The 54,217-nt window shown below is 66.7% G+C and carries 60 protein-coding genes (1 of these 60 cut by a window edge); 30 read left to right on the plus strand and 30 right to left on the minus strand.

Annotation, left to right across the window (positions count from 1 at the left end):
* Positions 1-562: 562 nt before the first annotated feature.
* Positions 563-1,351 carry a transglutaminase family protein gene (locus VHO04_RS10340; RefSeq protein ID WP_329628257.1) on the minus strand — a complete coding sequence of 263 codons (789 nt, stop codon included), beginning with the start codon at positions 1,349-1,351 and terminating at the stop codon, positions 563-565.
* A gap of 59 nt (positions 1,352-1,410) precedes the next feature.
* Here VHO04_RS10340 and VHO04_RS10345 point away from each other — a divergent pair, with 59 nt between their 5' ends.
* Positions 1,411-2,649 (plus strand): MFS transporter, encoded by a 1,239-nt coding sequence (locus VHO04_RS10345; RefSeq protein ID WP_329628258.1) that lies wholly within the window; start codon positions 1,411-1,413, stop codon positions 2,647-2,649.
* On the opposite strand, the gene VHO04_RS10350 is transcribed toward VHO04_RS10345, so the two are convergent.
* Entirely contained in the window at positions 2,622-3,383 is a 762-nt protein-coding gene (locus tag VHO04_RS10350) for a competence/damage-inducible protein A (protein WP_329628259.1), read from the minus strand. The genes VHO04_RS10345 and VHO04_RS10350 overlap by 28 nt on opposite strands.
* 101 nt (positions 3,384-3,484) lie before the next feature.
* Between VHO04_RS10350 and VHO04_RS10355 the strand changes: the two genes are divergently transcribed.
* Both VHO04_RS10355 and VHO04_RS18855 read left to right on the plus strand, forming a co-directional pair.
* Entirely contained in the window at positions 3,485-4,120 is a 636-nt protein-coding gene (locus tag VHO04_RS10355; protein WP_329628260.1) for a glutathione S-transferase family protein, read from the plus strand.
* Between the two features lie 247 nt (positions 4,121-4,367).
* Complete coding sequence (locus VHO04_RS18855; protein ID WP_414713101.1) at positions 4,368-4,877, plus strand: DUF805 domain-containing protein; 510 nt, start codon at positions 4,368-4,370, stop codon at positions 4,875-4,877.
* A 368-nt stretch (positions 4,878-5,245) separates the two neighbouring features.
* Here the strand turns inward: VHO04_RS18855 and VHO04_RS10360 are convergent, their stop codons facing one another.
* Together VHO04_RS10360 and VHO04_RS10365 are read right to left on the minus strand one after the other, a co-directional pair.
* Positions 5,246-5,974, minus strand: a complete 729-nt coding sequence (locus VHO04_RS10360) for a Bax inhibitor-1/YccA family protein (RefSeq protein WP_329628261.1) — start codon at positions 5,972-5,974, stop codon at positions 5,246-5,248.
* 1 nt (position 5,975) lies between these two features.
* On the minus strand, positions 5,976-6,110 hold the full coding sequence (locus tag VHO04_RS10365; RefSeq protein ID WP_329628262.1) for a hypothetical protein: 135 nt from the start codon (positions 6,108-6,110) through the stop codon (positions 5,976-5,978).
* Between the two features lie 254 nt (positions 6,111-6,364).
* Here VHO04_RS10365 and thpR point away from each other — a divergent pair, with 254 nt between their 5' ends.
* Positions 6,365-6,976, plus strand: a complete 612-nt coding sequence (gene thpR / locus VHO04_RS10370; protein WP_329628263.1) for an RNA 2',3'-cyclic phosphodiesterase — start codon at positions 6,365-6,367, stop codon at positions 6,974-6,976.
* Here the strand turns inward: thpR and VHO04_RS10375 are convergent.
* Positions 6,889-7,371 (minus strand): low molecular weight protein-tyrosine-phosphatase, encoded by a 483-nt coding sequence (locus tag VHO04_RS10375; RefSeq protein ID WP_329628264.1) that lies wholly within the window; start codon positions 7,369-7,371, stop codon positions 6,889-6,891. The two genes, thpR and VHO04_RS10375, sit on opposite strands and share 88 nt — an antisense overlap.
* A gap of 104 nt (positions 7,372-7,475) precedes the next feature.
* Between VHO04_RS10375 and VHO04_RS10380 the strand changes: the two genes are divergently transcribed.
* Entirely contained in the window at positions 7,476-9,068 is a 1,593-nt protein-coding gene (locus tag VHO04_RS10380; RefSeq protein ID WP_329628265.1) for an MFS transporter, read from the plus strand.
* Positions 9,069-9,086: 18 nt separating this feature from the next.
* Here the strand turns inward: VHO04_RS10380 and VHO04_RS10385 are convergent, their stop codons facing one another.
* Together VHO04_RS10385 and VHO04_RS10390 are read right to left on the minus strand one after the other, a co-directional pair.
* Complete coding sequence (locus tag VHO04_RS10385) at positions 9,087-9,659, minus strand: superoxide dismutase family protein (protein ID WP_329628266.1); 573 nt, start codon at positions 9,657-9,659, stop codon at positions 9,087-9,089.
* A gap of 106 nt (positions 9,660-9,765) precedes the next feature.
* Positions 9,766-10,305, minus strand: coding sequence for a septal ring lytic transglycosylase RlpA family protein (locus VHO04_RS10390; protein WP_329628267.1), 540 nt, complete (start codon positions 10,303-10,305; stop codon positions 9,766-9,768).
* Between the two features lie 452 nt (positions 10,306-10,757).
* On the opposite strand from VHO04_RS10390, the gene VHO04_RS10395 reads away from it, so the two are divergent.
* Positions 10,758-11,306, plus strand: coding sequence for a hypothetical protein (locus VHO04_RS10395; RefSeq protein ID WP_329628268.1), 549 nt, complete (start codon positions 10,758-10,760; stop codon positions 11,304-11,306).
* Between the two features lie 155 nt (positions 11,307-11,461).
* Here VHO04_RS10395 and VHO04_RS10400 read toward each other — a convergent pair whose 3' ends face one another.
* From VHO04_RS10400 to VHO04_RS10415, 4 genes are all read right to left on the minus strand, one after another.
* Positions 11,462-11,887 carry an ExbD/TolR family protein gene (locus VHO04_RS10400; protein WP_257546501.1) on the minus strand — a complete coding sequence of 142 codons (426 nt, stop codon included), beginning with the start codon at positions 11,885-11,887 and terminating at the stop codon, positions 11,462-11,464.
* Between the two features lie 33 nt (positions 11,888-11,920).
* Positions 11,921-12,439 (minus strand): ExbD/TolR family protein, encoded by a 519-nt coding sequence (locus VHO04_RS10405; protein ID WP_257546503.1) that lies wholly within the window; start codon positions 12,437-12,439, stop codon positions 11,921-11,923.
* A 117-nt stretch (positions 12,440-12,556) separates the two neighbouring features.
* A complete protein-coding gene (locus VHO04_RS10410) occupies positions 12,557-13,372 on the minus strand; it encodes a MotA/TolQ/ExbB proton channel family protein (protein WP_414713102.1) in 816 nt (271 codons plus the stop codon).
* A gap of 75 nt (positions 13,373-13,447) precedes the next feature.
* Positions 13,448-14,017: an energy transducer TonB gene (locus tag VHO04_RS10415; RefSeq protein ID WP_329628269.1), complete on the minus strand. Its 570-nt coding sequence runs from the start codon at positions 14,015-14,017 to the stop codon at positions 13,448-13,450.
* A 428-nt stretch (positions 14,018-14,445) separates the two neighbouring features.
* Here VHO04_RS10415 and VHO04_RS10420 point away from each other — a divergent pair, with 428 nt between their 5' ends.
* Together VHO04_RS10420 and VHO04_RS10425 are read left to right on the plus strand one after the other, a co-directional pair.
* Positions 14,446-15,258 carry a hypothetical protein gene (locus VHO04_RS10420; protein ID WP_329628270.1) on the plus strand — a complete coding sequence of 271 codons (813 nt, stop codon included), beginning with the start codon at positions 14,446-14,448 and terminating at the stop codon, positions 15,256-15,258.
* 259 nt (positions 15,259-15,517) lie between these two features.
* Positions 15,518-16,837, plus strand: coding sequence for a homoserine dehydrogenase (locus tag VHO04_RS10425; protein ID WP_329628271.1), 1,320 nt, complete (start codon positions 15,518-15,520; stop codon positions 16,835-16,837).
* On the opposite strand, the gene VHO04_RS10430 is transcribed toward VHO04_RS10425, so the two are convergent.
* Positions 16,834-17,214 carry a hypothetical protein gene (locus VHO04_RS10430; RefSeq protein WP_329628272.1) on the minus strand — a complete coding sequence of 127 codons (381 nt, stop codon included), beginning with the start codon at positions 17,212-17,214 and terminating at the stop codon, positions 16,834-16,836. The genes VHO04_RS10425 and VHO04_RS10430 overlap by 4 nt on opposite strands.
* 129 nt (positions 17,215-17,343) lie before the next feature.
* Between VHO04_RS10430 and glpX the strand changes: the two genes are divergently transcribed.
* The 3 genes from glpX (at position 17,344) to arr (ending at position 19,925) form a co-directional block, all read left to right on the plus strand.
* Positions 17,344-18,318 (plus strand): class II fructose-bisphosphatase, encoded by a 975-nt coding sequence (gene glpX / locus VHO04_RS10435; protein WP_329628273.1) that lies wholly within the window; start codon positions 17,344-17,346, stop codon positions 18,316-18,318.
* Between the two features lie 59 nt (positions 18,319-18,377).
* A complete protein-coding gene (locus tag VHO04_RS10440) occupies positions 18,378-19,400 on the plus strand; it encodes a TIR domain-containing protein (RefSeq protein WP_329628274.1) in 1,023 nt (340 codons plus the stop codon).
* Positions 19,401-19,496: 96 nt separating this feature from the next.
* Positions 19,497-19,925 (plus strand): NAD(+)--rifampin ADP-ribosyltransferase, encoded by a 429-nt coding sequence (gene arr, locus VHO04_RS10445; RefSeq protein WP_414713103.1) that lies wholly within the window; start codon positions 19,497-19,499, stop codon positions 19,923-19,925.
* A gap of 88 nt (positions 19,926-20,013) precedes the next feature.
* Here the strand turns inward: arr and VHO04_RS10450 are convergent, their stop codons facing one another.
* Positions 20,014-20,541 carry a DUF4402 domain-containing protein gene (locus tag VHO04_RS10450; protein ID WP_329628276.1) on the minus strand — a complete coding sequence of 176 codons (528 nt, stop codon included), beginning with the start codon at positions 20,539-20,541 and terminating at the stop codon, positions 20,014-20,016.
* An 83-nt stretch (positions 20,542-20,624) separates the two neighbouring features.
* Here VHO04_RS10450 and VHO04_RS10455 point away from each other — a divergent pair, with 83 nt between their 5' ends.
* From VHO04_RS10455 to VHO04_RS10475, 5 genes are all read left to right on the plus strand, one after another.
* Positions 20,625-21,704: a type III polyketide synthase gene (locus VHO04_RS10455; RefSeq protein ID WP_329628277.1), complete on the plus strand. Its 1,080-nt coding sequence runs from the start codon at positions 20,625-20,627 to the stop codon at positions 21,702-21,704.
* Positions 21,701-22,444: a methyltransferase domain-containing protein gene (locus VHO04_RS10460; protein ID WP_329628278.1), complete on the plus strand. Its 744-nt coding sequence runs from the start codon at positions 21,701-21,703 to the stop codon at positions 22,442-22,444. Before VHO04_RS10455 ends, VHO04_RS10460 begins: the two co-directional genes overlap by 4 nt.
* Positions 22,441-23,532, plus strand: a complete 1,092-nt coding sequence (locus tag VHO04_RS10465; protein WP_329628279.1) for an NAD(P)/FAD-dependent oxidoreductase — start codon at positions 22,441-22,443, stop codon at positions 23,530-23,532. The genes VHO04_RS10460 and VHO04_RS10465 overlap by 4 nt, the downstream gene beginning before the upstream one ends.
* Before the next feature lie 302 nt (positions 23,533-23,834).
* The gene (msrB, locus tag VHO04_RS10470) at positions 23,835-24,242 is read left to right on the plus strand and encodes a peptide-methionine (R)-S-oxide reductase MsrB (RefSeq protein ID WP_329628280.1); all 408 of its coding nucleotides are present in this window, start codon (positions 23,835-23,837) and stop codon (positions 24,240-24,242) included.
* Positions 24,243-24,418: 176 nt separating this feature from the next.
* A complete protein-coding gene (locus tag VHO04_RS10475) occupies positions 24,419-26,518 on the plus strand; it encodes a PBP1A family penicillin-binding protein (RefSeq protein ID WP_329628327.1) in 2,100 nt (699 codons plus the stop codon).
* 200 nt (positions 26,519-26,718) lie between these two features.
* Here VHO04_RS10475 and VHO04_RS10480 read toward each other — a convergent pair whose 3' ends face one another.
* From VHO04_RS10480 to VHO04_RS10490, 3 genes are read right to left on the minus strand one after another with little or no spacing between them, the layout of a single operon-like run.
* Positions 26,719-27,447, minus strand: coding sequence for a M48 family metallopeptidase (locus tag VHO04_RS10480; protein WP_414713104.1), 729 nt, complete (start codon positions 27,445-27,447; stop codon positions 26,719-26,721).
* Entirely contained in the window at positions 27,428-27,868 is a 441-nt protein-coding gene (locus VHO04_RS10485; protein ID WP_329628281.1) for a YcgN family cysteine cluster protein, read from the minus strand. Before VHO04_RS10485 ends, VHO04_RS10480 begins: the two co-directional genes overlap by 20 nt.
* Positions 27,865-28,509 carry an SCO family protein gene (locus VHO04_RS10490; protein WP_329628282.1) on the minus strand — a complete coding sequence of 215 codons (645 nt, stop codon included), beginning with the start codon at positions 28,507-28,509 and terminating at the stop codon, positions 27,865-27,867. Before VHO04_RS10490 ends, VHO04_RS10485 begins: the two co-directional genes overlap by 4 nt.
* A 102-nt stretch (positions 28,510-28,611) precedes the next feature.
* Between VHO04_RS10490 and VHO04_RS10495 the strand changes: the two genes are divergently transcribed.
* The 5 genes from VHO04_RS10495 to VHO04_RS10515 all read left to right on the plus strand — a co-directional run bounded on the left by VHO04_RS10495 (position 28,612) and on the right by VHO04_RS10515 (position 32,701).
* A complete protein-coding gene (locus tag VHO04_RS10495) occupies positions 28,612-29,235 on the plus strand; it encodes an ankyrin repeat domain-containing protein (RefSeq protein ID WP_329628283.1) in 624 nt (207 codons plus the stop codon).
* A gap of 271 nt (positions 29,236-29,506) precedes the next feature.
* Positions 29,507-30,781: a 3,4-dihydroxy-2-butanone-4-phosphate synthase gene (gene ribB / locus VHO04_RS10500; protein WP_329628284.1), complete on the plus strand. Its 1,275-nt coding sequence runs from the start codon at positions 29,507-29,509 to the stop codon at positions 30,779-30,781.
* A gap of 7 nt (positions 30,782-30,788) precedes the next feature.
* Entirely contained in the window at positions 30,789-31,640 is an 852-nt protein-coding gene (locus VHO04_RS10505) for a DMT family transporter (protein ID WP_329628285.1), read from the plus strand.
* Positions 31,641-31,650: 10 nt separating this feature from the next.
* A complete protein-coding gene (gene ribH / locus VHO04_RS10510; protein ID WP_329628286.1) occupies positions 31,651-32,076 on the plus strand; it encodes a 6,7-dimethyl-8-ribityllumazine synthase in 426 nt (141 codons plus the stop codon).
* The gene (locus tag VHO04_RS10515; RefSeq protein ID WP_329628287.1) at positions 32,069-32,701 is read left to right on the plus strand and encodes a hypothetical protein; all 633 of its coding nucleotides are present in this window, start codon (positions 32,069-32,071) and stop codon (positions 32,699-32,701) included. Before ribH ends, VHO04_RS10515 begins: the two co-directional genes overlap by 8 nt.
* 69 nt (positions 32,702-32,770) lie before the next feature.
* On the opposite strand, the gene VHO04_RS10520 is transcribed toward VHO04_RS10515, so the two are convergent.
* Complete coding sequence (locus tag VHO04_RS10520; protein WP_329628288.1) at positions 32,771-33,856, minus strand: alkene reductase; 1,086 nt, start codon at positions 33,854-33,856, stop codon at positions 32,771-32,773.
* 113 nt (positions 33,857-33,969) lie between these two features.
* On the opposite strand from VHO04_RS10520, the gene VHO04_RS10525 reads away from it, so the two are divergent.
* Genes VHO04_RS10525 through VHO04_RS10550 form a run of 6 tightly spaced genes read left to right on the plus strand, consistent with a single transcriptional unit; the run spans position 33,970 to position 38,803 of the window.
* Positions 33,970-34,878, plus strand: coding sequence for a DMT family transporter (locus VHO04_RS10525; RefSeq protein WP_329628289.1), 909 nt, complete (start codon positions 33,970-33,972; stop codon positions 34,876-34,878).
* Positions 34,879-34,883: 5 nt separating this feature from the next.
* Complete coding sequence (locus VHO04_RS10530; protein ID WP_414713105.1) at positions 34,884-35,549, plus strand: COQ9 family protein; 666 nt, start codon at positions 34,884-34,886, stop codon at positions 35,547-35,549.
* A 57-nt stretch (positions 35,550-35,606) separates the two neighbouring features.
* On the plus strand, positions 35,607-35,855 hold the full coding sequence (locus VHO04_RS10535) for a FeoA family protein (protein WP_329628291.1): 249 nt from the start codon (positions 35,607-35,609) through the stop codon (positions 35,853-35,855).
* 10 nt (positions 35,856-35,865) lie between these two features.
* Positions 35,866-37,731 (plus strand): ferrous iron transporter B, encoded by a 1,866-nt coding sequence (gene feoB / locus VHO04_RS10540; RefSeq protein WP_329628292.1) that lies wholly within the window; start codon positions 35,866-35,868, stop codon positions 37,729-37,731.
* Positions 37,732-37,763: 32 nt separating this feature from the next.
* Positions 37,764-38,318 carry a single-stranded DNA-binding protein gene (gene ssb / locus VHO04_RS10545; RefSeq protein WP_329628293.1) on the plus strand — a complete coding sequence of 185 codons (555 nt, stop codon included), beginning with the start codon at positions 37,764-37,766 and terminating at the stop codon, positions 38,316-38,318.
* Between the two features lie 11 nt (positions 38,319-38,329).
* On the plus strand, positions 38,330-38,803 hold the full coding sequence (locus VHO04_RS10550) for an MmcB family DNA repair protein (protein WP_329628294.1): 474 nt from the start codon (positions 38,330-38,332) through the stop codon (positions 38,801-38,803).
* Between the two features lie 230 nt (positions 38,804-39,033).
* Here VHO04_RS10550 and VHO04_RS10555 read toward each other — a convergent pair whose 3' ends face one another.
* The 5 genes from VHO04_RS10555 to VHO04_RS10575 all read right to left on the minus strand — a co-directional run bounded on the left by VHO04_RS10555 (position 39,034) and on the right by VHO04_RS10575 (position 43,921).
* Positions 39,034-39,660 (minus strand): riboflavin synthase, encoded by a 627-nt coding sequence (locus VHO04_RS10555; RefSeq protein WP_329628295.1) that lies wholly within the window; start codon positions 39,658-39,660, stop codon positions 39,034-39,036.
* A 7-nt stretch (positions 39,661-39,667) separates the two neighbouring features.
* Positions 39,668-40,612, minus strand: coding sequence for a bifunctional diaminohydroxyphosphoribosylaminopyrimidine deaminase/5-amino-6-(5-phosphoribosylamino)uracil reductase RibD (gene ribD / locus VHO04_RS10560; RefSeq protein WP_329628329.1), 945 nt, complete (start codon positions 40,610-40,612; stop codon positions 39,668-39,670).
* Between the two features lie 32 nt (positions 40,613-40,644).
* A complete protein-coding gene (locus tag VHO04_RS10565) occupies positions 40,645-41,124 on the minus strand; it encodes a hypothetical protein (RefSeq protein ID WP_329628296.1) in 480 nt (159 codons plus the stop codon).
* 501 nt (positions 41,125-41,625) lie between these two features.
* On the minus strand, positions 41,626-42,075 hold the full coding sequence (locus VHO04_RS10570; protein ID WP_329628297.1) for a thioesterase family protein: 450 nt from the start codon (positions 42,073-42,075) through the stop codon (positions 41,626-41,628).
* Between the two features lie 7 nt (positions 42,076-42,082).
* Positions 42,083-43,921 carry an aminopeptidase P family protein gene (locus VHO04_RS10575; RefSeq protein WP_329628298.1) on the minus strand — a complete coding sequence of 613 codons (1,839 nt, stop codon included), beginning with the start codon at positions 43,919-43,921 and terminating at the stop codon, positions 42,083-42,085.
* Positions 43,922-44,091: 170 nt separating this feature from the next.
* On the opposite strand from VHO04_RS10575, the gene VHO04_RS10580 reads away from it, so the two are divergent.
* Positions 44,092-46,170, plus strand: a complete 2,079-nt coding sequence (locus VHO04_RS10580) for a S9 family peptidase (protein WP_414713106.1) — start codon at positions 44,092-44,094, stop codon at positions 46,168-46,170.
* A gap of 6 nt (positions 46,171-46,176) precedes the next feature.
* Here VHO04_RS10580 and VHO04_RS10585 read toward each other — a convergent pair whose 3' ends face one another.
* The 7 genes from VHO04_RS10585 to VHO04_RS10615 all read right to left on the minus strand — a co-directional run bounded on the left by VHO04_RS10585 (position 46,177) and on the right by VHO04_RS10615 (position 52,557).
* Positions 46,177-46,704 carry a GNAT family N-acetyltransferase gene (locus tag VHO04_RS10585; protein WP_329628299.1) on the minus strand — a complete coding sequence of 176 codons (528 nt, stop codon included), beginning with the start codon at positions 46,702-46,704 and terminating at the stop codon, positions 46,177-46,179.
* Positions 46,701-47,318 (minus strand): HAD family phosphatase, encoded by a 618-nt coding sequence (locus VHO04_RS10590; protein WP_329628300.1) that lies wholly within the window; start codon positions 47,316-47,318, stop codon positions 46,701-46,703. The genes VHO04_RS10585 and VHO04_RS10590 overlap by 4 nt, the downstream gene beginning before the upstream one ends.
* Positions 47,319-47,415: 97 nt before the next feature.
* Positions 47,416-47,541, minus strand: a complete 126-nt coding sequence (gene ykgO / locus VHO04_RS10595; RefSeq protein WP_003046794.1) for a type B 50S ribosomal protein L36 — start codon at positions 47,539-47,541, stop codon at positions 47,416-47,418.
* A gap of 265 nt (positions 47,542-47,806) precedes the next feature.
* A complete protein-coding gene (gene rpoN / locus VHO04_RS10600; RefSeq protein ID WP_329628301.1) occupies positions 47,807-49,267 on the minus strand; it encodes an RNA polymerase factor sigma-54 in 1,461 nt (486 codons plus the stop codon).
* Positions 49,268-49,281: 14 nt separating this feature from the next.
* Positions 49,282-50,091, minus strand: a complete 810-nt coding sequence (gene lptB / locus VHO04_RS10605; RefSeq protein ID WP_257545982.1) for an LPS export ABC transporter ATP-binding protein — start codon at positions 50,089-50,091, stop codon at positions 49,282-49,284.
* Positions 50,092-50,340: 249 nt separating this feature from the next.
* Positions 50,341-51,723: a phosphoglucomutase/phosphomannomutase PgmG gene (pgmG, locus tag VHO04_RS10610; protein WP_329628302.1), complete on the minus strand. Its 1,383-nt coding sequence runs from the start codon at positions 51,721-51,723 to the stop codon at positions 50,341-50,343.
* Between the two features lie 24 nt (positions 51,724-51,747).
* Positions 51,748-52,557, minus strand: coding sequence for a division plane positioning ATPase MipZ (locus VHO04_RS10615; RefSeq protein WP_329628303.1), 810 nt, complete (start codon positions 52,555-52,557; stop codon positions 51,748-51,750).
* A gap of 83 nt (positions 52,558-52,640) precedes the next feature.
* Between VHO04_RS10615 and panC the strand changes: the two genes are divergently transcribed.
* Together panC and VHO04_RS10625 are read left to right on the plus strand one after the other, a co-directional pair.
* Complete coding sequence (gene panC / locus VHO04_RS10620; RefSeq protein ID WP_329628304.1) at positions 52,641-53,480, plus strand: pantoate--beta-alanine ligase; 840 nt, start codon at positions 52,641-52,643, stop codon at positions 53,478-53,480.
* 149 nt (positions 53,481-53,629) lie between these two features.
* Entirely contained in the window at positions 53,630-53,944 is a 315-nt protein-coding gene (locus tag VHO04_RS10625) for a hypothetical protein (RefSeq protein WP_297660517.1), read from the plus strand.
* Positions 53,945-54,216: 272 nt separating this feature from the next.
* Here the strand turns inward: VHO04_RS10625 and VHO04_RS10630 are convergent, their stop codons facing one another.
* Position 54,217: a 1-nt sliver of a GNAT family N-acetyltransferase gene (locus tag VHO04_RS10630; protein ID WP_329628305.1), read on the minus strand. The gene runs 1,148 nt beyond the window's last position; just 1 of its 1,149 coding nucleotides falls inside the window; the start codon falls outside the window, past its right edge — the gene reads right to left on this strand; its stop codon straddles the right edge of the window (only 1 of its three bases is visible, at position 54,217).

Raw genomic sequence — 54,217 nt, forward strand, 5'->3', positions numbered from 1 at the left:
CACGGTTGAAGTGTGCAAACTCCACCATAACGATGAACCCGGTGGCCACCAGCGACGCCGCATTCCGGGGTGGGGCATGCCCCACCCCGGAATACACCATCGCCTACACCGGAAATTACACCACGAGCGCGGACGCTAACCTATGAACTCATGGGAGCCGGCGAAATCGAAACCGTAAAAGTCGGCAGATCGACCTTCATTCGTTACGCCAGTCTCAAGCGGCTCTTTGACCGGGAATAGGCTTCGCGGGCATGGTCATGTCGCGATCACAACGGTAAAAGCGGCCCATCGAATCGTCGCGTGAATCTCGCGCAAAAGTCGATTTGCAGCCTTCCCTCTACGGGAACCGAACCCTACCCACGGCGACTGGTGGGGGCCAGATTGGGGGCAGTGCGGCACGGCTGGTCGAAGAAATTACAATAAATCCAATGCCTAGCAATCGTCTTGGATTCCCTTCACCTGACTTTCGCAGCAATTTAGCAGCGCTAAATCGCGATCAGCGAAAGCTCGGCCGACCTTGCGCAGCGAGAATCGACGGCGTGGCTTTGCCGCGCCGGACCACCTAGGCCTTTTCCACCCGCACCACCTGCTCGACCACTTCGATCTCGCGATAGGCGGTGAGGAAGGCGATGTCGGCGGCGTCGCGGCCGACGCAGATGCGGGCGCACTCGGTCGGGCGCGACATGCCGGTCGCGTCGACCATGTGCCAGTCGCCGCCCAGATAAACTTCGGCGACCGCGTGGAAATCCATCGGCTGCACGCCGGGCGCATAGACGCTCGCCATGCGCGCCGGGATATGCGCCGAACGCGCGAGCGCGATCATCACATGCGCATAGTCGCGGCAGACGCCGCGCCGCTCGACGAAACTGTCGAGCGCGCCGGTCTCGGCATCGCTGGTTCCCGCCACGTAAGTGAAGCGGCTTTCGATCCAGTCGCGCATCGCGGCGATCTTCGCGCCAGCCGCGAGCTCGCCGAAGCGGCGCTCGACGAAGGCGTGAAATTTGTTCGACGGGCAATAGCGCGATTCGTTGAGATAGGGGACCGCCGCCGCGGGCAGGCGGTGGAGCGGAGCTTCGGACAGGGCGCACAAATCGACGGTAGGGCGTTCGATCGCCACGCTTGCGCGATAGACGGCCCGCAAGCTGCCCGAAGCGCGCAGCCAGATCGGCTCGCAGATGCCGTCGCCCCCCGGAACGCCTCCCGGAACCCGCGCCACGACCTCGGGCGCGCCAAGGTCGAGCGACGCGCTTTCGACATGCTGGCCGCCGCCGTTCGCCGCCTCGATCTGCAGCATCAGGTCGACCGGCTCGGAAAGGCGGTAATTTAGGGAGGCGGAGATTTCGAGTTTCATCTATCGGGCAACGCTCAGGGGAAGGATCGGTCGCGAATGACAGCCGGAGAAAAGCACAAATGACGTCGGCGCGCACCATCGTCTTCATCGTCGTCACCATCTTCATCGACGCGATCGGCTTCGGCATCATCATGCCGGTGCTGCCGCAGCTCGTGATGGAGGTCGGGCGAATCGACCTGCCCCACGCGATCGAGGTCGGCGCGTGGATCGGGCTGGTGATGGCGGTCGCGACCTTCCTCGCCTCGCCGCTGCTCGGCAACCTGTCCGACCGCTTCGGGCGGCGGCGGGTGCTGCTGCTCTCGCTCGGCGGGCTGGCGGCCGACTATACGCTGCTCACCGTCGTCGGTACCCTGCCCTGGCTATTCGTCGCGCGGGCGCTGTCGGGCATCTTCGGCGGCAGCTATGCGGCGGCGCAGGCGGCGATCGCCGACATTACCAGGCCCGAAGAACGCGCGCGCAACTTCGGCTTCGTCGGCGCGGCCTTCGGGGTCGGCTTCGTCGTCGGCCCGGCGATCGGCGGCTTCCTCGGCGAGCTCAGCCCGCGCGCACCGTTCGTCGCGGCGGCGATCCTCGCCGCGGCGAACATGCTGTACGGCCTGATCGTCTTTCCCGAGACGCTCGCGGCCGGGCGCCGCCGCGCCTTCGACTGGCGGCGCGCCAACCCGCTCGGTGCCTTCCGCACCTTGCGCGGCCTGCCCGGCATGGGCGGGGTCGCGGCGGTGCTGGTGCTGTGGCAGATCGCGAGCCTCGTCTATCCGATGACGTGGAGCTTCTATTGCATCGCGCAGCTCGGCTGGACGCCGGGGATGATCGGCGCCAGCCTGGCGGCGGTCGGGGTTGCGATCGCGCTGGGGCAGATGCTCGTCGTCGGGCCGATGGTCGCGCGCTTCGGCGAGCGCGACGCCGCGACCTTCGGCATCCTCGTCGCGGTGGCAGTCTATGTCGGCTATGCCTTCACGACCTCGACGATCGGCGCCTTCCTCCTGCTGATCCCCGTCGCGCTACAGGCACCGGTGCAGCCGTCGCTGATGGCGATGATGTCGCGCCGCGCGACCGCCGAGACGCAGGGCGAGGTGCAGGGGATTTCGGCGATGGCGATGGGGCTCGGCCAGCTTGCGGCGCCGATCCTGCTCACCGGGACGATGGCCTATTTCACCGCCGACAAGGCGCCGGTGCATTTCCCCGGCGCGGCCTTCATCGTCGCGGCGATCTTCGGCCTGCTCGCGATCGCCATGCTCCGCCGCCTGCCGCGCGCGATGCCGGCGAGCGATCAGATGCCGCCGTCGGTCACCGTATAGCCGATCGCCTCGAACCCGGTCGTCAGCATCGCGACGCAGGCCGCGACCGCGGCGCCGTCGGTCGAACGGATGACGAAATTCGCCCCGACCTTCCCATCGCGGAAGAAGGGATAGCTGCCGATCGCGACCCCCGGATGCTCCTTTTCGCCGAGGCGGAGCAGGTCGGCGATCTCGCTTTCGGGGGCCCAGGCGCCGATCGTATGCGCGATCAGCGGCGCCCCGCCCTCAAGCTCGCCGGTCAGCGCGTCGAGCATTCCCGCGGTGATGTGCGGCACGCCCGCCATCACGAAGAGATTGCCGATGCGGATGCCGGGCGCGCCCGACATGCGGTTCGGGATCAGGTCGGCGCCGTCGGGCACCCGCGCCATGCGCAGCCGCGCCTCGGTGAGCTCGCTGCCGCGCTTGCTGTAATAGGTTTCGAGGATCGCGCGCGCCTGTGGATGGATCACGACCCCGATGCCGAGCGCCTTGGCGACAGCATCGACGGTGATGTCGTCGTGGGTCGGGCCGATGCCGCCGGTGGTGAAGACATAGTCGTAACGCGCGCGGATCGCGTTCAGCGCGTCGACGATCTCCGCCTCGACATCGGGGACGATGCGCACTTCGCGCAGGCGAATGCCCTGCACGTCGAGCCAGGTCGCGATCTGCGACACATTCTTGTCCTGCGTGCGGCCCGAGAGGATCTCGTCGCCGATCACCAGCACGGCGGCGGTCCAGATGCGTTCGTCGCTCATCGCTTTGCCTTAGCCTGCTGCCGTGACAAAACAAGGGTGCTGGATGCGGGCAATTGTTCCTGTTATGTTCCAATCCGATTCGCAACCCGGGGAGAGCCGCGATGGCCGACGAGCTGATTTTCTACACCAACCCCATGTCGCGCGGACAGATCGTCCGCTGGATGCTCGAAGAGGTTGGCGCGCCCTATGAAACGCAGATTCTGGGCTATGGCACTTCGATGAAGGGCCCCGCCTATCTGGCGATCAACCCGATGGGCAAGGTTCCCGCGATCATCCATAACGGTCGGACCGTCACCGAATGCGCGGCGATCTGCGCTTATCTGGCCGACGCGTTTCCGGCGGCGGGGCTGGCGCCCGCACCGGCTGATCGCGCCGATTACTACCGCTGGCTGTTCTTTGCCGCGGGGCCGGTCGAGCAGGCGATCACCGCCAAGCAGTTCGGATTCGAGCCCGGCGCCGACCAGCAGCGGATGGCGGGCTTCGGTTCGCTCCCCACCGTGCTCGACGCGCTGGAAGGCGCGGTCGCGGGCAAGGCGTTCGTCGCGGGCGAGCGCTTCAGCGCCGCCGACGTCTATGTCGGCAGCCAGATCGACTGGGGGCTGCAATTCGGCACGATCCCGTCGCGCCCGGCGTTCGAGGCCTATGTCGCCCCCTTGCGCGAGCGCGCGGGCTACCAGCGCGCGAAGGCAATCGACAATGCGCTGATTGCGGAGATGCAGGCGGCGAATGGGGGGTAAGCGCCGCATAGGGGTGGTTTTGCGAGGGCGAAACGCATGGCGGCGTAACGGCCGTTTCCGCGTGACGGGAAACCCGACAAGCGAGGTTGTCAGGCAGTCTTGCAATCCGACAGTGTTTTTCGGGCACCCACACCGATGCCCGGCTGCATTCTATCGAGCCGTCAGAGCATGTCCGATAATCATGTGATTGTCGTCAGCGTGGAAGGGCAACTCATTTTATAGCTTTTATGTCTGCAAAGGCCGCCATATGTCCCGGAAGGGATTAGCCAGCTGGAGTGAAAAAGTGGGGGCGCTGAGATGGCCGATTAGGCGAATATCGCGAGGCAATTTCGTTTTTTGGCTATTGGGAATTAATGTGCTGCTCAGTGCAGTGGACTGGTGGGCATTTGGCCGATTGAACCTGACTTTAAATCTCGGTTTTAGGTTCGAGTCAGTTCAGCATTATGATGCTATTCCTGTCTGGCGGACGCTTCTCGAGATTATGCTAAACCTTTTACTAGCGGCGCTCGCCACTGCACGACTGCACGACGCTTCTTATTCGGCGCGATGGCTCATAGCCTTAGTGGGTCTAGCGATAGCCTCGGCATTCCCGTTTGCGAGCGCCTTGGCCGCTATCGCACTTCTCGGTTGGATTGCAATTTTCTTCCTTCCTCCATCAATTGGACCAAATCGCTATGGCCCTGATCCTAGAGGCTGGAGATCACGCGAACAGTTCGAACAGCAACAAAGAGACCTAGCAGAGCAAAGCAAGCGTTAAAGCTGCTGCACTGAGTTGTACAGGCGTTTCCCGTCAGGCTTCCTCGCGAGGAACTGGGAGCCCTCGCTTCGATCTTTCATTCAAAGACCGAAAAATTCGCGCAGAGGCGCAGAGATCGCAAAGAGGAAAGTGCTGCATCTCTGCGCCTCTGCGCCTCTGCGCGAATCTCATGATATGCAGGCGTTCGACCGATAGAAGATGGTCGGTATAGCATAGCTTCGTCATTCCCGCGAAAGCGGGAATGACAAAAGGGGCGGAATGGGCCCAAAACCACTATCCGGCGTCCGCACGCATTTCCGGCGAACGCCCAAAGAAAAAGCCCGGCGGATCGCTCCGCCGGGCTTTTGTTTTGCTTGTCGTCCGTCGGCTCAGTCGCGGCTGCCGAGCAGGTTGAGCAGGAAGGTGAACATGTTGACGAAGTCGAGGTAGAGCGTCAGCGCGCCCATCACCACCGACTTGCCGACGAAGTCGGTCCCGCGGACGTAGAAATACATGCTCTTGATCTTCTGCGTGTCATAGGCGGTGAGGCCTGCGAACAGCAGCACACCGATGATGCTGATCGCGAGGTTCAGCGCCGCCGACTGCACGAACATGTTGATGAGCAGCGCGACGAGGATGCCGACGACGCCCATGATCAGGAAGGTGCCGAAGCCCGACAGATCCTTCTTGGTCGTATAGCCATAGAGGCTGAGGCCAAGGAAGGCGGCCGCGGTCGCGAAGAAGGTCGTGGCGATCGAGGTCTGGGTAAAGGCCAGGAAGATCGTCGACATCGACAGGCCCATTACCGCGGCATAGGCCCAGAAGAGCATCTGCGCGGCGGTGGTCGACAGCTTGTTGATCCCGAAGCTCAGCACCATCACGAAGGCCAGCGGCGCCAGCATCACCACCCACATCAGCGGGCTGCCGACCAGCGACAGGGTGAAGCCCGAATTATAGGCCAGCATCGCGACGATGCCGGTCAGCAGCACGCCCGAGCCCATATAGTTGTAAACCGACAGCATGTACGACCGCAGGCCGGCGTCGACGGCCTGATCCATCGCGTTCGCGCTGCCAGGAAAGCCGGACGCCGCCATATTGGGGTCGTTCCAATTCGCCATTTCAAATCTCCATCACCGGCCAGACGATACCGGCCATAGCGGCAATATCGGTATAATCGCGCTGCGTTTCAAGCAAAACCGGGTTGGGCGGCGAAACGGAGCGCGAAAGAGCCAAGGCGTCGACAAAAAGAGCCATGTGCTCCCGCGAAGGCGGGAGCACATCTCCGGTCGGCGCTATCTGGAACCGACAGGAGATAGGTCAGTATCGGGTTGACCATGCCCCGCATGGTCAAGGATCGTCCGGGGGACGATCCGACCCGATGCTCCTTCGCGGGGACACGCAAATTTCTCATTCAATATTTGTCATCCTCCACGCCTCTGCGCGCATCCCGATCTCTCTGACCAGCCCCGCTGTTCCTCCCCGCCCGAAGCGCTTATGCTGCGCGCGCCATGTCCACTCACCGTCTGTTCGTCGCGCTGCGCCCGCCCCGCCCGATTCGCGCGCTGTTGATCGCCGCGATGCACGGCATTTCGGGGGCGCGCTGGCAGGACGACGAGCAGCTTCACCTGACGCTGCGCTTCATCGGCGAGGTCGACCGGCACCGGGCCGAGGACATCGCCGCGGCGCTCGGCGGCCTTCACGCGGCCGCGATGCCCGCGCGCATCGCCGGGGTCGGGCTGTTCGAGCGGCAGGGGCGGCCGCATATGGTCTGGGCCGGGGTCGAGCCGCCTGCACCGCTCGCGGCGCTGCACCGCAAGGTCGACCAGGCGCTCGCGCGCGTCGGGGTCGCGCCCGAGACACGCGCCTTCGTTCCGCATATCACGCTCGCGCGGTTGAACCGCGCATCGGGCCCGGTCGCCCCCTTCCTCGCGCAGAGCAGCGACCTCGCCAGCCCGCCGTTCCCGTTCGACCATGTCACCCTCTATGAAAGCGAGATGGGCCACGGTGGGTCGCGTTATCACCCGGTCGCGCGCTATCCGCTCGAGGCCGAGGCGACGAGCGCCGACGCGACCGCGCTGACATCGTCCCATGTCGCCGCGAAGCCGCCGTCGTCGCCATAATAGGGATCGGCGACGCTCTCGCCCGCGCGGCCGGGCACCAGGTCGAGCATCAGCGCCAGCGTCGCGGTCGCATCGGCGGGCCGAATCGCGCGCGCGTCGCGCAGATTGGCCGCGTCGGCGGCGAGGATCAGGTCGAAGCGGCGGAAATCGTCCGCCGAAAGCTGGCGCGCGCGCAGGTCCGAAATGTCGATCCCGCGCCGCCGTGCCTCGGCCTGTGCGCGGGCGTCGGGGGGATGGCCGACATGCCAGTCGCCGGTGCCCGCCGAATCGAGCGTCGCGGCGATCCCGGCGGCGGAAAAGGCCGCACGCGCCGCGCCCTCCGCCAGCGGCGAACGGCAGATGTTGCCGAGGCACAGGAAAAGGATAGCGGGGGGATTTCGTCGGTCGTCGTGCATGTCGCTCCTCGCGTGCAAAGGTGAACCGACTTTCAACTTGCGCCTCCGCCCGGCTCTGCTAGCCATGAGCCAAAGCGATAAGAGAAGAGGGAGCGACTTGCCAGATGGCCGATAGCAATAGCGCGAGCGACGACGCGATTACCCCGCCGACCAAGGCGTCGCCCTATGCCTGGTATGCGCTCGGCATCCTGTTCCTCGTCTATGTCCTCAATTTCATCGACCGGCAGATCATCACGATCCTCGCGCCCGACCTGAAGCGCGACCTCGGGCTCGACGATGCCGACATCGGCTTTCTCTACGGCACCGCCTTCGCGGTCTTCTATGCGCTGTTCGGCATTCCGCTCGGCCGGCTCGCTGACGCCTGGCACCGTGTTCGCCTGCTGACCGTCGGACTTGCGATCTGGTCGGCGATGACCGCGGTCTCGGGGCTCGCCGCGAACCGCTATCAGCTCGCGGCGGCGCGGATGGGGGTCGGCATCGGCGAAGCGACCGCCGGGCCTTCGGCCTATTCGCTGATCTCCGACCTGTTTCCCAAGAATATGCGCGGAACCGCGCTCGCCATCTATTCGGCCGGCCTCTATTTCGGCGGCGGCATCTCGCTGATGATCGGCGGCTTCATCGTCGAGGGCTGGAACGAGGCCTATCCGGGCGGCGGCCCCTTCGGCCTCGTCGGCTGGCAGGCGGCGTTCATGGCGGTCGGCATCCCCGGCCTGCTGCTCGCGGCGTGGGTCGCGACCTTGCGCGAGCCGGTGCGCGGCCTTGTCGACGGCATTCCGACGCAGGCGTCGCCGACACCGTTCAAAGGCTTTTTCGAGGAATTATTCGCGATCATCCCGCCCTTCACGCTGATCTCGGCGGCGCTGCGCGGCTCGCGGGCCTTTTTGATCAACGCCGGCGCGATTGCGATTTTGGGGCTCGTCGCGGCGGCGATGATTTCGCTCACCGGCGCGACGCTGCAATGGATATGCGTCGCCTTCGGCTATTATGCCGTTTTTTCCTGGGCGAGTTCGCTGAAGAGCCGCGACCGCCCGACCTTCGGGCTGATCTGGGAATCGAAGGCGTTTCTCGCAACGATCCTCGGCTATGGCACCGTCGCCTTCCTCTCCTATGCGTCGAGCGCCTTCGCGCCGATCTATGCACTCGAGGTGCTGGGCGAGGACGCGGGCACGGTCGGCCTGTGGGTCGGCGGATGCGGCGCCCTCGCGGGCTTCCTGGGGGTGATCCTCGGCGGGCGCATGTCCGACTGGCTGCGGCAGCGGAACGAAGCGGGGCGCATCCTGGTCGTGATCTTCGGCCTGATCGCGCCGATCCTGCCGATCATCATCGCCTTCACCACCCAATCGGAGCCGGGGAGCGGCGATTTCGTCCGTTTCGTCTTCTTCGCCTCGCTCGCGGGGCTGCTCGCGTCGAGCGCGCTCGGCGCGGCGGCGGCAACGACGCAGGATCTGGTGCTGCCGCGGATGCGCGGCACCGCGACCGCCACCTTCTTCCTCGCGACGACGCTCGTCGGGCTCGCACTGGGGCCTTATATGGCGGGGCAGGTTTCGGCGATGACCGGCAATCTCGCGACCGGGGTGCTGTCGACGCTGGTCATCGTGCCGGTCGGGCTGGCCGCGCTGCTCGTCGCCTATCGCAGCGTCCCCGCCGCGGCCGCTTCGGTGGTCGAGCGCGCGCGGGACGCGGGCGAGTCGGTCTGATACCCGCCCGCGTCGCCGTCATTCGGCGGCGGGGAGCTCGATCACACCGCAGGCGACGCGCGCGCCGCTGTTGCCGGCGGGATCGGTCTTCATGTCATCGGGACCGGCGTGGATGACGAAGGCGGCGCCGTCGGCATCGATCAGCCCGCCCTCGCCGGTCAGCCGCGTGCCGACGAGGTTCAGCGTCGCGCGGCCGATCGCATCGGGTTCAATCACAAGGTTCGGCAAGTCGCCGTGATGCGCGCCCATCGGGTTGTCACGGCCGTGCTGCGCGCCGGTCGGGTTCCAGTGCGGCCCCGCGCTGGTGAAACCGGGCGGCGTGCACTGCCCGACGGAGTGGATGTGCATCCCATAGGTGCCCGGAGCAAAGCCGCGCGCGACGAGTTCGACGCGAAGACCGGAGTCGGTCTTGTAGAAATCGGCGCGGCCGCGATCGGCGCCGCGCGCATCGACAAGCTGCGCCGAGGCATCGGAAGCCGGGAGCTTCTGCACCGGCTTGCCGCCCATGGTCGCGCAGCCGGCGAGCGCCAGTGTGCCCGCCGCGCCGAGGGCCGCTGCAAGCGTCCGTCCGTGACGTGAAGCAAGGATCATCTCTCGTCTCCATTTCTTTTGCGAATCCGGCGCGGCCGCCGCGCCCTGCGATCGGCGCGAGGATGCCCGCAAATTCCGCCGCTTCCAAGCAGATAAGCCTATGGCGTCAGCGCCCGCTCGCCGAAAGCCGCATCCGCAGCCTTTGCAGCTCCTGCTGCGCGACGGGCGGCAGCGCGGCGGCGGGCTTGCCCTCGCGCAGCCGCTTGCGGTCCTTTTCGCTCGGCTCGACGCGGCGAACGCGCACCGGCGCATGGCCCTGCGCGCGGATGCCGAGCTGTTCGGCGGCGCCGCGCGACAGGTCGATGATCCGCCCGCCGCCCGCAAACGGCCCGCGATCATTGACGCGCACGATAATCCGCCGCCCGGTGTCGAGCGCGGTCACTTCGACATAGGTCGGCAGCGGCAGCGTCGTATGCGCAGCGGTGATCCAGCCGGGCCGGAACTGCTCGCCGTTCGCGGTGCGGTTGCCCGATTCGTTGCCGTACCAGCTCGCATAGCCGATCGCGTCGTATCCGAGCGCCGCGGCGGGCACATAGGTGGCGCCGCGCACCGTATAGGCGGGACCGATCCGTACCGGCACGTCGCTGACGGGGCGGAAATTGCCCCCGGCACAAGCGGACAGCAGCAGCGCCGGGGCCAGGGTCATGGAGGAAATTGGGAAGCGCCCGTTCATCGCGCGCCTTGGTATAGGCAGCTTGCGCCGGGATAAAGTCCCTGTGTCGGCTTTGGGGTGGAGATCGGCCATGTCTTCTTTCGTCATCCCGGCGTGGTTCCGGAATCCGGTCGGCGCAAGGACCGTGTCATCATCCCAAAGTTCAGGAAAGTTCAGCCTATTGCATTCCCCCGATGTGGACCGCGCGGCGCGCTGAACGCACCCGGTACGCCTCGCCGTGGCTGCGGACCGCGACCGCTTTATCCACCGAATGAAGGAGCCGGGTGAACGCTGGCACGGCCGGATAATGTAGGAAAGACTTATTGAAGGCGACGCCTGCTTTGGGGTGGTGAGCGGACACGGGCTTCGATCTCAAGTAAGCCACCTTGGCTCATTTTTATGCCGCAGCTAATGATCGGACGGCCGGTGATTGATACGAGGGGCTTATGGGAACCGAGATTGTTTTCGTCTTGATCTATCCGGTTGCGGCGGCTTGCCTAGCTGCTGCAGTTCTCTTCTGGTTCAAGATCGCTTCCTCAGTAGGTGAGCCCATCCGCGCGTATTTACCGCTCGCTATCGGCTACGGCATTTCAATCTTTGGCTTGACAGTTCTCTCATACGTAAATGGCGATGCGACGTTCACCGATCTGATCCAGCAAGGTTACTACACAGAGGCAGAACGATCACTCTACCTGCCACGACGTATCGTTGGATCTGCAATTCTAAACTTGGTGTTTGTTCTCCCAGCCATCTCCTTCATCGTCGTTCCTCTAACCGCAAGGCTAATCAGGAAAGGTCGACTCACGCTCAAATGGGTCGCTCTTTACGCTCTCCTAAGCTGGCTCCTCCTGTCGCTATTGGGCTTGCTGTTGAGCGCAAGAACGATGGTCGATCCATTCGCCCTAACGTATGCGATGGGCTACGCAGCCACCCCCGTGATAATCTACGGGCTGCCCATTCCCCTCATGGCACTCTTATTTCTCCATAGACGTTGAGAAGCCCAAAGCTTGCGAGCTCAGGCAAAATTTGTTCGCGTTTTTACCACTGTCAGCAATCGGTCGAAACCGGGACTTCATCCCCATCACCCCAAAAGGAAAGGGCCGCGAATCGCTTCGCGGCCCTTCCTCAAGCTTGCGCTTCGGATCAAGGATCAGAAGACGCGCGCATATTGTTCATTGCCGACGAAGCCCAGCTTGCCGACGCCGCTGCGCTTCACGACCGCCATCACGCGATCGACGGTGATATAGCGCGCATAGGGATCGGGCTGAACCTGCAATTCGGGTTCGACCGGCAATGCCTTGGTCTGTTCCAGAAATTGCGCGAGCTGCGCCAGATCGACCGGCGAACCGTTCCACGCGATCGTCCCCGCGGGGTCGATCGTGATCTTGTTCTTTTCCGGATCGACGTTGTTCTTCGCGTCGGTCGGAACCGGCAAGTCGATCTTCACCGCGTGGGTCTGGACCGGGAGGGTGATGATGAACATGATGAGGAGCACGAGCATGACGTCGATCAGCGGCGTCGTGTTCATGTCCATCATCGGTTCGTTTTCGTCCCGATCTCCAACTGCCATAGACATAGAGGTCTATTCCTTCATTCTCGCCGGGCGCCCTTACAGGCGGCCCAGCGTGCCCGAGCCAGCAACCGGTTCGGAAATGAACCCGATCTTCTGGAAACCGGCATATTGCATCGTATAGATCACGCCGCCGATGCACTGGTACGGCGTGTTGACGTCGCCGCGGATATGCACTTCGGGGAAGTTATCTTCGGTGATATTCTGCACGCCGCCGATATCCGCGATCAGCTTTTCAAGCTTCTTCTGCCCGAGATCGAGCAGTTGCTTGGAATCGACGGGCGTCTGGCCCCAGTAAACTTCACATGCCGAACTGTCGGCATTGGGCAAGCCATCGCCATCGGTATCCGCGGAACGGACCGACAGGTTGACGTTTTCGGGCTTCGTCGTCGTCGGCTCAAAGACCACGTCGGGCAGCTTGAGCTCCACCGTCTTCAGCACCACGGGAACCGTGATGAGGAAGATGATGAGCAGCACAAGCATGATGTCCACGAGCGGGGTCGTGTTGATGTCCGACATCGGGGCATCTTCGCCCTTGTCGCCTACACTCATCGCCATAGGATTAGCATCCTGTCACAAAATTACTGTCATGGAGCGAAGCGGAGGCCGCCTGGCGCCCGCTTCGTCCAGCGGCCCCGTGCCGTCACCCGAAGGGACGACGCGGGGCCCGCAGACTTATGCCTTCTTCGGCGCGGCAGCCGGAGCGGCCTTGGCCGGGGCAGCCACCACGGCCGGCTTCACCTGGCCGCCCGACATGATCGAGCCGAGCACGTCGTTCGAGAAGGTCGACAGGCGGCGCGCGATCGACTTGTTGCGGCTCTGCAGCCAGTTGAACGCGAGCACCGCGGGAACCGCCACGATCAGACCGATGGCGGTCATGATGAGCGCTTCACCGACCGGGCCGGCGACGGTGTCGATCGAGGCCTGGCCCGACGCGCCGATCTTCACGAGGGCGCGCAGAATGCCGATAACAGTCCCGAACAGACCGACGAACGGAGCGGTCGAACCGACGGTCGCGAGGAAGGCGAGGCCGCCGTTGAGCTTCGAGTTGATGTGGTTCTGCGAACGCTCGAGCGTGCCGTGCATCCAGTCGTGCGATTCGACGGGATCGGTCAGCTTGTTATGCTCTTCGTTGGCGCGCAGACCGTCTTCGACGACCTGGCGATAGGCGCTGTTCTTTTCGAGCTTCGAAACGCCGTCGGCGAGCGTCGGCGCGCGCCAGAAGTTGGCGTCGACCGCCTTGCCCTGGTTGATCACCTTATTCTGTTCGAACAGCTTGGTGAACAGGATGTAGAGCGTGCCGACGAACATGATCAGCAGGACCAGGAAGGTGCACTGCGACACGATGCCGCCTTCGCACAGGGCGGGCAGCAGGCCGTAGGGGTTCTGGCCTTCCTTCACGACGCAGACCGATGCGGGAAGGAGCGACATCCCCACGTCGTGGGCCGGAGCCGCAGCGCCCGCGGCAGCGTTTGCAATCAGGTTAAACATGGTGGTTATTCCCTCTCAAAATATTCAAAACGGTATGAAAAGACTGAAAATAATAGGGGTCGCCGGGGCGACAGATCACTTCGGAATCTGCCACTTGACGCGGCTGCTGTAGCTGCTCGCCGTGGGGTTGCCCGCACGATCCTTCGCCGGCGTGAAACGGGCGCGCCGCATCATCAGCTTGCAGGTCAGATCATCGAGATCGGCGTGGCCGCTCGACGAGGTGACGTCGCAGCCCGTGGGCTTGCCTTCCGCATTATAGCTGACGCGGAAACCCGTCGTGCCCTGCCGCTCTTCGCGGAGCGCGCGCGCCGGATAATCGTCGGGGCTGGCCCAATTGCCCGGGTTGCCCCGCGGCTTGCCGGGAGCGCTCATGTCCGGAGTCGGCGGCGGAGCCGGCGGAGCCGCGATCGGGGGGATCGGCAGCGGCGGACGCGGGGGCGCCTCGGGAACCGACGATATCTGGTTCGCGGTGCTCGGCGGCGGAATCGGCGACGGCGGCGTCACCACCGGCGGCGGCGGCGGCAGCTTGTTATCCGGCGGCGGCGGCGGCGGGGGTTCCTCCGGCGGCGGCGGCTCTTCGACGTCCACCACGTCCAATTTCTCGGCGAGCTTCTTGACGATGCTGATGTTCAGACCATTTACCAAGCCGTAGCCCAGCAAAGCCGTGAACAAGCCCACCAAGACAATCGCCACTACCCTGTTTTTAGGGTCGACATTATCACCATAAGCCATTCAGGGACGACGCTCCTTGCTAGATCATCCTGACACCAAATCCATCACCGACGGGTGCGGTTGCCAAATGCTCGGATAATTTCCGATGCGCTTTCACAGACCCGGCGGCGTCGCAGCCGGCCTTTTATGTTGTCGCCGGACGCTTCGCCGCTCGTCCTATCGCGGTGGCGGCAAGTTCGCAAACCCTTTATCAGCGGTTAATGTCCGCTTCCCCATGATGGGGTTTTGGCGCCCGACCGGCGCCCCGAATAATGGAAGGTGGTTCGATCATGCGCGCGCTCCTGCTGGCTGCCGCTTTGGGATTATCCGCATCAAGTGGCTGTTTTATCAGCGCTTATGCAATGCAGACGCCGACACCGGCAGCAACCCCCTCCCCCTATAGCTATGCCGATGTCGCCGATCTGGCGACAATCGCGCCGATGGCGATCCACGCCCGGATCTTTCGCGCGACGGTGCTGAAAGCCGAGCGGGCGCCGGGGCTGAAAGCGGGTCAGGCGCGATTCTATGTCGAAGCGGACGTGGTCAGCCTGATTCGCGGCGCGGGTCCGCTCGCGGCGCGAATCTCCTATCTCGTCGACCTGCCGCTCGACGCCAGGGGCAAGCCAGTGAAGCTCAGGAAGAAGCAGCCGGTCCTGATCTTCGCCCGCCCCGTCGCGGGCGTCGCCCCCGGCGCCAAGAACACCGGCAGCGTCCAGCTCGTCGCCCCCGATGCGCAATTGCCATGGGATCCGGCGACCGAGGCGCAGCTCCGCGCGATCCTGACCGAGCTGGTCAAGCCCGGCGCGCCACCCGCGATCACCGGCGTCGCCAACGGCTTCCACGTCCCCGGCACGCTGCCCGGCGAGGGCGAGACGCAATTGTTCCTCGATACGACGACCGGCGAGCCGGTGTCACTGTCCATCCTGACCGCCCCCGACGGATCGCGCCGCTGGGCCGCGGCGTTTGGCGAGATCGTCGACGGGTCGGCGGCGGTTCCGGCGCGCGATACGCTGGCCTGGTATCGCCTCGCCTGCGGCCTGCCGCATCAATTGCCGCTCAGCAAGCTCGCCGGCACCGCGCCCGAGGACCGCAAGAAAGCGGCGGCGGACTATGCGGTCGTCCTCGGCGCGCTCGGCGAATGCACCCGGACGCGGACGCCGCCGGCCGCGAATTAGACGGTCATCGCAAATGCGGAAAAGGGCGAGCTATTGGTTCACGCGGAGACGCGGAGAGAAAGAAGATTGGCGGCTTCGCCGCCCTTCCTCTTTGACCCTGCGACCTTTGCACCTCTACGCGCATTTTTCTTCTCCGCACCTCCGCGTCTCCGCGTGAACCACGGACGGCCGCTGTTTCGTCCGGGCTTGCCTCCACGCCAAAAGCCGATAGGGGGCCTCGCGTCCTGCGGATAATCCCGCGTCTCGATGGAGTGCCTAGATGTCGCCGTCCCCTGCCCCCGCCGCGCCCCGCCCGCCGCTGCGCGTTGCGCTCGCAGGAATCGGCGTCGTCGGTGGCGGCGTCGTCAAGCTGCTCGAGGCGAATCGCGACCTTATCGCGCGCCGCGCCGGCCGGCCCATCGAGATCGTCGCGGTGTCGGCGCGCGACCGTCACAAGGATCGCGGCGTCGATCTTTCCCGCTATCGCTGGGAAGACGATATGGATGCGCTTGTCGCCGCGGACGATGTCGATGTCGTCGTCGAGATGATCGGCGGCGCCGACGGATCGGCGCTGACTCTCGCGCGCCACGCGCTCGGCGCGGGCAAGGCGCTGGTCACCGCGAACAAGGCGATGATCGCGCACCACGGGCTGGGCCTCGCGCAGCTCGCCGAGGCGAAGGACACGCCGCTCAAATATGAAGCCGCGGTCGCGGGCGGCATCCCGGTCATCAAGGCCATCCGCGAAGGCGCATCCGCGAACCAGATCGCGCGTGTCTATGGCATCCTCAACGGCACCTGCAATTATATCCTGACGCGGATGGAGCGCGACGGCGCGAGCTTCGCCGATGCCCTCGCCGCCGCGCAGGCGGAAGGCTATGCCGAGGCCGACCCGACCTTCGACGTCGACGGGATCGACGCCGCGCACAAATTGTCGATCCTCGCCGCGCTCTGCTTCGGGACGAAGCTCGACATCGGCGCGGTGACCGCGGCGGGCATCCGCGACCTGATCGCCGCCGACATCCGCGAGGCCGAGGCGCTCGGCCATCGCGTCCGCCTGATCGGCATGGCCGAACGCGACGAAACCGGCCTTTACCAGCATGTCCAGCCGTGCCTCGTCCCCGCCGACCACCCGCTCGCCTATGTCCCCGGCGCGCTCAACGCCGTGGTCGCCGAGGGGAATTTCGTCGGCCGCCTGTTCTTCGAGGGCGCGGGCGCAGGCGCGGGGCCGACCGCGTCGGCGATCGTCGCCGACATCATCGACATCGCGCGCGACGAATATGGCCCCGCCTTCGCGATGCCGGTCGACGCGCTCGACGCCGCGCCGGTCGCCGATGCCGGGGCGCGCGTCGGCAAGCATTATGTCCGCCTGATCGTCGAGGACCGCATCGGCGTCCTCGCCGAGATCGCGACCGCGATGCGCGACGCGGGCGTCTCGATCGAAAGCTTCATCCAGCGCGGCACCGAAGAGAATGACGGCGTCGTCATCGTCCTCGTCACCCACGAAGGCCCGGCGCGCGCGATCGAGGCGGCGCTCGCGGCGCTCGCCGCGTCGGACCATATCGTCGGCGCGCCGATGCGGATGCCGATCCTGGCGCTCTAATTCTCGGGCGCCGCCGGCATGCCGTTGTCGGGATCGGTGCGCTCCTTCGCCATTTCGTAGAGCGGATTATATTCGGGACCGCGCGGATAGCGGCCGCCGATCGGCATCCAGTTATAGGGCAGCCGGTCGAGGCTCATCGCCTTGGCCTCGGCGCGCGGGAGCTTCGGCGGCGGCTCGCGGCCTTCGTTCGCGATCGCACGCAGTTCGGGCGACAGCCGGTGCTTTTCGGTGTCGCTGCCGCACACGGTGATCGAGCCGTCGTCCGATGGCGTGCAGCGCCGGACCGGATCGGTCATCTCCTTCGCCCGCGCGATGGCCGCATCGGCTGGTCGCGGCGCGGGCGGCCCAACGGTCTGCGCGGCGGCGGGCGTCGTCACGCCGATGACGCAATACAGCGCAAAAGCGGCTCCGAATCGGGCGAAGGATTCTCGACAAGCGGAGCGGCGGGCCATATGGCGCCCAACATGCCGACGGGGCGGAACAAGTAAAGACGGAGAGTCAGGACGATGACGAACAGCAGCGGCAGCAACCTCGACCGGGTGCTCGTGCTCGAAATGGTGCGCGTCACCGAAGCCGCGGCGATCGCCGCCGCGAAGCTGATCGGGCGCGGCGACGAAAAGGCCGCCGACGCCGCCGCGGTCGAGGCGATGCGCGATGCGTTCAACACGCTCTATATGGACGGCACCATCGTCATCGGCGAAGGCGAGCGCGACGAGGCGCCGATGCTGTTCATCGGCGAAAAGGTCGGCAATGCGCCGGGCAAGGGGCCGAAGATCGATATCGCGGTCGACCCGCTCGAAGGCACGACGATCACCGCCAAAGCCGGCCCCAACGCGCTCGCAGTGCTCGCCATCGCCGAGGAAGGCTGCCTGCTCAACGCCCCCGACGTCTATATGGACAAGCTCGCGGTCGGCCCCGGCTTCTCGCCCAACATCGTCCATTTCGACAACAGCGTGCGCGAGAATGTCGAAGCGGTCGCGCGCGAAAAGGGCGTGTCGCCGCAGGACATCATCGTCTGCGTACTCGACCGCCCGCGCCACGAAGCGATCATCAGCGAACTGCGCAGCATCGGCTGCGGCGTCGCGTTGATCCCCGACGGCGACGTCGCCGGGGTGATCGCGACCACCAACCCCGACACCAATGTCGACATCTATATGGGATCGGGCGGCGCGCCCGAGGGCGTCCTCGCCGCCGCGGCGCTGCGCTGCGTCGGCGGCCAGTTCAAGGGCCGCCTGCTGTTCCGCAACGACGACGAGCGGCTGCGCGCGAAGAAATGGGGGATCGAGGATCTGGGCCGCGTCTACGACCTCGAAGACCTCGCCAAGGGCGACGTGATCTTCGCCGCGACCGGGGTCACCGACGGGTCGCTGCTGCGCGGCGTCAAGCATCGCCGCGGCGGCGTGCTGACCACCGAAAGCGTCGTGATGCGCGCCTCGTCGGGCACGGTGCGCTGGGTCAAGGGCGAACATCGCGCGGCGTGACGAATCCCGCGTCGCCCCCGCGGAGGTGGGGGCGACGGTTGGAATGAGGGGACTGCGAAATGGAAGAAGCAAAGCGTCCGAAACTGTTCGTCAGCCATCATTCGAGCAAATATGACGTCGCGCTCCATGTCGAGAAGGCGCTCGCACGCCACGGTGTCGATTGCTGGATCGCGCCGCGCGATGTCGGCCCCGGCGAAGCCTTCGATACCGCGATCATGCAGGCGATCCGCGATTCGGCAGGCGTCCTCCTCCTCTTCTGCAGCCAGTCGGACAAGAGCCCGCATGTGAAGCGCGAGCTGATCCTCGCCGACAGCGCACACAAGGCGATCATCCCGCTGCGGCTCGAGGAGATCGTTCCCGACGACCTCGCCTATCATCTCGCGAGCGCGCAGTGGATCGACTGGCTGGAAAAGCGCGACGATTCGATCGCGCGCATCGCGGCGAAAGCGCACCAGCTTGCCGGCACCCGCGCTCCCGACAGGACGGAGCCCGCCGCCGCGCCGGCGGCTTCGGCCGCCGCCGACAATCTCCACGCCGCGATCCTGACGCAGGCGTCCGCGCCGGAACCCGCCGCATCCTCGGGCGGGTCGGCCAAGACGCTGATGATCGGCGCGCTGCTCGTTCTGGTCGCGGTGCTGGGCGCCATGCTGTTCCTGCGCGGCGGCGAGGAGAAGAAGGCCGAGCTTGCGACAACGGCGGCCCCCGCTGCCGCTTCACCGGCCGCATCTGCCCCTGCCGCCACTCCGCCCCCGTCGACGACGCCCGCCGAACCGGCAGAAACTACGCCGACAGCGAAGATTCCGCCGAGCTTCAACTGCAAATATGCCGCGACGCGCGCCGAGAAGCTGATCTGCGGCGACGACGAGCTCGCGGCGCTCGATCGCGAACTGAACCGCGCCTACAAGCAGCTCGACCGCACCGCGGGACCGCTGCGCGAGCAGATCGCCGCTGAGCAGCGCGGCTGGCGCATCGGCCAGCGCGACACCTGCGGCGACGCCGCCTGCGTCGCCGACGCAATGCGTCAGCGCATCATCGTCCTCGATTCGCAGCGCGCCTCGCTGGGGAGCGACGAGGGGCAATAGAGCCACCGGCCTCATGCCAATCCGGCGCTTTGACCGGAAGCCGGACGTTAGCACTGCTTGACCGACTGATTACAAGCAGACTCGCAAGATGGAACGATGACGATGACCGACGTGCTGGACGAGGGGCCGTTCTTTCATGGAACGATCGCGGATTTGCGCGTGGGTGATTTCCTCACCGCAGGATACCGGTCCAACTATCGTCCCGAAGTGGTGATGAACCACGTCTATTTCACTTCGATTGTAGACGGTGCCGGGCTTGCCGCCGAAATCGCGGGGGAACTCGCCGGAGGCGGCGCGGTCCCGCGTGTTTATGCCGTGGAGCCGACCGGGACATTCGAGAACGACCCGAACGTGACCGACAAGAAATTTCCCGGTAATCCCACTCGATCTTATCGCAGCAGCGCACCGCTCAAGGTCGTTGGCGAAATCACGCACTGGACCAGATTGACGCCCGAAGCACTGCGGTTGTGGAGGGAAAGACTGACCGCATTGCTCTCCGACGAACGAGGCGAAATCATCAACTGACACGCGGCGGCGCGCTTCTCGTGCTCATTATGCGATCGAAGCGCTCAAAATAGGCGGTCGGCAAACCAACCCAAAGCGGCCGTTCACTCTACTGATATTCCACCGTCACTGGAATGCGCCCGCGATAATCACCGTCGTTCGCGCCGCTCACCTGGAGGCGCCCGCCGAAGCGGAAGATGAGGCGGCCGTCGGGGCCGAGGCGCGGGGCGGCGCCGAGGTCGGTGGCGAGGCCGGTGACGCGCGCCATGCCACCGCTACCGCTTTCGAGATCGACCGAGGCGGGCAGAAAAACGCGCACTTCGGCGCCGGGTTCGCCGCGCACCGTGACGGTGCCGGTCACTGCGAAGCCCCCGAGGTCGCGGACGTCGCCGCTGAGGCGGCGCGCGCCGGTGACGGGGTCGAGTTCTACCGCACCGCCGCCAGCGCCCGCCGCGACGCGACCCATGTCGAGCTGGGTTTCGATGTCGATGCGGAGCGGCGTGTCGGCCTTGCGACTCGGCGCCGCCGGGCCGCTGTCGGGCTTGCCGCACAGCATACACTGTGCCGCGGCCGCCGAAGGGGCGGCGAGGCAGAGGAAAAAAGCGGGCAAAAAGCGCAGTTTCACGGGCGCGGCCATAGCATCGCCATGGTTAATCCGGGGTAAAGCCGCGGGCGCGCTTAGCGGCTGGTGGTGCCCTTCTTTTCGGTCTAACCAGCGCCATGAGCAGCCCGCCGCGCCGTCCCCCGTCCATCCGGCTCAACGCGCTCGCCACGGCGGTGCCCGATCACGACATTCATCAGGCTTTTGTCGACTGGGCGACACCGCGCCTCACCGACGCGCGCGTCCGCGCGCTGTTCGCGCGGATGGCGGCGCGGTCGGGGATCGACCATCGCTGGTCGGTGCTGCCGCCAACGCCCGCAGGCGGCTCGCCGGTCGCGCCGGGCGGCTTTTACGACGTGCCCGGCCTGCCGCCGACCTCGGCGCGGATGGCGGCCTATGCCGACCATGCGCCCGATCTGGCCATGCAGGCGATCGCGGCGCTCGGCGCGGCCTTCGATCCCGCGCGCATCACCCATATCGTCGTCGCAAGCTGCACCGGCTTCGTCGCGCCGGGGATCGATCAGATCCTCGCACGGCGGCTGAAGCTGGCGCCGACGGTCGAGCGCGTGCTGATCGGCTTCATGGGCTGCTATGCCGGGGTCACCGCGCTGCGCACTGCGCGCCATATCGTGCGGTCGCAGAACGAAGCGGTCGTGCTGGTCGTCAGCGTCGAACTGTCGACGCTGCACCTCAGCCTCGCCGACCAGCCCGAGCCGTTGCTCGCGATGCTCCAGTTCAGCGATGGCGCCGCGGCGGGCATCGTGTCGGCGGCGCCCGGCGGGCTCGTCCTGGGCGAGAGCCGCAGCCTCGCGCTCGAAGACAGCGCCGAGCTGATCCGCTGGGACATCGGCGACAAGGGTTTCGAGATGCATCTGTCGGGCGAAGTGCCGGGGCGGCTGCGCGAGGCGTTGGCCAGCCGCGACGTGCAACGCGACCTGTTCGGCACGGCCGGCGCGCCGCCGCTGCTCGCGGTCCACGCCGGCGGGCGTTCGGTGCTCGACGCGGTCGAACATGCGCTCGCGGTGCAGGCGCAGGCTCTCGCCGACAGCCGGTCGGTGCTCGCGCGCTTCGGCAATATGTCGTCGGCGACGATCCTGTTCGTGCTCGCCGCGATGATGGCGCGCGGCGCAAAAGGGCAAGGGATCGCCATCGCCTTCGGCCCCGGCCTCGCCGCCGAAGCGATCCGGTTCGAGGCATGAACCCCTTCACCAGCCTCGCCGGACCGATCGAGCGCGAGGAGGAGATGGACGCGGCCGAGCTTTCGCCCGCGCGCTATGCCAAAGTGCTCGCCGACCTGTCGCGGGTCAATGCGCTGACGCTCGCGCGGCGGCCGACGCTGGGCTTTCTCGACCGCGTTCGCGCGCGTAGCGGCAGTGCAGGGGGCGGCGGGGCAGGGGGAAGCGACGCGAAGCCGTGGCGCATCCTCGACGTCGGGTTCGGCGCGGGCGACATGCTCGCCCGGATCGCGCGCTGGGGCGATGCGCGCGGGGTGGCGCTCGATCTCGTCGGGGTCGATCTCAATCCGAAAAGCGCGCCGGTCGCCGCAGCGCGGCTCGGCGAGCGGGCGCGGCTGATCACCGGCGATTACCGCGATCTGGCGGGGCAGGGGTGGGACATCATTCTGTCGAGCCTCGTCGCCCACCATATGAGCGCCGGGCAGCGCCGCGATTTCCTGCGCTTCATGGATGCCGAATGCGCGCGCGGCTGGCTGGTCAACGATCTTCACCGCCAGCGCCTGCCCTTCGCGGGGTTTCCGCTGCTCGCGCGGCTCGCTTTCGCCGACCCGATCGTGCGGCGCGACGGGCAGCTTTCGGTCGGGCGCAGCTTCCGCCGCGCCGAATGGCAGGCGATGCTCGCCGACGCGCTGCCCGAAACAGCCGCCGAATGCCGCATCTTCCGAAGCTTCCCCTGGCGCCTTTGCGTCGAGCGCGTCCGATGAGCGATGCGCTTATCGTCGGCGCCGGACCCGCCGGGTCGGCGGCGGCGATCGGGCTGGCGGGCGCGGGCGCGAAGGTGCTGCTGCTCGAACGATCGCGCGAGACGGGGGACGCGCTGTGCGGCGGCTTCCTGAGCTGGCGGACGCTCGCACGGCTCGAAGCGCTCGGGATCGACCGCGCCGGGCTCGGCGGGCAGACGGTCACGCGCGTGCGGCTGTTCGCGGGGCGCCGGTCGAGCGAAACGAAGCTGCCCGGCGCAGCGATGGGCGTGTCGCGCCGCCGTCTCGACAGCGCCTTGCAGGCGGCGGCCGTCGCCGCGGGCGCGGGGCTGGAGCGCGGGGTTCACGCGACGGCGCTCGAAGGCGGCGCCGTGCAGACGCGCGACGGCGCGACGCTGACGGCGCCGTCGCTTTTCCTCGCGGCGGGCAAGCATGGCTTTCGCGGATTTCCGCGCGAGCCCACACGCTGGCAGCACGGCGATCCCGTCATCGGCCTGCGGCTGCGGCTTCCCGCGCACCCGGCGCTCGCGCGGCAGGTCGACGATGCGGTCGAGCTTCACCTCTTCGATCGCGGCTATGCGGGGCTGGTGCGGCAGGAGGACGGCAGCGGCAACCTCTGCCTCGCGGTCCATAAATCGCGCCTCGACGAAGCGGGCGGCGAGCCGGCGGCGCTGCTCCGCGCGCTCGGCGACGCGTTGCCGCCGCTCGGTGAACGGCTCACGCAGGCCGACTGGACGCACCCGGTCGATGCGATCGGCCACGTTCCCTATGGCTGGCGGACGACCGATACGATTCCGGGGCTGTTCAAGCTCGGCGATCAGGCCGGCGTCATTCCCAGCCTCGCGGGCGAGGGCATGGGGCTGGCGCTCGCGAGCGCCGAGGCGGCGGTGGCGGCATGGCGGCGCGGCGGCCCCGCGGAAGCGCCCGCTTTCCAGCAGGCCCTCGCCGCCCGCATGGCGCGGCCTTTCGCGCTCGCGAGCCTGATCTGGCGCGCGGGCGAAACTCCGCGCAGCACGGGCCTGTTGACCTCGGTTGCCGTCGCTTTTCCGTCGCTCGTGCGCTTTGTGTCGGAAGCCACGCGCGTCCGCTGAGGGGGAAATGGTTCGCACGAAGACACAAAGACACGAAGAGGCTGATTCGGGCCGATAGGCCCATTGCCTCCCGCACCTTGCGGCTGGCCGCAGCGCCGGAAAGAGGATGCCGCTTCGCGGCAAGCACAACCTCCTTCGTGTCTTTGTGCCTTCGTGCGAACCAAATTCGCCCCGCTTCCCATTCTCCCACGCCATCCGATCGCACCACGGCCTCACTTCCAAGCCCCTTGTCGCGGCAGGGCGCCGGGCCGATATAGGGTCCAGCCGGGCGCCGCACGACGCCGCCGCAAGGAGTTCCGACCATGACCGACCCGCAAACCGATAAGACCCTCGACCCCATGGCGCATCATGTGCTGCGCGAGGGCGGCACCGAACGCGCCTTCACCGGCAAATATACCGACCACAAGGGCGACGGCGTCTATCGCTGCGCCGGCTGCGGCGAGCCTTTGTTCGACAGCCGCACCAAATATAACAGCGGCTCGGGCTGGCCGAGCTATACCGCGCCCGCCACCGCGAGCGCGGTGACCGAACTCACCGACCAGAGCCACGGCATGGTCCGCACCGAAGTGCGCTGCGCGAAATGCGAGGGTCACCTCGGCCATGTCTTTCCCGACGGCCCCGGGCCGACCGGACTGCGCTATTGCATCAACAGCGCGGCGCTTGACTTCGCCGAGCGCGGGCAGGATGAGGCCAAAGCCGGCGAGGGTTGATCCTGCCGGCCTGAAACATCCGGGGCGGAGCGAGGGAAGGATTGTGTTTGCGCCGCGAACGACAGCAGGCATCGGCAGGTAAATCGTCATCGTCGGGCAAGGGCGGCCCGGGCAAAGGAGGGTCCGGCAAGGGCTCGTCCGGCGGCCCGTCGCGCGTCCGGGTCTGGCTCCGGCGGCTGTTCCGCTGGGGGCTCGGCCTTGCCTTCGTCGGCGCGGTCGCGATTGCGGTTGCGGTCGGCATCGCGGTGCAGCGCATCCCGAGCTTCGAGGAGCTCAAGAAATCGCCCGCCGGGCAGACGATCCGCGTCCACGCCGCCGACGGCACCGTCTTTCTGTCGCTCGGCCCCAATTACGGCCGCTGGCTGACCCTGACCGAGACGCCGCAGGTGATGCAGGACGCGATGGTCGCGGTCGAGGATCGCCGTTTTCGCTATCATCCCGGCATCGACCCCGTCGGCATGAGCCGCGCCGCGGTGTTCGCGGTCGAACATTATGGCACCGGCCGCCGGATGCAGGGCGCCTCGACGATCACCCAGCAGCTCGCGCGCAACATCTTCCTGTCGAACAGCTACACCTGGACGCGCAAGGCGCGCGAGATGGTGCTCGCGCTCGCGCTCGAATGGAAATTCTCGAAGGACGAGCTGCTCGAACTCTATCTGAACAAGGTCTATTTCGGCGGCGGCAGCTATGGCATCGATGCCGCCTCGCGGCGCTTCTTCGGGCATAGCGCGACCGAAATGTCTTTGTCGGAGGCCGCGGTGGTCGCGGGACTGGTCAAGGCGCCGTCGCGCTATTCGCCGACCGCCGACGCCGCCGCCGCGCTCGGCCGCTCAGGGGTCGTGCTCGAAACGATGGTCGATGCGGGCTTCATCACCCAGTCGCAGGCCGACAGTGCCAAGCCCGCCGACGTCCAGCTCGCGCAGGAGACCGGGCAGAACAGCGCGCGCTATTTCACCGACTGGGCGCTGCCGCAACTCGACATGCTGATCGACGAGGGCAGCGAGGCGCTCGACGTCTTTACCACGCTCGACCTCGGCATGCAGCGCGCGGCAACCGCGGCGATTCAGGCCGACACGCCGAAAGGCGTGCAGGCGGCGCTGGTGTCGATCGACCGCGACGGCGCGGTGCGCGCGATGGTCGGCGGCACAGACTATGTCGCGTCGAACTATAACCGCGCGACGCAGGCGCTGCGCCAGCCCGGATCGGCGTGGAAGCTGTTCGTCTATATGGCCGCGCTCGAAGCGGGGCATAAGGTCGACGACCAGGTGGTCGACGAGCCGGTGACGATCAACGGCTGGAGCCCGCGCAACTCATCGGGGCGCTTTGCCGGGCCGATGAGCCTGCGTACCGCCTTCGCTTATTCGGTCAACACCGTCGCCGCGAAGCTGGGCGACGAGATCGGCTTTTCGGCGGTCGCTAACATGGCGCGCCGCTTCGGCATCACGACGCCGATCAACACCCATCCCTCGATGGTGCTCGGCAGCGCCGAAGTGCGGGTGATCGACATGACCGCCGCCTTCGCCTCGGTCGCGCGCAAGGGCGTTTCGGCGCAGCCCTACGCGATCACCAAGGTCACCACCGCCGACGGCCGGCTGCTCTATCAGCGGCCGGCCGAGCGCGGGCAGACGCTGGTCGATACATGGGTCGCCGCCGGGATCACCGACCTGCTCCAGACCGCGGTCGCGACCGGCACCGGCCGCGCCGCGCAGATAGGCCGCCCGGTCGCGGGCAAGACCGGCACGACGTCGAGCAACAAGGACGGCTGGTTCCTCGGCTTTTCGAGCGGGCTGACCACCGGCGTCTGGATGGGCCGCGACGATGCGAAGCCGGTCGGCGGTCTGCAGGGCGGCCGCGCGCCGGCCAAGGCCTTTGCCGACTATATGCGCGTCGCGGTCGCGCGGCGCCCGGTCGAGCCCTTCGACACCGAGGTCAAGCTGCCCGAATGGCAGCTCGAGGACGAAGGCGACGCCTATCTGGGCGAGCCGGGCGATGAAGGACTGACCGACGACAATGGTATGCCGATCGAGCTACCCTATGACAGCCGCCCGCCGCAGAGCGACGCGCCGCCCCCGCCGCCGCAGGACGAAGGTCCGGTGCTCAACCAGCAATGGATCGAGGAACAGACCGGCCGCCGCCCGCCGCCGCCCGATGCGAGCGCGACGCCCAAGGCGGTGCCGCAAGGCAAGCTCATCACGATTCCGGCGCCCAAAGCGCCGCCCCCGCCGGCACAGAAAGGGCAGCCGCCGCAGCGCCCGGCGAATGGCGAGGGTAACTAAAGACACGGACGGCGCTGAAAATTCTTCCGTCATTCCCGCGAAAGCGGGAATCCAGCTTTCCCATACCTTTTTCTTCGCGCCTTTGCGCCTTTGCGTGAGATTTCAGAACCTCACGCAAAGGCGCAAAGGCGCGAAGAAAAAGGGAGGAGAATGGCAAAAGCTGGATTCCCGCTTTCGCGGGAATGACGGGAAATAGCTCCCTAGCCGAAGCGATAACGATGCAGTCCGCGCCCCTCGCGCCGCAGCCACGCGCGCGCAGCGCCGACGTCGCCGTCGTGCAGTTCGTCGACCAGCGCGTGAAAAGCCGCGCCATGGTCCATGTGCCGCAGGTGCGCGACTTCGTGCGCGACGGTAGCGCGGCGGACGTGATCGGGCGCCATCACCAGCCGCCAGCTATAGCGCAGGTCGCCGTCATGGGTGCAGCTCCCCCAGCGGCTGCGCGGATCGCCGACCCCGACGCGGCCGACGCGGAGCCCCGCGCGTTCGGCAATCTCACGGCTTTCGCGCGTCATCAGCGCGAGCGCTTCGGCCTTCAGCCAGCGCTCGATGCGGCGGCCGACGGTGTCGGCGGGTCCGCCGACGATCAGCGCATCGTCCGCGAGGCGCACCGCGCGCGGCGCGGCAGCGCTCCAGTCGATCCGGCGCGGCGCCCCGAACAGCGGCACCGCGGCGCCCGGCCCGACGAGCAGCGGCATCGCCGCCTTGCCGACCTGCTCGGCCAGCCAGCCTTGCTGCTCGCTCGCCCATTTGAGCGCGCGCGCCGCATTGGCGCGGCGCGGCAGCGTCAGGCGCAACTCTCCGCGCGCGCCGTCGAAGATCAGCTTGTAACGCCGCGACTGCGCATGATGGACGAGCCGCACCGGCCACGGGGTTTCGCCCACCCAGATCTGCGGGCGCTCGTCGCGAAGATCAGACGACGCGTTCGACAAGATGATTCTCCAGCGGCCCCGCGACATCCTCGGCCACCGTCCAGCCGACGATCGATTCGCCTGCGCGATGCACCGCGTCGCGGTCGCCGCAGACGAGATAATGCCAGTCGGGCAGCGGCTCGCCCTCGGCGCGCAGGCGATAGGCGCAAGTCTGCGGCAGCCATTCGATGTCGGCGACCTTGGCTTTGGTCAGCGTCAGGCAGTCGGGGACGTGGCGGCGGCGGTGCTTGTAGTCGCCGCAGCGCGCGGTCGAAAGGTCGAGCAGGCGGCACGCGACATTGGTCGGATAGATGCGGCCCGTGTCCTCGTCCTCCAGCTTGTGGAGGCAGCATTTGCCGCAGCCGTCGCATAGCGCCTCCCACTCGCCGGCGTCGAGGCTGGCGAGCGGCGCTTCCCAGAAGCGGCGCCCGGCCGGGCTCACTTCACCCACTTCGCCAGCTCGGCCGCGACCTTGTCGGGCGCGCCCTCGTCGGCGTCGGTCGACGGGTCGTCGAGCGGCAGCAGCGCGAGCGGCTTGCCCGCCGGGTCCATCAGGAAGGCAAGCTGGCTGTGCGCCATCAGATAGCGGTCGGGCGCCGACCCCGGCACCTTGTTGTAGGTGACGACATAGGCCTTGGCGACCGCCGCAATCTGTTCGGGGGTGCCGGTCAGGCCGAGCAGCCGCGGGTGATAACGGCTGACGAAGGCCTTGAGCGCCGCGGGCGTGTCGCGCTCGGGGTCGACGGTGATGAACATCGGCGCGACCCTGGCGCCGCGCGCCGGATCGCTCTTTTCGAACGCCGACAGGCCGCGCATCAGCTTTTGCAGATCGACCGGGCAGATGTCGGGGCAATAGCTGTAGCCGAAATAGACGAGGCGGTATTTCCCCGCGAAATCACTGTCGCGCACGGTCTTGCCGTCCTGATCGGTCAGCGTGAACGGCCCGCCGATCTTCGCGCCGGCAAGCGGCGGATCGCCGGCGGGCCCACCCGCCGGGGCGTTGCAGCCCGCCAGCATCGCCGCCGTCAGCAGAAGCAGGCTTGAACGGGCGAGCTTTCGTCCCATGTTTACGATATTCATCATGTGGCCAGCCTTGATCGGCTAAGGCCCGAAAATCAACCATTGTCGTGCGGGGGCGCGTTCCGTTTCGCCGCGTCCGCGACAATTTCGAGGGGGTCGCTTACCATGTTTCGACGCGCGGACATCCGCCTTGCTTCCCTGGCCCTGCTCGCCGCCGCGACGGCGGGCGCGTTGGCGCCCGCGCCGGCATCGGCGCAGTTTCGCGGCGCCTATGGTTTCCTACAGGCGGTCGAAAGCCGCGACGGCAACAAAGCGACCGACGCGCTGAAGGACGACCCTTCCTTCGTCAACACCCGCAACCCCGACACCGGCGAGACCGCGCTGATCATCGTCGCCAAGCGGCGCGACCCAACCTGGCTGCGCTTCCTGATCGGCAAGGATGCCGACCCGTCGATCGCCGACCGGCAGGGCGTGACACCGCTGATGCATTGCGCGCTGCTCAATTTCACCGAGGGTGCCGAGGCGCTGCTCGACGCGAAAGCGCCGGTCGACCAGACGAACCGCCGCGGCGAGACTGCGCTGATCCTCGCGGTGCAGGCGAAGAATGCCGCGATGGTCCGCCTGCTCGTCCGCCACGGCGCGAATCCCGACAAGACCGACCATATCGCCGGCATGTCGGCGCGCGACTATGCCAAGCGCGACGACCGCACCGGCCAGTATCTCGCGCTGCTCGACGCCAAGGCCGACACCGCGCCGCGTGACCCGGGCGCAGTGTTCGGACCGAACTGATTCGCCGGGCGGACGTGTGTCGGGGAAAGATTCGCGCAGAGGCCGCAGAGAACGCAGAGATTTGAAACTCAGCGTGTCCCCGCGAAGGCGGGGACCCATCTCCGGCCGGTTCCATCTTGCACCGGCCGGAGATGGACCCCCGCCTTCGCGGGGGAACAGGATGGTTTAAATCTCTGCGTTCTCTGCGGCCTCTGCGCGAATATATTCTTCCGCCTCCTCGCAATGTGACTCCGGCATTGACTATCACATTATGATGTGAAACAAGCGCCGCATGTCCACACAGCTCATCGAACGCATCCGCGCCATCGTCGAAGACGGCACCATGTCCCGCTCAGGACTTGCTCGCGCCGCGGGTCTCCACGCCAACAGCCTTCGCGACCTCGATTCGGACGGCTGGAACCCCACCGCCGAGACGCTGCGCAAGCTCGAGAACTGGCTCGCGCACGGCAGCGACCTGTCGCCGATGGCGAGCCCCGAGGAGATTATCGCCGAGGCGCGCAACGGCCGCATGTTCATCCTCGTCGACGACGAGGACCGCGAGAATGAAGGCGACCTCGTCATTCCCGCGCAGATGGCGACCCCCGATGCGATCAATTTCATGGCGACCCACGGCCGTGGCCTCGTCTGCCTGACGCTGACACGCAGCCGCGTCGAAACGCTCGGGCTCGAACTGATGAGCCGCCAGAACGGGACGCGGCACGAAACCGCCTTCACCACCTCGATCGAGGCGCGCGAGGGGGTTACCACCGGCATTTCGGCGGGCGACCGCGCGCGCACCGTCGCGGTCGCGATCGATGCGGGCAAGGGCCGCGACGACATCGTCACCCCCGGCCACGTCTTTCCGCTGATCGCACGCGACGGCGGCGTCCTCGTGCGCGCCGGCCATACCGAAGCGTCGGTCGACATCGCGCGGCTCGCCGGGCTCAACCCCTCGGGCGTGATCTGCGAGATCATGAACGACGACGGGACGATGGCCCGGCTGGCCGACCTCATCCCCTTCGCGCGGCGCCACGGGCTGAAGATCGGGACGATCGCCGACCTGATCGCCTATCGCAGCCGCACCGACCGCCTGGTCGAATGCGTGTCCGACGAGCCCTTCGAATCCGATTACGGCGGCGACTGGCGGCTCAAATCCTATCGCAACAAAGTCGACGGTTCGGTCAATCTGGTGCTGCAAAAGGGGCCGGTCGATCCCGAAGGCGTGACCTTGGTGCGGATGCACGCGGTGTCGATCTTCGACGATATCATGGGCCGCCCCGGCCCGAAAAAGCGGCGTCTCCAGCGTTCGATGGACGCGATCGGCGAGGCGGGCGCGGGGGTGATCGTGATGCTGATGCGCCCGCTCCCCGGCTCGGCCGATGCCGAGGCAACCCCGACTCCCGCCGGCGGCATGGACCTGCGCACTTACGGTATCGGCGCGCAGATTCTCGCCGACCTCGGCGTCCATGCGATGGAATTGCTGACCCCCACCCATAGCAATATCGTCGGCCTCGAAGGCTATGGCCTGTCGGTCGTCGGCGAACGGTCGATCCCCGGAGAAGCCTGACCCGCCGGTGAGCCAGTCGCTGGGCATCGGCTTCGCGGTCGTCGCCGCGCTGACCACCGCTTCGTCGCACGCCATGCTCAAGTCGGGCGAGGACCAGGAAGCGGTGCGCGCGCTGTGCGGCGCGACCTGGGCGGCCGCGGCGGCCGGTCCTTTGCTCTTCCTCGGTTGGCCGACCCCGGCGATGCTGCCGTGGCTCGCCGGGGCGGTGGTCCTGCACAGCGTCTATTCGCTGGTGCTCACGCGTTCCTACACGCTCAACGATTTCTCGGTCGCCTTTCCGATCGCGCGGGGCACCGCGCCGCTCGTCGCGATCGGCGCCAGCGCCCTGCTGTTCGGCGAGATTCCCGGGCTAGCGGAGACCGCGGGCGTGACCGCGATCAGCGCCGGCATCCTGTCGCTGTCGGCTGGCGGCCGCATCGGGCGCGCCGGGCTGATCGCCGCGCTGACGGCGGGCGTATTGACCGCCGCCTATACCGTCGTCGACGCGGGCGGGATGCGCGCGAGCGATGGGGTTCTGCCCTTTCTCTGCTGGTTCTTCTTCGCGACCGGAAGCGCGCTGCTGCTCCAGTTCCGCCTCGTCGCGGGCCCGGCCGCCGCCGCACGCCTCACCCGCAACCTCAGGCCGGGGATCGCCGCGGGCGGCCTCGCCATCGTCAGTTTCGGATCGACGCTCGTCGCCTTGCGCTATGCCCCCGTCGCCGCGGTCAGCGCGCTGCGCGAAACCTGCATCCTCGTCAGCATCCTGATCGCCTGGGTGTGGATGAAGGAGCGCGTCACGCTGCACAGCCTGACCGCCGCCGTGCTGATCGCGGCGGGCGCCCTGCTTTTGCTGCTTTCGCATCTCGTCCCACCCGCTTAAGGAGTCCGTCATGGCCCATATATTGATCGTCGAAGCCCGCTTCTATTCGCACCTCAACGACATGCTGCTCGACGGCGTGCGCAGCGCGCTCGACGCCGCGGGGCACAGCCACGAGACGGTGACCGTTCCCGGCGCGCTTGAGGTTCCCGCCGCCATTTCGCTTGCCGCTGATAGTTCGCGCTACGACGCCTATGTCGCGCTCGGCGTGGTGATTCGCGGCGAGACCTATCATTTCGAGGTCGTCTCGAACGAAAGCGCGCGCGGCATCATGGCGCTGACGCTCGACGGCCTGGCGATCGGCAACGGCATCCTGACCGTCGAGAATGAGGAGCAGGCGCTTGCGCGCGCCGACAAGACGCGCAAGGACAAGGGCGGCGAAGCGGCGAAGGCCGCGCTCGCGATGCTGGCTTTGAAGGAACAATTCGGCATTGGCTGATCGACCGCCCCCCGGCCGCTATTCCGTCGTCGAGCGCGGCGGGCGGCTGGTGGTCATCGATCGCGAGACCGGCCGCACCCCGCCGAGCGCCGCCGAGCGCATGGCCGACTATGACCGGCGGATGGGCAACGAGCCGGCGCTTCCCGCGGCGCAGCGATTTCCTACCGATGCCTTCGCCGATCCATCGGCTCCGGTCGTCGAACAGGTGATCGAGCCGCCCGCGCCCCCCGTGAGCGACCGGATGGTGGCGACCGTGGCGGCGATGAACCGCAAGCAGCCGTGGAAGGATCAGCGGCCCGCTGCCGGCCCCGCGCGCATCGCGCAGCGCCCCCAGCCGCGACCCCAATCGGGCGCAAAGCCCGGCGCCCGCAAGACGATCGTCACCGGCAAATGGTGGGACGCCAAGGGACCGCGAACGATCGAGCTCGGCCCCAAGGGGCAGCAGGTGCTCAGCGGCGGATTCGCGACGCTCTTCTTCGTGGCGCTGATCGCCGCGGTCGTGGCTCTGCTCGTTGCCCCGATTCTGCTTTTCTTCGCCGCCTTCCTGCTCTTTCGCTTCGGCGGCAAGATATTGGGGCCGATCGGCGCCGGGATCGTCGACAAGGCGCTGGCGGAGAAGGGGTAACAGCCCGTCGTCAAAGAGCCGCGTGTCCCCGCGAAGGCGGGGACACACCGAACTATTGTTCTATCCGGCCTAAGCCGCCACCAGCGCCGGATAATCGGTGTAACCCTCCGGCCCCGGCGAATACCAGGTCTGCGGATTGTCGGCGGCCCATTCGGCGCCGGTGCGGATGCGCTCGACGAGGTCGGGGTTGCCGATGAACGGCCGGCCGAAGGCGACCGCATCGGCGGCGCCGCTCGCCAGCGCCTCCTCGGCGAGCGCGGCGGTGTAATCGCTGTTGAGGATCAGCAGCCCCTTGAACGCGTCGCGGATCGCGGGCGACTGCTTGGGCACGTCGGTGCGCCCGAACGTGCCCTCGGGCCCGGGCTCGCGCAGTTCGAGAAAGGCGATACCGAGTGCATCGAGCGCCGCCGCCGCCGCGGGGAAGAGCTTTTCGGGCGCGCTGTCGTCGACACCCTGGGTTTCGCCGTTGGGCGACAGGCGCACCGCGACGCGGTCCTTGCCCCAGACGCCGATCAGCGCCTCGGTCACTTCGCGGAGCAGGCGGATGCGGTTCTCGACCGGCCCGCCATAATCGTCGTCGCGCAAATTGCTGTTGTCGCGCAGAAACTGGTCGATCAGATAGCCGTTGGCGCCGTGAAGCTGCACCCCGTCGAACCCGGCTTTCTTCGCATTGTCGGCCGCCTTGACATAATCGGCGATCACGCGCGGAATCTCGTCGAGCCGCAGCGGCCGGGCTTCCTCCAGATCGCGGCGCCCGACCGGCGTATGCGCGCGGCCCTCGCCCTTCGTGGCCGACGCCGAAACGGGCCGCTTGCCGTCGTTGAACACCGAATGGACGAGCCGCCCCATGTGCCAGAGCTGCGCGACGATGCGCCCGCCCGCGGCGTGGACCGCGTCGGTCACCGGCTTCCAGCCTTCGACCTGCGCGTCGGTCCACAGGCCCGGCGCGCTCGGCCAGCCGAGCCCTTCCTGCGAGATGCCGGTGGCTTCGGAAATGATCAGCCCGGCGGAGGCACGCTGGCGGTAATAGTCGCGCGCCAGTTCGTTCGGCACGAAACCCGGCCCGGCGCGGCCGCGCGTCAGCGGCGCCATGATGATGCGATTCGGCGCCTCGATGGCCCCCAGCTTGATCGGGTCGAACAGTGATGCGGTCATGCTTTTCCACCTTTCACTTTTATCCGCGACGCCTTGGCCGGTCGCCGCTATGGCCCGCGAAGCTATGGTCGTCGCGGCGCCGGCACAATGGTGGGTAGCAAAAGAAAATCTAAATGAGCAACAAGAGCGATAGTGTGGACAGCACGCCCGTGGCCGCGACCGTCAATCGCTGGGCCTTCGCGGCGCTTCTCGGCGGCAATCTCGCGCTGTCGTTGACCGCACTGGTCGTGCGCTTCGCCGACACCGGCCCGGTCGCGGCGGGCGTATGGCGGCTGTCACTCGCGCTGCCGGTGCTGCTCGCGTTCGCCTGGCGCGAGACCGGCGGGCGCCTGCCCTCGCCGCGCGCGCTCTGGATCGCGACCGGCGCGGGACTCTTCTTCGCCTTCGATCTCGCCGCCTGGCACCTCGGCATCCTGCAGACCAAGGTCGCCAACGCGACATTGTTCGGCAACAGCGCCAGCCTGCTGCTCGTGATCTGGGGGATCATGCTGTCGCGGACGTGGCCGCGCGGCTGGCAGGCGCTCGCGATCTTCCTCGCCTTTGCGGGGTCGGCGCTGCTGATGGGGCAGAGCTATGAAGCGTCGGCCGCCTATCTGGTCGGCGACCTGCTCAGCCTGCTCGCGGGCGCGCTCTACACCGGCTATGTGCTGATGATGCAGCGCGTGCGCGGCGAGGTCGGCGCCTGGTCGGCGCTCGCCATTTCGTCGGGTGCGGGCATCCCCGTGCTGCTCGTCACCGCGCTCGCGCTCGGCGAGACGATCCTGCCGCACGACTGGACGCCGCTGCTCACCCTCGCGCTGATGAGCCAGCTCGTCGGCCAGGGCTTGCTGATCTGGGCGCTGCCGCGCTTTTCGCCGCTCGTCGTCGGGCTCACCCTGCTCGTCCAGCCGGTCGTCGCGGCGGTCGCGGGCTGGCTGGTCTTCGGCGAGACGCTGAGCCTGTGGGAGATCGCCGGCGGCGCGATGGTCGCCGCCGCGCTCGTGCTGATTCGGTTGCCGAGCCGCGCCGCGCGGCCTATCTGATGGTCATGGCCGACACCCTTCCCGCCGATCCGACGCTCGACGAGATTCGCGCCGCGCTCGCACCGTTGATCGCCGAGACGGCGGCGTTCGACGGCTTCAGCGACGCGGCGCTGACCGACGCCGCGCGGCGCGCCGGGGTCGATCCCGACGTCGCCCGCCTCGCCTTTCCCGGCGGCGGACGCGACATGGTCGACGCCTGGTTCGCGAGCATCGACGCGGCGATGGCCGACCGTTGGCCCGCCGAGAAGCTCTCGACGCTCAAGATTCGCGAGCGGATCACGACGCTCGTCGAAACGCGCATCGACCTGCTCGCCGGAACCCGCGAATCGCTCCGCCGCGCGCTCGCCCTGCTCGCGCTGCCGGCGAACGCCCCGCACGCCGCGAAGCTCGGCTGGCGCGCCGCCGACCTGATGTGGCGGCTCGCGGGCGACACCGCGACCGATTACAACCACTATAGCAAGCGCGCGATCCTCGGCGCGGTCTATGGCTCGTCGATGGCGGTGCTTCTCAACGACGAAAGCGAAAGCTTCGCCGACACCCGCGCCTTCCTCGCCCGGCGCATCGACAGCGTGATGCGCTTCGAGGCGTGGAAACACCGCCGCGCCTCGCGCAGCATCGAACGCCCCAGCCTCGCCCGCTTCGTCGGCCGCCTGCGCTATCCGGGGCGCTGAACCGCAAATTGCAAACAGGGCTGGCGTTCGCCTGCTGTTATTGATAATCGCTCGCAAATGATCGCGAAGCTCGATTCCTCGCCGCTCGGTATCGCCGTGCGCATCGCCCGCATCGACTGGAACGCCATGTCGCAGGACGAAGGGCGGCGCCTGCGCGAATTTGGGCTGCTCGAAGGGTGCGAAATCACGCCGCGCCATCGCGGCAGCATCTTTTCGCGCGACCCGCTCGCGCTGACGATCGGGCGGATGCAGGTGATCATCCGCGCGAAGCAGGCCGCGGCGATCGAGGTCGAACCGGCCGCATGAAACGCATGATATGACCGGCGCCATCCCCTCCATCGCCCTCGTCGGCAATCCCAATGCCGGCAAGTCGAGCCTGTTCAACGCGCTGACCGGCGCGCGGCAGAAGATCGCCAATTATCCCGGCGTCACCGTCGAGCGAAAGGCGGGGCATGCAAGCTTCGCCGACGGCCGCCCGCTGTCGCTGATCGACCTTCCCGGCACCTACAGCCTCACCCCCGCGAGCCTCGACGAAGCGGTGACGCGCGACGTCGTGCTCGGCAAGCAGGCGGGCGAGGCGCGCCCCGACGCGCTGATCGTCGTCGTCGATGCCGCGAACCTCGACAATCATCTCTGCTTCGCGCTCGAACTGATCGCGCTCGGCCTGCCGACGGTGATCGCGCTCAACATGCTCGACCTTGCGACACGCGACGGGCTGACGCTCGACCCCGAGCGATTGTCGCGCGAGCTCGGCGTCCCCGTCGTCCCGACCGTCGCGGTGCGCAAGCGCGGGCTTGCCGAGCTGCTCGAGGCGGTGGATGGCGCAATCGCCGCGCACCAGCCGCGCGCCGCAGTGGCGCCGCCGCCGAACGATGCGTCGCTGCACCAGCGCGCCCGCGCGATCGCGCGTGCCGCGACGGTCGACGAGACGCCGGTGCGCCGATGGACCCAGCGCGTCGATTCGGTCGTGCTTCACCCGGTCGCCGGGCTCGTCATCCTGCTCGCGCTGATGTTCGTGATGTTCCAGGCGGTCTATGCCGCCGCCGAAGCCCCCGCCGATTTTCTCGAAAGCGGGATCGGCGTGCTGCAGGGCTGGGTCGTCGACGTCCTGCCCGACGGCTTCCTGCGCGGGCTGATCGTCGAGGGGCTGCTCGCGGGCGTCGGCGCGGTGATCGTGTTCCTGCCGCAGATATTGATCCTCTTCCTCTTCATCCTGCTGCTCGAGGCGTCGGGCTATATGACCCGCGCCGCCTTCCTGATGGACGGACTGATGGGCAAGGTAGGGCTGTCGGGGCGCGGCTTCATTCCCTTGCTCTCCAGCTTCGCCTGCGCGGTGCCCGGGATCATGGCGACGCGGTCGATCCCCGACGAGAAGGACCGGCTGACGACGATCCTGATTGCGCCGCTGATGACCTGTTCGGCGCGAATGCCCGTCTACACGCTGGTCATCGGCGCCTTCATTCCCGCGCGGGGCGTCGGCGGCTCGCCGGTCGGGTTGCAGGGCCTCGTCCTCTTCGGCCTGTTTTTGAGCGGCATCGTCGGCGCGCTGCTCGTCGCGTGGGTTCTTCGCCGTTCGGTGACCAAAGGCAATGCCGCGGGCTTCATGATGGAGATGCCGCGCTATCAATGGCCGCGGCTGAACGACATCGCCATCGCGCTGTGGCAGCGCGCGTGGATCTTCCTGCGCCGCGCGGGCACGATCATCGCGATGACGACGGTGGTGCTGTGGCTGCTGCTGAGCTTTCCCAAGGCGCCTGCGGACAGCGACGTGCGCCAGGTCGACTACAGCGTCGCGGGCCATATCGCGAGCGGGCTGGAGGTCGTCGTGAAGCCGATCGGTTTCAACCACGACATCGCGCTGGCGCTGATCCCGGCGATGGCGGCGCGCGAGGTCGCGGTCTCCGCGCTCGCCACCGCCAATGCGATCGACGCCGGCGACGACGAGGAAGCGGTGGCGATGTCGCTCGGCGAGCGCCTCCAGGGCCGCTGGAGCCTCGCGACCGCGCTCGCCTTCCTCGCCTGGTTCGTCTTCGCGCCGCAGTGCATTTCGACGATCGCCATCACACGGCGCGAGACCAACGGGTGGAAATGGCCGCTGTTCATGGTTGGCTATTTGTTCGCACTCGCCTATGCCGCTGCTGGTATCACTTACTGGACGGCCGTCGCCTTCGGACTCGGCTGATCCTCCCCAACTTCAAGCGGAGCGGAGCGGCGATGGCTGGCAGCGTCAACAAGGTAATTCTCATCGGCAATCTGGGTGCCGATCCCGAAATCAAGTCGTTCCAGAACGGCGGCAAGATCGCCAATATCCGCATCGCGACCAGCGAACAGTGGAAGGACCGGATGACCGGCGAGCGCAAGGAGCGCACCGAATGGCATAATGTCGTGATCAACGGCGAAGGGCTGGTCGGCGTCGTCGAGCGCTACCTCAAGAAGGGCTCGAAGGTTTATATCGAAGGCTCGCTTCGCACCCGCAAGTGGCAGGACCGCGACGGCAACGACCGCTATACGACCGAAGTCGTGATCGCCGGCATGGGCGGCACCCTCACCATGCTCGACGGCGCACCGGGCGGCGGCGGTGGTTCGCGCGGCGGCGGCGATAGCTGGGGCCAGGGCGGAGGCTCGGGAGGCTCGGGCGGCGGCTGGGATCAGGGCGCCTCGTCCGGCGGCGGAAGTGCGGGCAGCGGCTGGAACCAGGGCGGTGGCGGCTCGGGCGGCGGCAGCCGTCCGCCCTTCGACGACGATCTGGACGACGACGTTCCGTTCTGAGGCTCTGACCCATGGCGAGTGACCTGCTGACCGCCGCGGACGTCGCGCGCGGCGTGTGCCGGCTGTTCGCGCAGCAGGGGCTGGTCGCGATCCCCGAGGTGACGCTGCCCAACGGCCGCCGCACCGACCTCACCGCGATCGACGCCAGGGGCAACATCACGATCGTCGAGATCAAGGTCAGCCGCGCCGACCTGCACGGCGATGGCAAATGGCCCGATTATTGCGACTGGTGCGACCGCTTCTATTGGGCGCTTGCCGCGGGGCTCGACCCCGCCATCCTCGAAACCGAGGGTTACCGCCCCGAAAGCTCGGGGCTGATCGTCGCCGACCGCTATGGCGCCGCGGTAGTCCGCGAAGCGGCGAGCTGCAACCTCGCCCCCGCGCGCCGCAAGGCCGAACTGCTCCGCATCGGCCGCCTCGCGATGCGCCGCTCGATGATCATCGCGGACCCCGAGCTGGCAGGGCCATGGGGTGAGGGCATTTAGATTATCTCACGCAAAGGCGCGAAGGCGCAAAGAGGGCGAGCATGGCGGCGGCGACGTTCTTGATCATTGAATGGGCCGGACTTTGTCCGGTCAATCTCCAATGAGCTACATTTTGCCTAGGAAAATACGCCGCGGCTGCGCGCGCCCTCTTTGCGTCTTTGTGTGAGATTAACCTTCTTCGCGCCTTCGCGCCTTCGCGCCTTTGCGCGAGATTTATAAAAAAGCCGCGCTCACCCCCGCGCCTGCATCCGCGCCAGATAGCGCGCGAGAACGTCGATCTCCAGATTGACCGGCCGCCCCGCCGCGGCTTCATCCAGCGTCGTCATCTCCTGTGTATGCGGGATGATGTTGAGCGTGAAATGCGCGGTGCCGTCGGGTTGATCGACAACCTCGTTCACCGTCAGCGACACGCCGTCGAGGGTGATCGATCCCTTGGGCGCGATATGCGGCGCGAGCGACGCGGGCGCTTCGATCGTCAGCTTGACGCTGTCGCCCACCGGCTCGACCGCGACGATCCGGCCGACTGCGTCGACATGGCCGGTGACGATATGGCCGCCGAGTTCGTCGCCGACGCGCAGCGCGCGTTCGAGGTTGAGGCGGCGCCCCGCGTCCCACATCCCCGGCGCGGTGCGCGCGAGCGTTTCGGCGCTCGCGTCGATCGCGAACCAGTCGCCCGGACCGTTGCTGTCCGCATCGACGCCCTTATCGACGACGGTCAGGCACGCACCCGAACAGGCGATCGACGCGCCGAGGTCGATACTGCCCACATCGTAGCTGGTGCCGATGACGAGCCGGGTGTCGCCGCGGTCCTCATGGGTCAATATGGTGCCGATGTCGGTAATGATGCCGGTGAACATAGAAGCCTTAATCCCTTCGCACCCGCTCGTAGACGTCGAGCCGGTCGCTGCCAAGCATCCGGCTGTCGGTAAGGCGCCAGCGGCCGTGCGCCGCGGCCAGATCGGTGAGGCCGATGTCGCCGAGCGCGGCTTGGCCGCCGCCGATCAGGATCGGCGCGCGATAGAGGAGCAGCCGGTCGACGCGGTCGGCGGCAAGGAACGCCGACGCCGCGCCGGCGCCGCCTTCGATCAGCACCGAATCGACGCCGTCGATCGCTTCGGGCGAAGCGATCGCGGTCCATCCTTCGGGCGCTGACCCGTGCGTCAGGAGCAATTTGCGCGGGCTGCGCGCTTCGAGCCCGGGCAGCCGCACGTCGAGCCGCGGCGCATCGGCCGCGACCGTCCCGCGCCCAACGAGGATCGCCTGATGCATCGCACGCTCGAGATGCCCGTGCGCGCGCGCGCGGTCGCCGGTGATCCAGCGGCTCGCCCCGTCGGCCATCGCAATGCAGCCGTCGAGCGAGGTGGCGAGCTTGAGCGTGACGAAGGCACGCCCCGCGTGCTGCCGCGTCCACCATGGCGCCATCGCGGCGCACGCCTCGGCGGGCAGCACGCCCTCGACGACCTCGATCCCCGCCGCGCGCAGCCGCGCGAGCCCGGCGCCGTCGGTGCGTGGATCGGGATCGCGCGCCGCGATCACCACGCGGGCGAGCCCGGCTGCGACCAGCAGGTCGCTGCACGCCGGGCCGCGGTCGCTGGCGTGGGCGCAAGGTTCGAGGCTGACATAGGCGGTCGCTCCCCGCGCGGCGTCCCCCGCCGCCGCAAGCGCGACCGCTTCGGCGTGCGGGCGGCCGCCGGCCTGGGTCCAGCCGCGCGCGACCACCTTGCGGTCCCTGACGATCAGGCAGCCGACATTGGGGTTCGGCGCCGCAGCCGGCCGCCCGCGCCGCGACAGCGCGATGGCGGCGGCCATCCAGTCGGCGTCGGTTGGCGGCGCGGGCCGCATCAGGGCCGGTTTTGTCCCGCCGGAGCCGATTGCGGCCCGCGCGCCGCACGTTCGGCCAGCGTCGAGCGCGTCTTCACAGGCTCGGGCTTCTTCATCGCCGCCGCCGCCGCGGCATCGCCCAACGTCTCGCGCGTCACACGGTCGGCTTCGGTCGAATCATAGTCGACCCCCAGGCTTTTCGCGAGCCGCTGATATTCGGCGCGCTTTTCGGCATTGAGGCGCGTCGTCTCCTTCGCCCGCGCGACCCAGTCGGCGCGAATCTCACCCTCGCTTCGCGTCGCCTTCCAATTTTCGAAATAGATGATCTGCGGCTTCGGCTTCTCATAAGGGATCAGATATTCCGAGACGCCGTGGAAAATGACCCACGTCAGCGCGAGCGCGACGCCCCAGATCGCCCAGCGATGCGGGCGCGGTTCGCGGATATAGCCCCAGAAATCACTGAGGCCGCCGGTGACATCCACTTTGTTGAACATTCGCATGGCCCCAATTTAGGAGATGTCGATCGATATTGCGAGCGCTCCATATCGCGACGGCGATTGCACACGATAGGGAGAGACGGCGCTTATGATTGCAAAAAATGCAATTGCGGATGCTTATTTCGCAGTTGCGAAATTCATTGTGCAGTGCAATATCACACTTGCCTTTTAGGCATCCTCTCCCAAAAACTTTCAAGGGTCGCCCTCGGGCGGCCCTTTTTTTCGACTTTTTTGGTTGAGAGGGTCGATTCGGTTCGTTTCGGCGAATCGCCGCAGAATTTTTTGGCCGTGGCGGGCTGATTTGACCCATGTAAACCATCGTCATTCCGGACTTGATCCGGAATCCATTCTCTCAACGCTGGCCTGAATGGACCCCGGATCAAGCCTGTCCTGAGCCTGTCGAAGGGTCCGGGGTGGCGACGGTGAGAAAGCCTAACTCTCACGCCACAACCGATGGCTACGGGATGCAGGTGAAAAGCCGCCTTCGAGGGCAGCGGACTATCTTCAATCCTGCACCGGCATCCGCGTCTCGAAGCGCCGCACCTCGGCGATGAAGCTGCCCGGAAGCGGCGTCTGCTGGCCGCTGTCGCTGTCGATATGGGCGTAGCGGATCTCGATGTCGGTCAGCCGCTCCCCCCCGCGGAAAATCCCGCAATGCAGCGTGAAGCTCGTCCGGCCGAAGCCGCTGATCCGCGCCGCGATCGTGATCAGCTCGTCGAGTCGCGCGGGGGCATGATAGGCGATCTCGCAATGGGTCTCGCGGATGTCTGTACCATATTGGTGAAAATAGGGGCCGGGCTGTCCCTCGTCGAGGGCGCGGAAATATTCGGTCACGCCGATGTCGGCATAGACCAGATAATTGGCGTTGAAGACGATATTCTGACCGTCGATCTCGTTGAAACGGACGCGCACCGTCTCGCGGACGCGGAAATCCTCGAGCGGAATCTGCTCCATTGCGGCGTCAGGCGGCCAGCGCGGCGGGGGTGCGGTCGAGCGGCGCGCAGGCGGCGGCAAGCCAGTCGCGCGCTTCGTCCGCCATGCCGGCGCCCAGCTTTGCCAGCACCTCGGCATGATAGGCGTCGAGCCAGTCGGCCTCGGCAGGCGACAGCAACGCGACCTCGACGAGATCGCGCGCGATCGGCGCGAAGGTGATCGTCTCGAACCCCAGCATATCCTCCTCGGCGCCCGCGATGCTCTGCGGCACCACGACGACCAGATTCTCGATGCGGATGCCGAAGTGCCCCGCCTTGTAATAGCCGGGCTCGTTCGAGAGGATCATGCCCGCGTGCAGCGGCTCCTCGGTCCCCGCCTGTCCGCCCGCGGGCTTGGCGATACGCTGCGGCCCTTCGTGGACCGCGAGATAGGCGCCGACGCCGTGGCCGGTGCCGTGCGCATAATCGACCCCGTCGGCCCAAAGATATTGCCGCGCGAGAATGTCGAGCTGACTGCCGCGCGTCCCCTTGGGAAAGCGCGCGGTCGCGAGCGCGATATGGCCCTTGAGCACCTGGGTGAAGCGGCGGCGCATCTCGGGCGTGGGCGTGCCGATCGCGATCGTGCGCGTGATGTCGGTCGTGCCGTCGGCATATTGCCCGCCCGAATCGACGAGATAGAGCGTGCCGGTCTCGATCGCACGATTGGTCGTCTCATCGACCTTGTAATGCGGCAGCGCGCCGTTCGGGCCGGCCGCCGAGATGGTGTCGAACGACAGGTCGCGAAGCACACCGCTGTCGTCGCGGAACGCGCGCAGCTTCGCCGCCGCGCCAAGTTCGTCGAGGCCACCCTGCGGCGCGACCTCCTCCATCCATTGGAGGAAGCGCGCGACCGCGACGCCGTCGCGGACGTGGGCGGCGCGAGTGCCGCCCAATTCGGTGTCATTCTTGATCGCCTTGGGCAGCACCGCGGGGTCGCGGTGGCGTTCGATCTTCGCGCCCGCGGCTTCGAGCGCGGTGAAGATCGCCGCGACGGCGCGGTCGGGGTCGACCGCAACCTTCTTGCCCGCAAGGTCCGCCAGCGCCGCTTCGAACGCGTCGCGATCGTGGATCCGCACGCTGTTGCCGAGGTGCGCGCGCACCGCGTCGGTGACCTTCTCGGGCGCGATGAACAGGTCAGCGGTCGCATCGGCGTGGAGCAGCGCGAAGGCGAGCCCGACCGGCGTGTGGCTGACGTCCTGCCCACGAATGTTGAAGGTCCAGGCGATCGAATCGAGCGCGGTCATCACCGTCGTGTCGAGCCCCTTCGCCTTCAGCCAGTCGGCGATGATCGCGCGCTTGTCGGTCGCGGCCTGTCCGGCGAGGCTCGTGTCGTAGACCGTGACCGCCGCGTCGCTCGGCGCCGGCTGGTCGTCCCACGCGGCGTCGATCGGGTTGCCGTCGACCGCGACAAGGCTCGCGCCCTTCGCTGCCAGCGCCTTTTCCAGCCCGCGCGCCCAGTCGATGCCGTGGAGCCACGGGTCGTAGCCGACCTTTTGCCCCGCGCTGACGTTGGCGCCGAGCCATATGGCGACGCTCGACTGCGGCACCCCGACATAATCGAACAGCGCGCCGTCGACCTGATCGCGCACCTGCACCGTGTAGCGCCCGTCGACGAACACCGCGGCCTTCGTGGGCAGCACCGCCGCCGTCCCCGCCGAGCCGCCGAAGCCGGTCAGCCATGCCATGCGCTGCGCATAGGCGCCGACATATTCGCTCATATGCTCATCGCTGATCGGCACGACGAAGCCGTCGAGGCCGCGCTTCGCCAGTTCGGCGCGGACGCGAGCAAGGCGCTCTGCGTAAATTGTGCCGGGGACGGGGCTGGACATGGCTGGTTCCTTGTTCCTACATCGCGGGCAATCCTGCCCACCGGGGGCGATGCCGCGGGAGTCTTGTGATGCGTGCTATTTGGATGTTCCTGGCCGCAATTACCACCCCGCTCGTTGCCGCGTCCGGCGCTTTTGCCCCCACCGCTTTTGCCCAAGAGAAAGAGATCCCATTGACCGACAGTCCCGCGCTGCCCGCCGCTCCGGTTGCCGACAAGCGGCCGCACGAATCGACACTGCACGGCAAAACCCTGTCCGATCCCTATTTCTGGCTGCGCGACCCGAGCTATCCGGTCGTCGATGACGCGGACGTCCTCGATTATGTCAGGCAAGAAAATGCCTATTTCGACGCGGCGATGAAGCCGCACGCGAAACTCGTAGAAACCCTGTTTCAGGAAATGAAGGGCCGCATCAAGGAGGCCGATTCCTCGGTGCCGCAGAAGGACGGCGACTGGCTCTATTGGGTCGAATATGACGAGGGCGCCGAATATAAGAAATGGTACCGGAAACCCGCGTCAGGCTCCGGCGAGACCCAGCTCATCCTCGACGAGGTCGCGATGGCCGAGGGCAAGGATTATTTCCGCCTCGCCGAACTGTCGATCAGCCCCGACGGCCGGCTGATGGCCTATTCGTTCGACGATAACGGCTCCGAGCGGTTCGAGGCGCGCGTCCGCAACCTGGAAACCGGCGAACTGCTTCCCGACGTCATTCCCGGCACGCTGTCGTCGCTCGTCTGGACGTCGGGGAACGATGCGATCCTCTATGGCCTCGCGAACGAGAACTGGCGCACCGACAATGTCCGGCTGCACAAGCTCGGCACCCCGATCGACCAGGACAAATTGCTCTACAAGGAGCCCGACATCGGTTTCGGCGTCGGGATCGGCAAAACCGCGGCCGACAATTATATCGTCATCGGGACCGGCGATAACGAGACCAACGAGGTCTATCTGCTCCCCGCGGATAATCCCGAGGCGGAGATGCAACTCGTCTCGGCGCGTCAGAAGGGTCGCGAGTACAGCGTCGACGAGCGCGACGGCACGCTTTACATCCTCACCAACGACGAGCATCCCAATTTCCGCGTTGCGACCGCGAGCATCGAGGCGCCGGGAGCATGGAAGACGCTGATCCCCGGATCGGATCACAGCTACATCACCGGCTTCTCGGTCTTTCGCGACTATTTCGTGCTCGAAGCGCGCGAGGACGGGCTCGATCAGGTCGATATCCGCCAATATGACGCGCCGCTGACCCCCGGCCGGATCGAATTCCCCGAGGCCACTTACGTTGCGGGGCTCGGCGACAATCCCGAATATCATCAGGACAAGCTCCGGCTCGATTATGAATCGATGGTCACGCCCGATACCGTCTATGATTATGATATCGCGACCGGAACGCTCGAAACGCTGAAGGTACAGGAAATCCCATCGGGTTATGATGCAACGCAATATGTAACCGAACGGGTTAACCTGCCAAGCCGTGACGGCACGACGATGATTCCCGCCTCGCTCGTCTACAAAAAAGGCACGAAGCGCGACGGCAGCGCGCCGATGCATCTCTATGCCTATGGCAGTTATGGCTATCGCATCGCGCCGGGCTTTTCGACGACGCGGCTCAGCCTCATCGATCGCGGGATGATCTATGCGATCGCGCACGTCCGCGGCGGCGACGACCTGGGACGCGCCTGGTATCTCGCGGGGAAGACCGATCACCGCAAGAATACGTTCAACGACTTCATCGACGTCGCCAAGGGGTTGATCGCGAAGGGCTATACCAGCCCCGGCAAGATTTCGATCGAGGGCCGCTCGGCGGGCGGGCAGGTGATGGGGGCCGTCACTAACGAGGCGCCCGAATTGTGGGGCGCGGTGCTCGCGGGGGTGCCTTTCGTCGACGTGATCAACACGATGGTCGACGAAACGCTGCCGCTCACCCCCGGCGAATGGCCGGAATGGGGCAATCCGATCACCGACAAGGCGGCGTTCGATTATATGCTGAGCTACAGCCCCTACGACAATGTCACCGCCAAAGCCTATCCGCCAATGCTGGTGTCGGCGGGGCTCAACGACCCGCGCGTGACCTATTGGGAGCCCGCCAAATGGGTCGCCAAGCTGCGCGCGACGCGCACCAATGACGCGACGCTGCTGCTGCGCACCAACATGGGCGCGGGCCATGCTGGCAAATCGGGCCGCTGGGGCTCGCTCCACGAAGATGCAGAGGAGTTCGCTTTCGTGCTGACGCAGCTTGGGGTCGAGAAGTAGGCGCTCTCAAACGAGCGGCTTGCGCATCCGTATCAGCGGGACGTCAACGCCGTCGACCGGCGCGGCGGTGCGCTCGATCTCGACATAGCCGCTCGCGCGATAGAGCGGTTCGCCGGCGAGCGTCGCCATCAGTTCGGCGGCGGTGAAACCCGCCGCGCGCGCAGCGGCTTCCGACGCTTCGAGGATCGCGCGCCCGACGCCGCGGCGCGTGAACGCCGGGTCGGTATACATTGCGCGCACGCGCGCCGCCTCGGTTCGGGGGTCGAGCAGGCGCGGCTCGCGCAGGTCGCTGCTATGATCGCCGCCATAGAGCGTCGCGCGCCGGCTCCAGCCGCCGCATCCCGCCAGCACGCCGTCGATCGTCGCGACGAAATAGGTGCCGTCGGCGACAAGCTGGGTGTCGAGCCCCATCACCGCGTGGCTCGCACGCACTTCGGCCGCCGACAAAAAGTCGCGCTGCAACTCTTCGATCGCGCGGCGCATCAGGTCGCGCATTGCCGTAAGATCTTCGGTGGTCGCAATCCGAATCATCATGACCGGTCCGCCAGATAGGCCCGCGCGACAAGGTCGCGTTCGAGCGTCGCCGCATCGACGAAACGATGCCCGGCGATGCCGACCGATTCGGCGCCCGCGACATTCGCGGCCACATCATCGACGAACAGCGCTCCCGCCGGGTCGATGCCGAATCGTTCGATCGCGAGAGCATAGATCGCGAGGTCGGGCTTCACCATCTTCTCGGTACCCGAGACGATGATATCGCGAAAACGGTCGAATACCGGCTGGGTCGGGCGGAAAACCTCCCAGAATTCATGTCCGAAATTGGTGATCGCGAACAGCGGCACGCCTGCCGCGTCCAATCGCTCGACCAGTTCGAGGCTTCCGGGCACCGGCCCCGGAATCGTTTCATTGAAGCGCGTCGCATAGGCGTCGATCAGCGCCGCCTGATCCGGAAATTCGGCCTTCAATTCGGGCACCATCTCGGCCAGCGGGCGGCCCGCGTCGTGCTGAAAATGCCATTCGGGGGTAACGACGTTCGTCACGAACCATTCAAGCTCGCGCTCGTCGGTGATCAGCTTCGCGAACAGATGGCGCAAATCCCAGTCGAACAGGACGCGGCCGACATCGAAAATCACGCAGCGCTCGATCATGCATCCTCCAGACACGCGAAAGCGCCGCCGGAAGCATCCGACGGCGTCACGCTGGCTCGCAGATGCGCACGGGGCGGCATGCGCCCCGGCAGGACCATCAGCCCTGGCGCGCCTTGAAGCGGCGGTTGGTCTTGTTGATCACATAGGTCCGGCCACGGCGGCGGATCACGCGGTTGTCCCGGTGGCGGTCCTTCAGCGACTTCAGGCTGTTGCGAATCTTCATGGGTCTTTTCCGTAAATCTTGGCGTTGCTACGCGAAGCGGCGCACCTATGGGGATAGGCGAGAAAAGTCAACCGGTCCGACCATCCTCGCTGCGGAAAAGGTTCACGCGGAGACGCGGAGAAGATTATGTTCGCGCAGAGAACGCAGAGTGCGCAGAGAAGAAAAAGGGCGGCAAAGCCGCCAATCTCCTTTTTCCTCCGCGTCTCCGCGCCTCCGCGTGAACCAAATCCTCTGCGATCTCTGCGTCCTCTGCGCGAATCGGATATTACCCCGCCAGCGCCTTCTGCCGCCGCCGCTGCACCGACGAGCCATAGCCCATCGCCTCGCGATATTTGACCACGGTGCGCCGCGCGATGTCGTGACCTTCGGCCGACAGTTTCTGCGCGATCGTCTCGTCGGACAGGATCGCCTTGGCATCTTCGGCCTCGATCATCGCCTTGATCCGGCTCTTGACCGCTTCGGCCGACACCGCGCCGTCGCCCTCGGTCGCCGATATGCCCGACGAGAAGAAATATTTGAGCTCGAACAGCCCGCGCGCGCACGACAGATATTTGTTGCTGGTGACGCGGCTGACGGTCGATTCGTGCATACCGATGTCCTCGGCGACCTGACGCAGCGTCAGCGGGCGCATGTGCGCAACGCCGTGGAGGAAGAAGCCCTCCTGCTGCTTGACGATCGCGCTCGCGACCTTGACAATCGTGCGCTGGCGCTGGTCGAGCGCGCGGACGAGCCAGTTGGCGCCCGCAAGCTGCTCGGACAGCCACGCCTTGCTCTTCGCCGCCGCGCCCTCAGCCAGTTCGGCATAATAGCGGCGGTTGACGAGGAGGCGGGGCAAGGTGCCGCTGTTGACCTCGACCGCCCATCCCTTTGCAGTCTGGCGGACATAGAGGTCGGGGACGACCGCCTGCACCGCCTCGCCACCGAATTTCAGCCCCGGCCTGGGGTCGTAGCCGCGCAGCTCGCGGATCATGTCGGCGAGATCCTCGTCATCGACGCCGCAGATGCGCTTCAATTGCGGGAAAGCGCCCTTGGCGACGAGGTCGAGGTGCGCGATCATCGTCGCCATCGCGGGGTCGTAGCGGTCGGCCTCGCGCGCCTGAATCGCGATGCATTCGGCGAGGTCGCGCGCGCCGACGCCCGACGGGTCGAAGCATTGGATGCCCGCGAGCACCGCCTCGACCAGCGAGAGCGGCACGCCGAGCTGCGCCGCAAGCTCCGAAAGGTCGGCGCGGAGGTATCCCGCCTCGTCGATCAGCGCGACGAGCTGCGCCGCGACCACCGCCTGGGTCCCGTCGAAGCGTTCGCCGACCTGCGCGAGCAGATGGTCGTGGAGCGTGCCCTCATGTTCGGCGAAGCTGTCGAAGTCGATGCCTTCGCTCGCCTCGCCCGACAGGCCGACCGAATCGCTTGCGCTGTCGTGGTGGAAGCGCTCTTCGGCGAAATCGACGTCGAGATCGTCGGCGGTGCCAGCGTCGGAGGACAGCGCCGCATCGGTATCGGGCTGCACGTCGACGGCCGGCAGCGCCTCCTCGCCGCTCTCGTCCGCGCCGCCCTCGTCGCGGTCGGCGGGCGCGGCGTCGAGCAGCGGATTGCCCTCGAGCGCTTCGGCCAGATAGGCTTCGAGTTCGAGGTTCGACAGCGCAAGCAGCTTGATCGCCTGCTGCAACTGCGGCGTCATCACCAGCGATTGCGACTGGCGTAAATCGAGGCGCGGACCCAACGCCATCGGCAGCTACCGCATCAAAGCGAAAAGCCCTCGCCAAGATACAGACGGCGGACCTCGGGGTCGGCCACCAGTTCGGCGGGCGATCCGGCAAGCAGCACCTTGCCGTCGTAGATGATGCAGGCGCGGTCGACGAGGTCGAGCGTCTCGCGGACGTTGTGATCGGTGATCAGCACCCCGATGCCACGGGTCTTCAGATCGGCGACGAGGTCGCGGATGTCGCTGATCGACAGGGGATCGATCCCCGCGAACGGCTCGTCGAGCAGGATGATCGACGGGTTCGCCGCCAGCGCGCGCGCGATTTCGGCGCGGCGACGCTCGCCGCCCGACAGCGCCATCGCCGCCGAATCGCGCAGCCGCGCGAGGCCGAACTCCTCGAGCAACTCCTCGAGCCGCCGCTCGCGCGCGATCTTGTCGGGTTCGGCGAGTTCGAGCACCGCCTCGATATTCTGGGCCACGGTCATGCCGCGAAAGATCGAGGTTTCCTGCGGCAAATAGCCGAGGCCGAGGATCGAGCGGCGATACATGGGCAGCGAGGTGATGTCGGCGCCGTCGAGCATGATGCGCCCGGCGTCGGGCCGGACCAGCCCCATGATCGAATAAAAGCAGGTCGTCTTGCCCGCGCCGTTGGGGCCGAGCAGGCCGACGACCTCGCCTTTGCCGACCGACAGCGACACGTCGGAGAGCACCACACGCTTGTCGTAGCTTTTGGCGATCGAGATGATCGCAAGGCCATTGCCCGCTGCCGCGTCTTCCTGGACATGCGCGCGGTGCTCGGAGACGCCATGGTCACCTTCGGCCGTCGCGGTCGTGGTTTCGTCGGTCATAAAGAGGTCGGTTCCGTTCTAGCCCCCAGCGCGCGTTACCGCAGCGACGCGGCAAAGGTCAATCTGGCAGGGATTTTGCATTCACTATCTCCCCTCCCGCTTGCGGGAGGGGTTGTGAGACTTGGCCCGGCGTGAGCCGGGCTTAGTCGCAGCGGGGTGGGCAATACCCGCGCGGCCTTGGCCCACCCCGCTGCGGCTAGGCAGCAAGCTGCCAAGCCTCGCTGCCCCTCCCGCTTGCGGGAGGGGGAATCAATGTGCCGCTTGCGGCCCGCGCTCCACCCCCGACAGCGCAAGCTGCTCGTCGATCGCCGCCATCAGCCGCGCCAGCGCCGCCTCGTCCTTCGCCTCGGCGCGCGCGACGAGCACGTCCTGGGTGTTCGAGGCGCGGAGCAGCCACCAGCCGTCGTCGGTCAGCACCCGCGCGCCGTCGGTGCGGTCAACCGTCGCGCCCGCCGCGCTCAGCCGCGCCAGAACCTCGTCCACAATGGCGAATTTACGCACTTCGTCGACCTGGAAGCGGAGTTCGGGGGTGTTGACCATCGCGGGCATCTCGCCGCGGAGCTCGGTGACGCTCTTGCCGAGCCTGGTCGCCGCCTCGATCAGCCGCACCGCCGCATAAGGCGCGTCGTCATAGCCGTAATAACGGTCGGCGAAGAAAATATGCCCGCTCATCTCGCCCGCCAGCGGACTGCCGGTTTCCTTCATCTTCGCCTTGATCAGGCTGTGCCCGGTCTTCCACATCAGCGGTTTTCCGCCGAGGTCGGCGACGCGGTCGAACAGCGCCTGGCTGGCTTTGACGTCGGCGATGATCGTCGCGCCTGGATGCTCCTTCAGCACCGCCGCGGCATAGATTTGTAGCAGCTGATCGCCCCAGATCACCCGCCCTTCACCGTCGATCGCGCCGATGCGGTCGCCGTCTCCATCGAAAGCGACGCCGAAATCGAGGCTCTTCTCCGCGACCAGCTTCCTCAGATCGGCCAGATTCGCCTCAACCGTAGGGTCGGGATGGTGGTTCGGAAAATGGCCGTCGATATCGGTGTAAAGAAGATGATGTTCGCCGGGCAGCCGCGCGGTGAGCTTTTCGATGACGGTGCCCGCGGCGCCGTTACCGGCATCCCAGCCGATGCGGAAGGCGCCGCCGGCGAAGTCCTGGGTCAGCCGGTCGACATAGGCGTCGACGATGTCGATGCTCTGCGCCGATCCCTCGCCGCTTTCCCAGTCGCCCGCGGCGGCGATTTCGCCGATCCGCTGAATGTCGGCGCCGAAGAAAGGGCGTCCCTGAAATACCATCTTGAAGCCGTTATAGTCGGGGGGATTGTGGCTGCCGGTTATCTGTATGCCGCCGTCCACATCCTCGGTTGACGCGGCATAATAGAGCATCGGCGTCGGCCCGAGCCCGATGGTCAGCGCATCGACTCCAGCAGCGTTGATCCCTTCGATCAGCGCCTCGGCGAGCATCGGCGACGACAGCCGCCCGTCATAGCCGACCGCGACCCGCCTGCCCCCCGCGCGCCGGATCAGTGTCGCGAAGCTGCGCCCGATCGCGGCGGCGTCGGCGGCCGACAGCGTGTCGCCGACGACGCCGCGAATGTCATATTCGCGCAGCATCGTGGGGTGAAATTGGTGGGTCATGTCTGTCCCCTCGGGAAAGAATATTCAGGCGGCGGCGAACAGATCCCCGTCGGGATGAAACCGCTCGCGCGCCGGAAGGTTCAGTCCGCCCATCGCTTCGCGCAGTTCCTGCCGCGCGACGACATGGCCGATCCCCATGCCGCCGAGATGCGCCTTGTCGAGCAGGGTGAGGCCCGCCGGAAACAGTTCGCGATAGATGACGCGCTCGCCGAGTCCCGGGATGACGCGGAAGCCGACGCGGCGCGAGAGCTGGTTCAGCGCCTCACCCACGCGGCGCATATTATGCGCATCGACATGCTGGAGGCGGTTGCGCAGGATGATCCAGTCGATCGTCCGCCCGTCGCTTTTCGCACGCGCCTTGCGCGTGTCCCAGATGAGTTCGGAGTAGAAGCTGGGGCGCACGACCTGAAACGTCTCGGGATCGACCTGGCCGATCAGGTCGAAGTCGATGAAGCTGTCGTTGATCGGGGTGACGAGCGTATCGGCGGTGGTCGCGAGATGGCGCGCGAAGACATCGTCGCGACCCGGCGTGTCGGCGATGAGATAATCGACGCCCTCGGCCAGCCGCGCGACCTGTTCGTCGAGTTCTTCGATCGTCGACCCCTCGAACACCTCGAAGCGCGGGGTGGGAAGATCGATATCGCGGCGTTTCGCGGTATTCTCGCGATTCTCGAGATAGCGGTGGAAGGTGCGCTGGCGCGGGTCGAGGTCGATCCCCGCGACGCGCCAGCCCAGGCTGGTCAGCGCGACCGCGAAATGCACCGCACAGGTCGATTTGCCGGTCCCGCCCTTTTCATTGGCAAAGATGATGCGGTGCGGGGCGGGCGTCGTCATGAGCGTTGCGATTTTCCTGTTGGCGGCGCATGGCAGCCGCTTGGGGTGGTCGTTGCGCCGCCAATATCGGAGGCAGGGCAAGCGTGCAAATCATCCGTGACATCGCGATGCTGCGCCGTGCCGTTTCGGCACTGAAGCAGGGGGGGAAGAGCGTCGCGCTGGTGCCGACGATGGGGGCGCTGCACGACGGGCACCTGTCGCTCGTGCGCATGGGGCGGCGCGTCGCCGACCATGTCGTCGTCTCGATCTTCGTCAATCCGACGCAGTTCGGCCCGAACGAGGATTTTGCCGCCTATCCGCGCGATGAAGATCGCGACGCTGCGCTGCTGGTGGAAGCGGGCGTGGCGCTGCTCTGGGCGCCCGACGTCGGCACCATGTATCCCGCCGGTCATTCGACGCATATCGAGGTTGCCGAACTCGGCGCCGATTATTGCGGCGCGGCGCGGCCCGGCCATTTCGACGGCGTCGCGACGATCGTGTCGAAACTGTTCAACCAGGTTCGTCCCGACATCGCGATCTTCGGTGAAAAGGACTGGCAGCAGCTCGCGATCATCCGCCGCATGGCGCGCGACCTCGACTTCGCGCTCGACATATTGGGCGCGCCGATCGCCCGCGACGCCGACGGCCTCGCGCTGTCGTCGCGCAACGCCTATCTCTCGAAGCAGCAGCGCGAGGCGGCGATCGCCTTTCCCGGCGCGCTGAAGGCGGCGGCAAGGGCGATCGCGGGCGGCGCCGATGTCGGCGAAGCCCTCGCGAAGGCCGAAGCCGACATCGTCGCGGGCGGTTTCGACAGCGTCGACTATGTCGCGCTCGCCGATGCCGACAGCCTCGAAAGGCTGACCGCCTTCCATAAGCCCGCGCGTCTGCTCGCGGCGGCGCGGATGGGGAAGACGCGGCTGATCGACAATCTGGCGGTAGAGTAAAGCCCGTCGTCCCCGCGAAAACGCACGCTTTTCCGTCCCTTCCCCACGATATCCCCAAAAATCCGCGCCGCCGTTAACGCTTTGTTGACCATAAACCGCAACTTTGGGGGCCGAGGTCTCCATGTGGGGTGGAGGCAAAGGGGGTTATCATGGCAAACAGTCTGAAGTCTGCCCAATATCTGATCGAAAGCCGTCTGCTCGACGCGGCACGCGGCGACGCCAATGCCTATTTCGATCTCGGCATCGCCTTTTCCACCGGGACCGGCGGTGTCGATGTCGATCTGATCCAGGCGCATAAATGGTTCAATCTCGCCGCGCTCGGCGGCAGCCTCGAAGGCCAGCAATGCCGCGCCGAACTGTCGGACGAAATGAGCCGCGACGAAATCGCCGAGGCGCAGCGCCAGGCGCGCGCCTGGCTCGACGAAACCGCCCGCCGCCCGGCGGCCCGGCGCTTCGCCGCCTGACATCTTGCGCGCTGCGTGAGCTTTCCTGAATCTCACGCAAAGGCGCAAAGGCGCGAAGAGAATTGCGTGGCCGGTTTTCGGACAATCTCACACAAAGACACAAAGATGGCGGATTCTCCTGTTTGCGTCTCGTGACCATCATCGGCGATTATCTGGCCGGACTTCGTCCGGCCTTTTTAACCGCCATCGGCATCGGCGCATCGATCGAGCGACATCACGCCGTCTTTGTGTGAGAATTCTTCTTCTTCGCGCCTTTGCGCCTTTGCGTGAGAT

Origin of the sequence: Sphingopyxis sp., from assembly GCF_036261875.1 — a bacterium.
Lineage (GTDB): Bacteria > Pseudomonadota > Alphaproteobacteria > Sphingomonadales > Sphingomonadaceae > Sphingopyxis.

Coding starts and splice junctions, on each gene's coding strand:
- VHO04_RS10340 (WP_329628257.1), bottom strand. CDS start 1,351: ATGAAACTCGAAATCTCCGCCTCCCTAAATTACCGCCTTTCCGAGCCG.
- VHO04_RS10345 (WP_329628258.1), top strand. CDS start 1,411: ATGACGTCGGCGCGCACCATCGTCTTCATCGTCGTCACCATCTTCATC.
- VHO04_RS10350 (WP_329628259.1), bottom strand. CDS start 3,383: ATGAGCGACGAACGCATCTGGACCGCCGCCGTGCTGGTGATCGGCGAC.
- VHO04_RS10355 (WP_329628260.1), top strand. CDS start 3,485: ATGGCCGACGAGCTGATTTTCTACACCAACCCCATGTCGCGCGGACAG.
- VHO04_RS18855 (WP_414713101.1), top strand. CDS start 4,368: ATGTCCCGGAAGGGATTAGCCAGCTGGAGTGAAAAAGTGGGGGCGCTG.
- VHO04_RS10360 (WP_329628261.1), bottom strand. CDS start 5,974: ATGGCGAATTGGAACGACCCCAATATGGCGGCGTCCGGCTTTCCTGGC.
- VHO04_RS10365 (WP_329628262.1), bottom strand. CDS start 6,110: ATGGCTCTTTTTGTCGACGCCTTGGCTCTTTCGCGCTCCGTTTCGCCG.
- thpR (WP_329628263.1), top strand. CDS start 6,365: ATGTCCACTCACCGTCTGTTCGTCGCGCTGCGCCCGCCCCGCCCGATT.
- VHO04_RS10375 (WP_329628264.1), bottom strand. CDS start 7,371: ATGCACGACGACCGACGAAATCCCCCCGCTATCCTTTTCCTGTGCCTC.
- VHO04_RS10380 (WP_329628265.1), top strand. CDS start 7,476: ATGGCCGATAGCAATAGCGCGAGCGACGACGCGATTACCCCGCCGACC.
- VHO04_RS10385 (WP_329628266.1), bottom strand. CDS start 9,659: ATGATCCTTGCTTCACGTCACGGACGGACGCTTGCAGCGGCCCTCGGC.
- VHO04_RS10390 (WP_329628267.1), bottom strand. CDS start 10,305: ATGACCCTGGCCCCGGCGCTGCTGCTGTCCGCTTGTGCCGGGGGCAAT.
- VHO04_RS10395 (WP_329628268.1), top strand. CDS start 10,758: ATGGGAACCGAGATTGTTTTCGTCTTGATCTATCCGGTTGCGGCGGCT.
- VHO04_RS10400 (WP_257546501.1), bottom strand. CDS start 11,887: ATGTCTATGGCAGTTGGAGATCGGGACGAAAACGAACCGATGATGGAC.
- VHO04_RS10405 (WP_257546503.1), bottom strand. CDS start 12,439: ATGGCGATGAGTGTAGGCGACAAGGGCGAAGATGCCCCGATGTCGGAC.
- VHO04_RS10410 (WP_414713102.1), bottom strand. CDS start 13,372: ATGTTTAACCTGATTGCAAACGCTGCCGCGGGCGCTGCGGCTCCGGCC.
- VHO04_RS10420 (WP_329628270.1), top strand. CDS start 14,446: ATGCAGACGCCGACACCGGCAGCAACCCCCTCCCCCTATAGCTATGCC.
- VHO04_RS10425 (WP_329628271.1), top strand. CDS start 15,518: ATGTCGCCGTCCCCTGCCCCCGCCGCGCCCCGCCCGCCGCTGCGCGTT.
- glpX (WP_329628273.1), top strand. CDS start 17,344: ATGACGAACAGCAGCGGCAGCAACCTCGACCGGGTGCTCGTGCTCGAA.
- VHO04_RS10440 (WP_329628274.1), top strand. CDS start 18,378: ATGGAAGAAGCAAAGCGTCCGAAACTGTTCGTCAGCCATCATTCGAGC.
- arr (WP_414713103.1), top strand. CDS start 19,497: ATGACGATGACCGACGTGCTGGACGAGGGGCCGTTCTTTCATGGAACG.
- VHO04_RS10450 (WP_329628276.1), bottom strand. CDS start 20,541: ATGGCCGCGCCCGTGAAACTGCGCTTTTTGCCCGCTTTTTTCCTCTGC.
- VHO04_RS10455 (WP_329628277.1), top strand. CDS start 20,625: ATGAGCAGCCCGCCGCGCCGTCCCCCGTCCATCCGGCTCAACGCGCTC.
- VHO04_RS10460 (WP_329628278.1), top strand. CDS start 21,701: ATGAACCCCTTCACCAGCCTCGCCGGACCGATCGAGCGCGAGGAGGAG.
- VHO04_RS10465 (WP_329628279.1), top strand. CDS start 22,441: ATGAGCGATGCGCTTATCGTCGGCGCCGGACCCGCCGGGTCGGCGGCG.
- msrB (WP_329628280.1), top strand. CDS start 23,835: ATGACCGACCCGCAAACCGATAAGACCCTCGACCCCATGGCGCATCAT.
- VHO04_RS10490 (WP_329628282.1), bottom strand. CDS start 28,509: ATGATGAATATCGTAAACATGGGACGAAAGCTCGCCCGTTCAAGCCTG.
- VHO04_RS10495 (WP_329628283.1), top strand. CDS start 28,612: ATGTTTCGACGCGCGGACATCCGCCTTGCTTCCCTGGCCCTGCTCGCC.
- ribB (WP_329628284.1), top strand. CDS start 29,507: ATGTCCACACAGCTCATCGAACGCATCCGCGCCATCGTCGAAGACGGC.
- ribH (WP_329628286.1), top strand. CDS start 31,651: ATGGCCCATATATTGATCGTCGAAGCCCGCTTCTATTCGCACCTCAAC.
- VHO04_RS10520 (WP_329628288.1), bottom strand. CDS start 33,856: ATGACCGCATCACTGTTCGACCCGATCAAGCTGGGGGCCATCGAGGCG.
- VHO04_RS10525 (WP_329628289.1), top strand. CDS start 33,970: ATGAGCAACAAGAGCGATAGTGTGGACAGCACGCCCGTGGCCGCGACC.
- VHO04_RS10530 (WP_414713105.1), top strand. CDS start 34,884: ATGGCCGACACCCTTCCCGCCGATCCGACGCTCGACGAGATTCGCGCC.
- VHO04_RS10535 (WP_329628291.1), top strand. CDS start 35,607: ATGATCGCGAAGCTCGATTCCTCGCCGCTCGGTATCGCCGTGCGCATC.
- feoB (WP_329628292.1), top strand. CDS start 35,866: ATGACCGGCGCCATCCCCTCCATCGCCCTCGTCGGCAATCCCAATGCC.
- ssb (WP_329628293.1), top strand. CDS start 37,764: ATGGCTGGCAGCGTCAACAAGGTAATTCTCATCGGCAATCTGGGTGCC.
- VHO04_RS10550 (WP_329628294.1), top strand. CDS start 38,330: ATGGCGAGTGACCTGCTGACCGCCGCGGACGTCGCGCGCGGCGTGTGC.
- VHO04_RS10555 (WP_329628295.1), bottom strand. CDS start 39,660: ATGTTCACCGGCATCATTACCGACATCGGCACCATATTGACCCATGAG.
- ribD (WP_329628329.1), bottom strand. CDS start 40,612: ATGGCCGCCGCCATCGCGCTGTCGCGGCGCGGGCGGCCGGCTGCGGCG.
- VHO04_RS10565 (WP_329628296.1), bottom strand. CDS start 41,124: ATGCGAATGTTCAACAAAGTGGATGTCACCGGCGGCCTCAGTGATTTC.
- VHO04_RS10570 (WP_329628297.1), bottom strand. CDS start 42,075: ATGGAGCAGATTCCGCTCGAGGATTTCCGCGTCCGCGAGACGGTGCGC.
- VHO04_RS10575 (WP_329628298.1), bottom strand. CDS start 43,921: ATGTCCAGCCCCGTCCCCGGCACAATTTACGCAGAGCGCCTTGCTCGC.
- VHO04_RS10585 (WP_329628299.1), bottom strand. CDS start 46,704: ATGATGATTCGGATTGCGACCACCGAAGATCTTACGGCAATGCGCGAC.
- VHO04_RS10590 (WP_329628300.1), bottom strand. CDS start 47,318: ATGATCGAGCGCTGCGTGATTTTCGATGTCGGCCGCGTCCTGTTCGAC.
- ykgO (WP_003046794.1), bottom strand. CDS start 47,541: ATGAAGATTCGCAACAGCCTGAAGTCGCTGAAGGACCGCCACCGGGAC.
- rpoN (WP_329628301.1), bottom strand. CDS start 49,267: ATGGCGTTGGGTCCGCGCCTCGATTTACGCCAGTCGCAATCGCTGGTG.
- lptB (WP_257545982.1), bottom strand. CDS start 50,091: ATGACCGACGAAACCACGACCGCGACGGCCGAAGGTGACCATGGCGTC.
- pgmG (WP_329628302.1), bottom strand. CDS start 51,723: ATGACCCACCAATTTCACCCCACGATGCTGCGCGAATATGACATTCGC.
- VHO04_RS10615 (WP_329628303.1), bottom strand. CDS start 52,557: ATGACGACGCCCGCCCCGCACCGCATCATCTTTGCCAATGAAAAGGGC.
- VHO04_RS10625 (WP_297660517.1), top strand. CDS start 53,630: ATGGCAAACAGTCTGAAGTCTGCCCAATATCTGATCGAAAGCCGTCTG.